This window comes from Massilia sp. PWRC2, from assembly GCF_049896725.1.
Taxonomy (GTDB): Bacteria; Pseudomonadota; Gammaproteobacteria; order Burkholderiales; family Burkholderiaceae_D; genus JAFCUW01.
Map to the genome: position 1 here is coordinate 171533 of NZ_JAFCUW010000008.1, position 55619 is coordinate 227151.

Sequence of the window (55619 nt, forward strand, 5' to 3'; positions counted from 1 at the left end):
ATCGATGCCATGATCGGCGCCGTGGTGCGCGCCCACAGCCGCTCGCCGCTGGTGCGCGCCGCCGTCATCCCCGTTTTCATCACCCTATTTTCACTGGGCGGGGCCACCTTCGGCATGGCCGAAGAGGCGATTCCCTTCATCCTCATCTTCGTGCCGCTGGCGCTGGCGCTGGGCTACGATTCGATCGTCGGCGTCTCGATTCCCTTCGTCGGCTCGCAGGTCGGCTTTGCCGCCGCCTTCATCAACCCGTTCAATGTGGGCGTGGCCCAGGGCATCGCCGGTATCGCACCGTTTTCCGGCATGCGTTACCGCATCATCGTGTGGTGCATCGCCACCGCCGTCACCATCGCCTTCATGATGTGGTACGCCGCCCGCATCAAGCGCCAGCCGCAGCTGAGCCCGACCTGGGCGCTCGACCAGGAAAAACGCCAGCAAGCCACCCCGGCCGCCGCCGCGCTGGTGGTGATGACGGCCCGTCACGCCAGCGTACTGGCACTGTTTGTCAGCAGCCTCGGCGTGATGGTGTACGGCGTGGTCGAGTATCAGTGGGGCGTGGAAGAAATCGCCGCCCTGTTTCTGAGCATGGCGATCCTGATCGGTGTGCTCGGCAAGCTCGGTGCAGATGGCTTCGTCGCCGCCTTTTTGCACGGTGCGCGCGACCTCGTCACCACCGCGCTGGTGATCGCGCTGGCGCGTGGCACCGTCATCCTGGCGCGCGACTCGCACATCATCGGCACCATGCTGCATGCCTTGACGCCGCTGGTGGCATCGGCCTCGCCCATCATCGCCGCCCAAAAGATGTTCGTGATCCAGTCGGTCATCAATTTCTTTATCCACTCGGGCACCGGACAGGCAGCGCTGACCATGCCGATCATGGCGCCGCTGGCTGACCTGGTCGGCGTGAGCCGGCAAACGGCGGTGCTGGCCTTCCAGCTCGGTGAACTGACCACGCCGATGATCCCCACCTCGGGCATCACGGTGGGCGTGCTGGCGCTGGCGCGCATTCCGTGGCTGACCTGGGCACGCTGGATGGTGCCGCTGCAGCTGATCTACCTGGTGATGGCACTGGCCCTGCTGGCGCCACCGGTGCTGATGCACTGGCAGTAGCGCCGTGGCGGTTTACCGCCGAAGCATCACGACAGATAAATATTCGGAAAGTAGCGCTCCATCAGCGTCTCCGGACGCTGCGGCGGACCAAAGCCGAATTTTTCATACAGCCCGGGCGCGCTGCTGGTGGCCAGGGTGAAGCGGCGCAGGCCCTTCAGGCTGGGGTGCGCCATGATGGTGGTGAGCATCTCGCTGGCATAGCCGCGGCCGCGGTACTCGGGCAGCACGAACAGGTCGACCAGGTTGCCAAAGGTGGCGAAATCGGTGACCACGCGGGCAAACGCCACCTGGCGGCCATCGACGAAGCCGCCGAAACACATGGAGTTTTCGATGGCGCGGTCGACCACCGCGCGCGAAATACCGACGGCCCAGCCCGACTGCTCGCTGAGAAAGCGGTAAATCATCGGTACATCGAGTTCGCCGCGGTTGGTACTGATGGTGAGATCCGACATGAGCTTATATCCTGCAAGACTGCAAAAAACCAATTCTACAGCCTTAGCCAGGGGGGGAAGCAGGCTCAGGTGAATGATTTTATGGAATTTTTTGGCGCAGCAAGCGCGGCTTTTTTTCCCTCTGGCAGGCGCTGCCTTGTTTATAATTGCTCCAATTGCCGCGCTCTGGCGCCGCCTTCCCGCTTCCACTCACGCGTCTCCTTACGCATTTAGCAGGCATTTCACATGACAGCACAATTTTCTAACAAGGGCGAAGCCTGGTCGGCGCGCTTTTCCGAACCGGTCTCCGATCTCGTCAAGCGCTACACCGCTTCGGTGTTTTTCGACAAGCGCCTGGCCCTGTTCGACATCGAAGGCTCGCTGGCCCACGCTGAGATGCTGGCGGCGCAAGGCATCATCACGGCAGCCGACCGCGCCGCCATCGATGGCGGCATGGCACAAATTAGAAGTGAAATCGAGGCTGGCACCTTTACCTGGCTGCTCGACCTGGAAGACGTCCACCTGAATATCGAAAAGCGCCTGACCGAACTGGTGGGCGACGCCGGCAAGCGCCTGCACACGGGGCGCTCGCGCAACGACCAGGTCGCCACTGACATCCGCCTGTACGTGCGCGCCGCCATCGACGACATCGTCGCCCTGCTGCAAGCATTGCGCGCTGCCCTGCTCGACCTGGCCGAGCAGCACGCCGACGTCATCCTGCCCGGCTTTACCCACATGCAGGTGGCCCAGCCCATCACCTTCGGTCACCACATGCTGGCTTACGTCGAGATGTTCGGCCGCGACGTCGAGCGCATGCAGGACACCCGCAAACGGGTCAACCGCCTGCCGCTGGGCGCCGCCGCGCTGGCCGGCACCACCTTCCCCATCGACCGCCTGCGCGTGGCCAACACGCTCGGCTTTGACGACGTCTGCCACAACTCGCTCGACGCCGTCTCCGACCGCGATTTCGCCATCGAGTTTTGCGCCGCCTCGTCGGTGCTGATGATGCACGTGTCGCGCATGGCGGAAGAATTGATTATCTGGATGAGCCCGCGCGTCGGCTTCATCGACATCGCCGACCGCTTTTGTACGGGGTCGTCGATCATGCCGCAAAAGAAAAACCCGGACGTCCCCGAACTGGCGCGCGGCAAAACCGGGCGCGTCTATGGCCACCTGATGGGCCTGCTCACCCTGATGAAGGGCCAGCCGCTGGCCTACAACAAGGACAACCAGGAAGACAAGGAACCGCTGTTCGACACCGTCGACACCGTCACCGACACCCTGCGCATCTTTGCCGACATGGCCGGCGGCATCACCGTCAAGCCCGACAATATGCGCGCCGCCGCCCTGCAGGGTTACGCCACCGCCACCGATCTGGCCGACTATCTGGTCAAACAGGGTCTGCCGTTCCGCGATGCCCACGAAGCAGTCGCCCGCGCCGTGCGCGCCTGCGACGCCAGCGGCCTCGATCTGGCCGAAATGAGCCTCGATGCCCTGCAAGCGTTCTCACCGTTGATCGGTGACGACGTCTTTGCCGTGCTGACGCTGGAAGGCTCGGTGGCCGCGCGCGACCACGTCGGTGGTACCGCACCACGCCAGGTGCGGGCGGCGATTGCCCGCGTGCGCAGCGCGCTGGCGGACTAATTCATCAAGCACAGCGAAAGCACAGCGGCCATGTTCCTGTCCCTCTCGCGCGCCATCGACGCGATGAACGAAAAAATCGCCGCCGCCGTCAGCTGGGCGCTGCTGCTGGCGGTGATCGTCTGCGCCGTCAACGCGCTGGTGCGTTACACCTTCAAGATGAGTTCGAACGCCTGGCTGGAAATTCAGTGGTATCTGTTTGCCGCGGTCTTCATGCTGGCGTCGGCGCACACCCTGCGGCGCGACGAACATGTGCGCATCGATGTCATCACCGGCCATTTCAGTAAGCGCACGCAGGTGTGGATCGATGTGGCCGGCTATCTGCTGTTCCTGCTGCCGGTGTGCCTGCTGATTATCTATTACGGCGTGCCCTTCTTTCTGTACTCGCTGCAAACGGCCGAGAGTTCGAGCAGCGCGGGCGGGTTGATCGTCTGGCCGGCCAAGCTCCTGGTGCCGGCCGGCTTCGTGCTGCTGCTGTTGCAGGGCATTTCAGAAATCATCAAGCGCATCGCCTTTCTCGCCGGGCACAGCGACGGCAGCAATTTCGCCAAGCACAGCAGCACGCCGCAAGACGAGATCGACGCCATCAAGGCGGCCAACCAGATTAGCTGAGCAGTCAGCCAATCAATGCGCCGCCCTTGCAATCGCAGCGGCGCGCCAGCGCCACACGAATAAAAAAACCGTCGGGGATTCCATGGAACAATTTGTCATCGCCAATATCGCGCCCATCATGTTTGGCACGCTGGTGATTTTCCTGCTGTCGGGCTTTCCGGTGGCCTTTTCGCTGGCGGCCAACGGCCTGTTCTTTGGCTTCGTCGGCATCGAACTGGGCTTATTAAAACCGGAGTTGCTGCAAGCCTTGCCGAACCGTATTTACGGCATCATGGGCAACGACACCCTGCTGGCGATCCCCTTCTTTACCTTCATGGGTCTGATCCTCGAGCGCTCCGGCATGGCCGAGGATTTACTCGACACCATCGGCCAGCTGTTCGGCCCGATCCGTGGCGGCGTCGCCTATGCCGTCATTTTTGTCGGCGCCCTGCTCGCTGCCACCACCGGCGTGGTGGCGGCGTCGGTCATTTCGATGGGCTTGATTTCGCTGCCCGTGATGCTGCGCTACGGCTACGACAAGCGGCTCGCCGCCGGCGTCATCGCCGCCTCCGGTACGCTGGCGCAAATCATCCCGCCGTCGGTGGTGCTGATCGTCATGGCCGACCAGCTCGGCCGCTCGGTGGGCGATATGTACCGCGCCGCCTTCGTGCCGGGCCTGCTGCTGACGCTGATGTACGCCGCCTATGTGCTGGCGCTGTCGCTGTTCAAACCGGCCTACGTGCCGGCGCTGCCGCTGGAAGCGCGCAATCTGCGCCAGCCGAACGGCGACAGCGGCGCCCTCTCGCTGCTGGCGCTGCTGGTCGTCACGGTCGCCGTCGGCGTGCTGTTCGACAAGGCCTGGGGCGCCAGCCATGCGGCGCTGGCGGCGGACGAACTGGCGATTTTTTCGGCCGCCGTCGCCATTGCCTTCGCCTTCCTCGCCGCCGCCGTCAACCGCCGCCTGCAGCTCGGTCTGCTCTCGCGCATGGCCGAAAAGGTGGTGTTCGTATTGATTCCGCCGCTGGCCCTGATCTTCCTGGTACTGGGCACCATTTTCATTGGCATGGCCACCCCCACCGAAGGGGGCGGCATGGGCGCTGCCGGCGCCATCGTGCTGGCCATTGCCAACCGCCGCCTCTCCTGGAGCCTGCTGCGCCAGGCCATGCATTCGACCACGCGGCTGTCGGCCTTCGTTATTTTCATCCTGATCGGCTCGACCGTGTTTTCGCTGGTGTTCCGCGGCGTCAATGGCGACCTGTGGGTCGAGCACCTGCTCACCAGCCTGCCGGGCGGGGTCAATGGCTTCCTGGTGGTGGTCAACCTGATGTTTTTCGTGCTGGCCTTTTTCCTCGACTTTTTCGAGCTGGCGTTTATCCTGGTGCCGCTGGTCGGCCCGGTGGCGAATAAACTGGGCATCGACCTGATCTGGTTTGGCGTGCTGCTGGGGGTGAACATGCAAACCTCGTTCATGCACCCGCCATTTGGCTTCGCCCTGTTTTATCTGCGTTCGGTGGCGCCCAAGGAAGTCAAGACCAGCGACATTTACTGGGGCGCGATTCCCTTCGTGCTGATCCAGATCGTCATGGTGGCGCTGATCATCGCTTTCCCGCGCCTGGTGTCGATCGAGAAAAAAACCGATATGACCGAGCAGCTCGAACTCAAACTGGACATGCCACAGAGCGAGCTGCCGGCGCCTGGCGATGAACCGGACAACAAGTAACAGGCGCAAAAATATTGTGCTTTTCAGCAACGGTTTTCCCGTGCTACATTCCGATCTTACTTTTTACGGGATCGACCATGCGCACTTTATATGACGTGCTGGGCTTGAGCCGCAGCGCCAGCGCCGCCCAGATCGAAGCGGCCTACCATGGCGCGCTGGCGGCCATGGACGGTGCGGCCGGCAGCGACGATCTCATTCGCGCCAAGGCGATTGGCGAAGCCCATAGCGTGCTGGCCTCGCCCAGCCGGCGCGATGCCTACGATGCGCGCCTGCGGCAAAAGGAAGCAGCGCCGCTGACCGTGGTGGTCGAGACGCCAGCTAGGCGCTGGCCTGTCCTGCTGGCGCTGGCGGCACTGCTCATCGGCGGCATGCTGTATTACCAGGTGCAGGCGCAGCGCGCCGCCACCGAGCGGATGGCGCTGGAAGCGACCAGGGCCAGCGCGGCGGCGGCGGCGGCGGCGCGCCTGGCCGAGGCCGAAGAGGCGCGGCTGGCCGGCCAGGTGCTGGCCGAGCGCGCGCGCGCCGATGCCCAGCGCGCGCAGGAAATTGCCAGCGCGCGGCGCGAGCCCGGCCGCAGCGTCACCATCAGCTATGATCCGGATGGCGGCCTGTCGCCCGAGCGCCGGCGCGAACTGGCCGCCGCCCGCGTCAAGGCGGAACAGCAGCAGGATGAAGTGCTGGCACGCCGCCGCAACCTGGAACAGACGCTCGCCATGCAGCGCGCCCTGGCCATTCCCATCGTCAAGCACTAAGCGCCTGTCCTTGCTCCGCGCTTGCGCAAACACCAACTGTCAAAAGCGCATCGCTCATTAATCGTCATACAATTTAGTGTTGCTGTTCTGCTTCATTTAACACATTTCTGCATATCAATCTAAAATGCCGTTTGGCATCTAGCCTGGCCTGCTCTACGATTCTCCGTAACGGTTCAATCAAGTAGACAGGTGCAATATGGCAGTGATCGAAACGACAGCCGACCGTCCCGCGGCCGAGCTGGCAGCAGAGACGGCGGCGCCGCTGGTGTCCGACCAGGCGGCCAGCGCCGCGCTGGCAGTGGGCGCCGCCGCCCTGCTGGCGGCCTGCGGCGGCGGCGGCGGCGCCGCCGCACCTGGCACGGCGGGCACGGCGGGCACGCCAGCCCCCACCACACCGGTGCCGGAAGCGGTGACGGCGGTGACGGCGTCGCGCTTCCTGGCGCAAGCGTCGATGGGCGCAACGCGCGATCACATCAGCCGCGTCCAGGCCATCGGTTATGCCGCCTGGATCGATGAGCAGATGGCGCTGGCGCCGTCGACGTCGCGCTGGGACTGGATGGTCTCGAAGGGCTTTGATGCGATCGCCAACCAGTTCAGCGAAGCGGGGGCCGACGCCGCCATCTGGAAAAAAATGCTGTCTTCACCGGACACCTTGCGCCAGCGCGTCACCTTTGCCCTGTCGGAAATCCTGGTCACCTCGATCTCCGGCTTTAGCGGCGGCTGGAACGCGTTTTCGGCAGCGGCCTGGCTCGACTTGCTGGAAGCGCAAGCCTTCGGCAATTACCGCACGCTGCTGGGACAAGTCTCGGTCAGCGCGCCGATGGGCGAATATCTGACGTTCCGCGGCAACGTCAAGTTCAACCCCAGTACCGGCGCCATGCCCGACGAAAACTACGCGCGTGAAATCATGCAGTTATTCACCATCGGGCTGGTGCAACTGAACCAGGATGGCACGCCCAAGCTGGCCGCCGGCGTGCCGCAAGAAACCTACACGCTCGACGACATTGGCGGGCTGGCCCGGGTGTTTACGGGCTGGAACTACGACATGACGGCCACCACCAACACGGTGCCGGAATTTAAACGCCGGCCCCTGACGATGACCGCCAGCCGTCACGAAACGGGCAGCAAGGTATTCCTGGGCACCACCATCGCCGCCGGTACCAGCGGCGAAGAGAGCCTGCGGCTGGCCCTCGACGCCCTGTTCGCCCATCCCAACATCGCCCCGAATATCAGCCGCCAGTTGATCATGCGGCTGGTTACCAGCAATCCCAGCGCCGCCTACGTCGGCCGCATCGCCGCCGTGTTCAGCAACGATGGCAGCGGCGTCAAGGGTAATCTGAAAGCGGTGGTCAAGGCCATCCTGCTCGACGATGAAGCGCGTGCCAGCGCCAAACTGAGCGACCCCGCCTTTGGCAAGCAGCGCGAACCGATTATGCGGCTCGCTGGCTGGGCGCGCGCCACCGGCGCCACCTCGACGGCTGACGCCTGGACCGTCGGCAACACCTCCGATCCCGCCACCCGGCTGGCGCAAAGCCCGCTGCGCTCGGGCAGCGTTTTCAATTTCTTCCGGCCCGGCTATGCACCGCCCAACAGCGCGGTGGGCACGGCCGGCCTGGTGGCGCCGGAGTTTCAGATCACCAATGAGTCTAGCGTAGTCGGCTACCTCAATTACCTGCAAGGGGTGGTCAAAAACGGTGCCGGCGACGTCAAGTCGACCTATCCGGCGCTGCTGCCGCTGGCCGACAGCGCCGCCAGCCTGGTCGATGAACTCAATGTGGTGCTGGCCGCCGGCCAGCTGTCGGCCAGCACCACCACCCTGATCAGCACGGCCTTGAGCGGCATGACGGCCGGCACCGATGCGGCGCGCCTGAACCGCATCTATGCCGCCCTGGTGCTGGTCATGGCCGCGCCCGAATACATCATTCAAAAGTAGAACGCCATGTCCAATCACGATTTTCCCGTGCGCGCCAACGCTTCGCGCCGTGCCTTTCTCAAGCGGGCGTCGGCGCTGTCGGTGGCCGGCGTGGCGGCGCCGTGGGCGCTCAATCTGGCGGCGATGGCCGATGCGTCCGCTGCCGGCGCCACCGACTACAAGGCGATGGTCTGCATTTTCCTGTACGGCGGCAATGACTACGCCAACACCGTCACCCCGTATGACCTGCCCAGCTACACCGCCTACCAGGCCATGCGTCCCAGCTTTGCGCATACCCGCGCCAATCTGGCAGCCACCGCGCTCAACCCAGCCCAGCCCAGCCTCGACAGCGCCGGCGTCGCCCACCAGTACGCGCTGGCGCCCAATCTGGCGCCGCTGATGCCGCTGTTCGATGGCGGCCAGCTGGGCGTGCTGCTCAATATCGGCACCCTGGTGCAGCCCACCACCAAGGCGCAGTACCAGAACAAGTCGGTCAAGCTGCCGGCCAAGCTGTTTTCGCACAATGACCAGCAATCGACCTGGCAATCGTCGGCACCGGAAGGGGCGCTGTCCGGCTGGGGCGGGCGCATCGGCGACCTGTTCGAGAGCGGCAACACCAGTTCAACCTTCACCTGCGTCAACGTGTCGGGCAATGCGGTCTTCATGTCGGGCAATTCAGCGGTGCAGTACCAGGTGTCGACCAATGGCTCGGTGCCCCTGAATGGCCTGAAGTCCGCCCTGTTTGGTTCGTCCGCCGCCACCGAAGCGCTGCGTACCCTGATCACCCAGCCGCGCAGCCACCTGCTCGAAGCGGAATACAACCGCGTGGCCAAGCGTTCGGTCGACGCCGACACCACCCTGACGAGCGCACTGGCTGCCACGCCGGCGCTGACCACCGCCTTTCCCACCCCGAACAACCTGGCCGACCAGCTCAAGATGGTGGCCCGCATGATCGCCGCCGCCCCCGCGCTGGGCGCCAAGCGCCAGGTGTTTTTCGTCTCGCTGGGCGGCTTCGACACCCACGATTCGATGGCCACCACCCACCCCACCCTGATGAAAAACCTCGCCAACGCCATGGCAGCGTTTTATCAGAGCACGGTGGAACTGGGCGTGGCGGCCAATGTCACCACGTTTACGGCCTCCGATTTTGGCCGCACCATGGTCGGCAACAACGACGGTTCCGACCATGGCTGGGGCAGCATGCACTTTGTCATGGGCGGCGCCGTCAAGGGCAAGACCCTGTATGGCACCGCCCCCGTGGTGGCCAACAATGGCGCCGACGACGTGGGCCAGGGCCGGCTGCTGCCGACCACCTCGGTCGAGCAGCTGGCCGCCACCCTCGGCTCGTGGATGGGGGTATCCGACAGCAACCTGTTGACACTGCTGCCGAATCTGAGCAACTACAACCTCAGCGCCCGCAAAATGGGATTCGTATGAGCCGCCGCATCCTGCCCCAGGTGACGGCCATGCTGCTGGCGACAGCCAACCCGGCGATGGCGCAAACGGCGCAGCGGCCGGCGCCGAACGACATGCTCAAGGTGGCCGACTCGTCGACCAGCGCCATGCTCGCCACGCTCGAGCGCAGCGTCGAAGCGCAGCTGGGCGCCCAGCTCAATAGCGCCGAGCGGCCGGAGACGGCCGAGCGCATCGCCGGGTTTAAGAAAAACCTGTTCGATGCACTGCGCAAGCGCGGCTTCACGGCCGAGCAGAGCATGCAGATCGTGGTGGCCACGCCGCTGCCGGCGGTGGGGCGCTAAGCTGACGGGTGCAGCAAGCGGCGCAGCTGCGCCGCCTGGTAGGCGCCCACGCTGTCGTTGAACAGGCAGCGGATCAGCGGATCGTCGACGATGTCGGCATCCTTCAAATCGTGTTCGGCGGCGGCGTCGAACACGGCGTCGTTGACGCGCAGGTAGAGCGAGGTCAGGGACTCCCCCAGCGCCAGCGCCGCATACACTTTGGACAGTGCCACCTCGGTCAGCCAGCCGACGGCCGGCGCGTTCGCATCGGCTGCCAGCAAGGCAATGGTATCGCCCTCGATCAGGTAATCGAACTGGCGCATGGCGCCCTGCTGATCGTACAGACGCAGGCACCAGTGGCGGCGCTGCTGGAAATAGCTGTCCTGCGGCAGTTCCATGGCACGGTAGGTGGCCAGCAAGCCTTCCGTGCAAAACGCCAGCACCTGCGCTGTCTGCGCGCCGTCGAGCGCGGCAAAGCGGCGCGCAATCGACGCCGTCGATGGCACCGGCGCGGCGGGGCGAAAATCAAAGTCGATCTCTTGCGGGCCGATGGGCTGCACCCACGCCAGCGGCGGCGCCGCCGTGATGCCGGCGGCATCGAGCCGCAGCGCCACCCCGGGGTTCATGCGCACGATGGCAATGGCCGGCAGCGCCGCCGTCACGGCGTGCGCAAATTCCCGGTAACTCATGGGGAACATGGCGTGGTTGTACCACGACCAGTCTTCCTGCACGAACTGGCACGAGCTGGGCACGACAAAACGGGGAGCAAGCGCGCGCAGCTGGTCGATCCAGTCGTCCGGCAGGCCGGGCAGGTGTGGCGCCGCGCGCGACGGCGCGATCACGGCCAGCTCGCGCATCGGCTGGAATGGCCACAGCACCATGTCCCACGGGCCGTCGGCGGCCAGCTCGGCGACGACGTCGTCGGCGATCCAGGCGTCGACGACGTTGAGCACCTGCATGCCAGCGGCGCGCACCTGGAACATGGCGTCGACATCGGCATCGAGCGCTTCGCGCGCGGTCACCTCGATGGCGCCTATGGTCACGGCAACGTTCAGCGCCAGCCGGTGCACCTGCGTAAAACCGAGCTGGCCCAGCATGGCGAACAGTTCGTCGAACAGGCAGTACATATAGAGCGGGGTGGCGCGATCGAGCAGGGCCAGGCTGTCGAGCGAACAGTGATCGTCGTGCAGGTGCGAGATGAAGATGGCGTCGAGCCGCAGTCCGGCGATGGCGTGAACGTCGAAGCGCACCGCCGGAAATGCATGGCAGTTGCGGCTGAACGGATTTTCAAATACCGGGTCGAAAGCGATGCGGGTGGCGCCTGACTCGAACAGGTAGCCGGCGTGCAGGATGCGGGAAATCAGAAGGCTCATGGCGGCAGTATAGACGCAGCGACGGCGCGGTACCGACCAGGGCGTCGCCACATCGTGGCCGTCGCATCGCAAAATCGTCGTGACGACGCCACAGCGGCAGCTATCATGGAGCGCCAGCGCACAGAAGGCCGCGCTAAAATCGCCCATCCTACGGCCATCTCAACGAAAGACCGCCATGACCGACCTGCCCGCCGTAGTCCGCCTGCTCGCCAACAAGCGCTCGCTGCGCATCGAAATTGCCCCGAAAAGCCTGTTCCTGATCGTCGCCCTGGTGGTGGGCCTGGCCCTGCTGACGCAGCTGGTGCCGGTGATCCTGGTGCTGGTGGTGGCGCTGATGCTGGTGGGGACGCTCAATCCGGCGGTCGACGCGCTGGAAAAGCGCCGTCTCAAGCGCACGCCGGCCATCTTCATCGTGTTCTTCGCCGTGCTGGTGGCAATCGCGCTGCTGCTGGTGTTTACCGTGCCGGCCATCGTCGAACAGGTGGCCAGCCTGATCAAACAGGAGCCGCAGCTGCGCGCCAGGCTGGTGGCTTTCCTGGCCAGCTATCCGCTGACGGCGACGCTGGCCAGCACCGTCCACAGTTTTCAGTATGCGGCCGTGTTCAAGTCGTTCGGCTCGCAGGCGCTGGTGCTCTCGCGCGACCTGCTGGAAATCGTCGCTTACGGCGCCGGTGCCTTCTTCCTGGCGCTGTACATCATGATCGACCGCGACCGCCTGCGCGGCGCCCTGTTTGCCGCCGTGCCGCGCGCCCACCACATCAAGCTCTCGCGCATCCTGCTGCGCCTCGAGGTGATCGTCGGCGGCTATGTGCGCGGCCAGATCATCACCTGCGCGCTGATGGGCAGCTTCCTGTTCATCGTCCTCACCGCCACCGGCGTGCCGAATGCGCTGGCGATTGCCGCCTTCGGTGGCATTGCCGATGTGCTGCCCTTCGTCGGTATTTTCATGACCATGATTCCGGCCGTGTGCGCGGCGCTGGCAGTGAGCTCGGTGGCGGCGACCATCGTGCTGGTGCTGCTGCTGTGCTACGAAGAATTTGAAAGCCGGGTGCTGGTGCCGCTGGTGTACGGGCGCGCGCTGCGCTTGCCATCGTCGATCGTGCTGTTCGCCCTGATCACTGGCGGCAGCCTGTATGGCATCGCCGGCGCCCTGCTGGCGCTGCCGGTGGCGGCGGCGCTGTTGATGCTGGTGGAGGAGTTAAAAGTGGGGCTGCCGGGCGAAGTGGCGCAGCAGTCCGACCGCGTCACCGCGCGCAGCGACCATGTGGGCGAGGCCGAATACCTGCGCCGCACCGACGGCATGGGCGCCGAGCAGGCCGCCGCCGTCGCCACTGAAATGACGACGGCGCGCGCGGCACAGGAAAAAGAAGAGGTCAAGCAGCAGGAAGCGGAAAACGCGGCGCTGACCGCCGCTGACGCGGCCACGCCGGCAAAGCCTGCCTGAGCGGCGTCAGTGCTGCTTCATCACCAGCGTCAGAATGTCGTAGCTGGCCACCAGTTCTTCATGCTGGTTGGTCACCTGCACATCCCACGCCACCACACCCTGGCCGACGCCCTTGTCGTCGACGCGCTGGCGGTCGACCTTGCGCTTGCAGGTCAGGCGCGCGCGGATGGTGTCGCCGATCGCCACCGGCGCGATGAAGCGCAGGTTGTCGAGGCCATAATTGGCCAGCACGGGGCCCGGCGCTGGCGAGACAAACAGGCCGGCGGCCGCTGACAGCACAAAGTAACCGTGGGCGATGCGCTTGCCGAACTGGGTGTCCCTGGCGGCGATCTCGTCGAAGTGCATATAAAAATAGTCGCCCGAGACACCGCCAAAATTGACGATGTCCGCTTCCGACACGGTGCGGCGGTGGGTCAGCAGCGAGTCGCCCATCTGCAGTTCTTCGAAATACTTGCGGAACGGGTGGATCGGACTTTCCTGCACGGCCGCGCCGCGCACGTATTCGCCAGTGATGGCGGCGATCATGGTCGGTGAACCCTGCAGGGCGGCGCGCTGCAGGAAGTGGCGCACGGCGCGCACGCCGCCGAGTTCTTCGCCACCACCGGCGCGACCGGGGCCACCGTGTTTCAATTGTGGCAGCGGCGCGCCGTGGCCGGTCGAGTCGACCGCCGCTTCACGCTCGAGCACCAGCACGCGGCCGTGGAATGCCGCCAGTCCCGGCACTGCGCGGGCAGCGATGCGCGGGTCTTTGGTGCACAGAGTCGACACCAGGCTGCCCTTACCGCGCGCGGCCAGCTGCACCGCCTCATCGATATCGGTATAGGTCATCAGGGTGCTGACGGGGCCAAACGCTTCGACATCGTGGACGGCGTCGTTGTGCATGGCGTCGCGGCACAACAGCACCGCCGGTGCAAAAAATGCCCCGGCGGCCGCCTGCGCACCGAGCGGATCAAAACCGGCGGCGCCGTCGTACACCACTTCATTGCCGGCGGCCAGCAGGGCGAGGCGTTCGGCGACGTCGCGCTGCTGGTCGCGCGACGCCAGCGCGCCCATGCGCACGCCATCGATGGCAGGGTCGCCGATGACGATTTTTGACAACCGTTCGCGCAGCCGTTCGGCGACCGCGTCGACCAGCGCGGCCGGCACGATCACGCGGCGGATCGCCGTGCACTTCTGGCCTGCCTTGCCCGTCATTTCGCGCACCACTTCGCGCACGAACAGGTCGAACTCGGGGTCGTCCGGGGTGACGTCGGGGGCCAGGATGGCGCAGTTGAGCGAGTCCGCTTCGGCGGTGAACGGCACGGAATTGCGCAGCAAATTCGGATTGGCGCGCAATTTGAGGGCGGTGTCGGCCGAACCGGTGAACGTGACGACATCGTCGCCGCGCAGGCGGTCGAGCAGGTCGCCGGTGCTGCCAATGACCAGTTGCAGGGCGCCCGGCGGCAGCAGCTTCGATTCGTCCATCATGCGCACCAGCGCTTCGGTCAGATAGCTGGTGGCGCTGGCCGGCTTGCCGATGCATGGCATGGCAGCGAGGTAGCTGGGTGCGAATTTTTCCAGCAAACCCCAGATGGGAAAATTAAAGGCGTTGATGTGCACGGCGACACCGCCGCGCGGCACCAGGATGTGGGTACCGGCAAAGCCGCCGCGTTTGCCCAGCGCGATGGCGGGACCTTCATGCAGTACATTCGACGACGGCAGTTCGCGGCTGCCCATGCTGGCAAAGGCGAACAGGGTACCGATGCCGCCCTCGATGTCGACCCAGCTGTCGGCGCGGGTGGCGCCGGTGTGGTGCGAGATGGCGTACAGCGCTTCCTTGCGCTCCATCAGGTAGACGGCGAGCGCCTTCAGGCTGGCCGCGCGGGTCTGGAAATCCATCGCCATCAGGGCCGGCACCGCCGTCTTGCGGGCGTACACGATGGCTTCGTCGAAGTCGATTGTTTCGGCGTGGGTATGGTAAATCAGCTGGCCGCTAATGGCGCTGCGCAGTTCGGCGCTGGCTTGGCTGCCGATCCAGCGGCCGCCGATCAGGCTTTGCAGGGTTGTTACCTGGGTCATGGTGGTGTCCTTTATTTCTCTTTAAATGTGATCTTTGGTCTGGTGCAGGTGGGGACCGAAAGCGATGCGCTGGCGGTCCGGTTCGACCTCGTCGAGCGAATCGACTGCGCGCATGGTTTGCAGCGAGCGCACCGTCAAATCCTGGTACTGGGTGGTGCCGAAGCGCTTCCAGGCGATTTCCTTGTCGTTTAATTCGCGCACCACTCTGGCCGGTGAGCCCATCACCAGCGAACGCGGGGGGATCACCATGCCGGCCTTGATAAAACTGTTGGCGGCGATGATGGCGTCTTCGCCCACCACCGCCTGGTCCATCACCACGCTGTTCATGCCGACCATGGCGTTGCGCTTGACACGGCAGCCGTGCAGGATGGCGCCGTGGCCGATGTGGCCATCGACTTCGACCACCGTATCGTCAGCGGGAAACCCGTGCATCACGCAGCAATCCTGCAGGTTGGCGCCCTCTTCCAAAATCAGGCGGCCGAAGTCGCCGCGCATCGACGCCAGCGGGCCGACGTAGCAGCGTGGACCGACAATGACGTCGCCGATCAGTACCGCGCTGGGATGGACGTAGGCGCTCGGGTGCACCACCGGAGTGACACCGTTGATGGAATAGACTTTGACCATGGCTTCTTTTTAATCGCTTTACATGCCGAGATAGGCCGACTGCACCTGTTCATTGTGCAGCAGCTCGGGGCCGGGACCGGACAGCACGATGGCGCCCGTTTCGATGACGTAGCCGACATCGGCGATGGCCAGCGCCGCGTGGGCGTTTTGCTCGACCAGCAAAATGGTGATGCCCTGCTCAACCAGGCTTTCGACGATGCGGAAAATTTCGCGGATCAACAACGGCGCCAGGCCCATGCTCGGTTCATCGAGCAGCAGCAGCTTGGGGTGCCCCATCAGCGCGCGCGCCATCGCCAGCATCTGCTGCTGGCCACCGGAGAGCATGCCGGCAGTAAGGGCGCGCTTTTCTTTTAATACCGGGAACAGGCCATAGACCCGTTCGAGGTCGGCCGCCAGCTCGCCGGTCGGGCGGGTATAAGCGCCCAGCCGCAGATTGTCTTCGATACTCATGGGGCCAAATACCTGGCGCCCTTCCGGCACCTGGCAGATACCGGCGCGCACGCGGCGGTCGGCACCGAGGCGGGTGATGTCTGCGCCAGCAAAGCGGATGGTGCCGCCGCTGACCGGCTGCACGCCGGAGATGGCGCGCAGCAGCGTGGTCTTGCCGGCGCCATTGGCGCCCACCAGCGCCACCAGCTGGCCCTGGCGTACTTCCATGTCGATCGCGTGCAGCGCCTGGATGGGGCCGTAATGGCTGGCCAGCGCACCAATCTCGAGGACCGGCGCCGCGCCTGAAAAATCTCGCATGCTTTCGTCTCCTACAATTAAACGGTGGTGCCGAGGTAGGCAGCAATGACGGCGGGGTTGGCGCGGACTTCGGCGGCCGTGCCTTCGGCCAGCGTCTTGCCATAGTCGAGCACCAGGATATGGTCGGACAGGTTCATCACCAGCTTCATGTCGTGTTCGACCAGCAGCACGGTGATGCCCGATTGCGCCACCTTGCGGATCAGCTCTTCAATTTCGGCTGTCTCCGTGTGGTTCAGTCCTGCGGCCGGTTCGTCGAGCAGCAGCAGTGACGGTGTCGCTGCCAGTGCGCGCGCAATTTCCAGCCGTTTCAAGGCGCCATACGGCATCTGGCTCGCTTCGGCATCGAGGTATTTGCCGACGCCGACAAAGGCCATCAGCTCGGCCGCCTGCTGGCGGCAGGCGGCATCCGCGCGCCGCACCGACGGCAGCGACAGCATCGAAGCGAACAGGTTATGGTTCAGCCCCAGGTGCGCCCCCACCATGACGTTGTCGATGGCGCGCATATTCATGCACACCTGCAGATTCTGGAAGGTGCGCGACAGGCCGCGCCGCGCCAGCGCATCCGGCGCCATGCCGGCGACATTCTCGCCATTGAAGGTGATGGTCCCCGAGGTCGGCGCATAGATACCGCTGACGAGATTGAACAGCGTCGTCTTGCCGGCGCCATTCGGCCCGATCACCGAGTGAATGGCGCCCTCGCGCACCGTAAAACTGACGTCCTGCACGGCGTGCACGCCGCCGAAGCGCTTGCTTAAGTGGTCGATGTTGAGCATCATGGCTTGCCTGTCCTGGCGCGAGTACGCGACTTCAGGCGCAGCGCAATGCTGGGCACCAGCCCGCGCGGCAAAAAGATCATCGTCACCATCAGGATCACGCCAAACACCACCACTTCCCAGCCCTCGAACGCTTGCAGCAGCTGCGGCAGGATGGTCAACAGGGCGGCGCCGATGATGGAACCGAACACCGACGCCATGCCGCCCACCACCACCATCGTCACCAGCTCGATCGAGTGGAAAAAACCGGCCATGCCGGGGGTGATGAAGCCGATGTAGTGGGCGCTGAACGAGCCGGCGATACTGGCGACGACTGCCGACAGCACGAACACGCGCACCTTGAAGCGGGTGGTGTCGACACCGGCCACGCGGGCGGCGATTTCCGAGCCGTGAATGGCTTGTAGTGCGCGCCCGACCGGCGAATCGATGAGGTTCAACGCCAGCCAGGTCATCAACAGCAGCAGCACGGCGGCCAGCGCATACCAGTGCGTTTCGCCGCTGAGCGTCGCCCCGAACAGTGACAGCGCCGGTACCGCCATGCCATCGGGGCCGCCGGTCCACTGCTGCTCGTTGTTGATGACGATGGCGATGATGATGCCCAGACCCAGCGTGGCCATGGCCAGCGTGTGCCCTTTCAATTTAAGGATGGGCCGCGCCAGCGCCCATGCCAGCAGCGCGGTGGCGCCGGCGCCGGCGGCCAGCGCCAGCAGCGGTGGCCAGTCGAAGTGGGTGGTCAGGGCCGCCGATGAATAGGCGCCCAGGCCATAAAAGCCGGCGTGCCCCAGGCTGATCTGCCCGGTATAGCCCATCAGCAGATTCAGGGCGATCACCACCACCGCATTGAAGGCGATGCGGATGGCGACGTCGACATAGAAGGCGTTCGGCAGCAGCAGCGGCAGCACGGCCAGCACGACGGCGAGGATCAGCAAGCCGCCGTGGCGGGACTGCAGCAGTTTCAGGGCCGCCTTCATACACGCTCCGCCAGTTTGGCGCCGAACAGGCCGCGCGGCATGAAAAACAGGATCAGCAAGATCAGCACGAACGGCACCGCATCCTTGTACGACGACGAGATATAGCCGGCCGTCATGGCCTCGGCAATACCCAGTATCAGGCCACCAGCAACGGCGCCAACGCCGCCGCCGAGGCCACCGAGCACTGCCGCCACAAAGCCTTTGAGACCGAGCATGATGCCGGCATCGTAGGCGGTGTAGGTGATGGGAGCGACCAGGATGCCGCCAAACGCCCCCAGCAGGGCCGCCAGGCCGAACGAGGCCAGCAGCACGCGGCGCGTGTTGATGCCCACCAGTTGCGCGGCCAGCTTGTTGTGCGAGGTGGCCAGCATGGCTTTGCCCAACAGGGTGCGGCCAAAGAACCACGCCAGCGCGCCGACGATCACCAGCGTGACCCCCAGCACCCACAGGCTTTGCGGTAGCAGGGTGGCGCCAAACAGCACGATCGGCGTGTCGCCGGAAAACGGCGCCAGCGTGTGGGTGCCCTTGCCCAGCCAGATTTGCACCAGCCCGCGGATGGTGAGCGAGGCGCCGATGGTAATGATGATCAGGGTGACTACCTGGGCGTTGTGGGCCGGTTCGATCACCAGCTTTTCCATCAACAGGCCGATCGCCCCGGTGACGACGACGGCGATGATGATCGCCAGCGGCAGCGGCACGCCGGCGCCAGCGAGCAGCGAGGCGAGCATCCCCCCCAGCATGATGAACTCACCCTGGGCAAAGTTGATGACACCGCTGGTGTTATAGATGATGGTAAAACCCAGCGCCGCCAGAGCGTACGCCGAGCCCACCGTCAGTCCCGAAAACAGGAACTGGAGGAATTGAGCAAGCATGTGAGACCTTGTGAACGGGGAGCGGGCTTATTTCAACTGGACCCATTCACCGTTTTTCACCTCAACCATGCGGAAGGCCGACAGGTCCAGGCCCATGTGATTGGCCGGGGTCATGTTGAAAACGCCGGTGGCACCGACAAAACCCTTGGTGTTCTCGAGCGCCGCGCGCACTTTTTCGCGATCAGTGCCGCCGGCGCGCTTGATGGCGTCGACCGACAGATTCAGGGCGTCGAGCGCATAACCGCCGAAGGTGGACGGGTCCATCTTGTACTTGTCCTTGTACTGCTTGTCGTAGCTGGTGACGATGGCTTTCTGGACGTCGGCCGCCGGCAGCGCACTGGCGATCAACAGCGCCGGCGTCGGCAGGCGCACCCCTTCAGCCGCCTTGCCTGACAATTTCAGGTACTCGTCGGAGGCGACGCCATGCGACTGATACATCGGCAGCGCGCTCATGCCCAGCTGGCCGTAGTTCTTGGTGACCACCGCAGGCCCCTGCCCCAGACCGAACACGAACACCGCCTGCACGCCCGCCACGCTCTTGATGCGGGTGAGCTGGGCGGTGATGTCGGTGTCTTTCGGGCCGTAGGTTTCGTCAGCCGCCAGGGTGATGCCGTATTTTGCCGCCACGGCCTGGGTTTCCTTGCGTCCCGAAGCGCCAAAGCCGCTGGTCTCCGACAGCAGGCCCACCTTGCTGATGCCGCGCTTTTTCATGTCCTCGAACACCTTTTCGGCCGCCATGCGGTCGGTGTGCGGCGTTTTAAAGACCCATTTCTTGACGGGATCGATCACCACCACGGCGCCGGCCAGCGAGATAAATGGCAGGCTGGCCTTCTCGACCAGCGGCGCCATCGCCATGGTGGCGCCGGTGGTGGTGCCGCCAATGAGGACGTCGACCTTGTCGGACTCGATCAGGCGCTTGGTAAAACTGTTGGCCTTGGCGGCATCGCTGCCGTCATCGTAGTGCACCAGTTCGAGTTTGCGGCCCAATACACCCCCCTCGGCATTGATCTTGTCGACGTACATCTGCAGCGTTTTCAGTTCCGGGTCGCCCAGAAAAGCGGCGGGACCGGAGACCGACAGCACCGAGCCAATCTTGATGGGATCGGCGGCCAGTGCCACGGTGGCGGCCAGCGCCAGGGCTGCGAACAGCACGGATTGTTTGAACGTCGTCTTGATCATGTGGGGTCTCCTTGGGTGCTCGTTATAAGTGCTTGTTATGGGTGCTTGTTATGGATTTTTTTAGTACTTCAAACCCGCTCGACGATCAGGGCGATGCCCTGGCCGACGCCGATGCACATCGTGCACAGGGCGTAGCGGCCGCCCGTGCGGTGCAGCTGGTTCACTGCCGTCATCACCAGCCGCGCACCGGACGCGCCGAGCGGATGGCCGATGGCGATGGCGCCACCGTTGGCATTGACGCGGGCGTCGTCGTCGGCCAGTCCCAGATCGCGCGTCACCGCCAGTCCCTGCGCAGCAAACGCTTCATTGAGTTCGATGACATCCATCTGGTCCATCGTCAAGCCGGTTTGCGCCAGCAGTTTTTTGGTGGCCGGTGACGGCCCGAAACCCATGATGCGCGGCGCCAGGCCGGCGGTGGCCATGCCGACGATGCGCGCGCGCCGCGTCAGCTGGTATTTGTCGGCAGCGGCGGCCGAAGCGATCAGGATGGCGCAGGCGCCGTCGTTGACACCGGAAGCATTGCCGGCGGTGACGGAGCCGTCAGCGCTGACCACGCCCTTCAGCCTGGCCAGCTGCTCGATGGTGGTGTCGGGACGCGGATGCTCGTCGGTGTCGAAGATGCGCGGCTCGCCCTTTTTTTGCGGGATGGCGACCGCAATGATCTCGTCTTTAAAAAAGCCGGCGGCATGGGCGGCGGCCCAGCGCTGCTGGCTGCGGATGGCAAATGCATCCTGGTCGGCGCGGCTGACGTTGAACTGTTGGGCGACGTTTTCCGCCGTCTCCGGCATCGAGTCGATGCCATATCTCGCTTTCATCGCCGGGTTGACGAAGCGCCAGCCGATGGTGGTGTCTTCGATTTTCGCCGCGCGCGAAAAGGCGCTGTCGGCTTTGGCCATGACGAAAGGCGCGCGCGTCATGCTCTCGACGCCACCGGCGATGATCAGCTGCGCTTCACCGGCCTTGATGGCGCGCGCGGCGATGCCGACGGCGTCCAGGCTCGAGCCGCACAGGCGGTTGATGGTGCTGCCGGGGACTTCGACCGGCAGGCCGGCGAGCAGGCCGGCCATGTGGGCGACGTTGCGGTTGTCTTCGCCGGCCTGGTTGGCGCAGCCGTAATAGACGTCGTCGACCGCGGTCCAGTCGACGCCCGGGTTACGGGCGATCAGGGCAGCAATCGGCAGCGCCGCCAGGTCGTCGGCGCGCACGCTCGACAGGGCGCCACCGAAACGGCCAAACGGCGTGCGCACGGCGTCGACAATATAAGCTTCATTCAATGCGGTCATGGGGGCTTTCCTTATGCTTTGGGACGATGGTCGATGACACGGCGGGCCTTGCCCGTCATGGTGCGCTCGATGCCGTCGACTTTAAAAATGGTGACGCGGGTGGTGATGCCGACAAAGGTCTTGATCTGGTATTCGAGATCGCGCGTGAGGGCGCTGATGGCGTCAAGCGTGAGCGAGCCGTCGCGCAGCTCGCCGTGCACGTCGAGCTTGTCGAGGTGACCGTCGCGGCTGACCACCAGTTGATAATGGGGCGCCAGCGCCGGCATCCGCAGGATGATTTCTTCGATCTGGGTGGGGAACACATTGACGCCGCGGATGATCAGCATATCGTCCGAGCGGCCGGTGATCTTGCCCATGCGGCGCATCGAGCGCGAGGTGGGCGGCAGCAGACGCGTCAAATCGCGCGTGCGGTAGCGGATGATGGGCAGCGCTTCCTTGGTCAGCGAGGTAAATACCAGTTCGCCCTCTTCACCATCGGCCACCACTTCGCCAGTCTCCGGATTGATCACTTCGGGATAAAAGTGGTCTTCCCAGATTACCGGGCCGTCTTTCGATTCGATGCATTCGCTGGCCACGCCAGGGCCCATCACTTCGGACAGGCCATAGATATCGACCGCATCGATGCCGGCGCGCGCTTCGATTTCGCCGCGCATGGCGTCGGTCCACGGCTCGGCGCCAAAAATACCGACCTTGAGCGAGGAGTCAGCCGCATCCATGCCCTGGCGCTGGAATTCCTCGATGATGTTGAGCATGTACGACGGCGTGACCATGATGATCTCGGGCTTGAAGTCGCAGATCAGCTGGACCTGCTTTTCGGTCTGGCCGCCCGACATCGGGATGACGGTGCAGCCCAGGCGCTCGGCGCCGTAGTGGGCGCCGAGGCCGCCGGTGAACAGGCCGTAGCCGTAGGCGATGTGCACCATGTCGCCAGCGCGGCCGCCGGCGGCGCGGATCGAGCGCGCCACCACGCCGGCCCAGGTATCGATATCGTTCTGGGTGTAGCCGACCACGGTGGCCTTGCCGGTGGTGCCGGACGAGGCATGCACGCGCACCACTTTTTCGCGTGGCACGGCAAACAGGCCAAACGGATAATTGTCGCGCAACGTCTTCTTATCCGTGAACGGAAATTTGGCCAGGTCGGCCAGGGTTTTCAGGTCGGACGGGTGGACCCCGGCGGCGTCGAACGCCTGGCGGTAATGCGGCACGTTGTCGTAGGCGTGCTTGAGCGTGGTCTGCATGCGCGCTAACTGCAAGGCTTGCAGCTCGTCGCGGCTGGCCCGCTCGATCGGTTCCAGGTCGCCTGGGGATGGGGTACGTTGAACCATGATGTCTCCTGTTTTTAACTTGAATGGCGTGGGCTCAGGCATCCGCGCTGGCGACGACGCCGGCGACACGGTGCGATTTGCCGCGAAACAGGGCGATGATGCGACCGTCCTGGTTGCGCACGGTGATGTCGTAGACGCCGGTCTTACCGGCCACCACCTGCTCGACACCCTCGGCGAACAGCACGTCGCCGAGGCGGCCAGGGGCAACGTAATCGATGCTGCAGCCGGCACCGACGGTTACCAGGTTGTACGAGTTACAGGCAAAGGCGAAGGCACTGTCGGCCAGCAGAAAAATATAGCCGCCGTGGCAGCTCTGGTGGCCGTTGAGCATAGCGGGGCGCACCGTCATGCTCATGCGCGCGTAACCGGGGCGGATCTCGACCAGCGCAATACCCAGGCTGCGGGTGGCCGGGTCGCGTTCGTACATGGTGCGCCCGGCCAGTTCGGCCAGGGCCTGAGCTTGAACTTCAGCGGCATCCTGCAAAGGCTCAGTCATGAAACCGTCCAGCAGCGCCACTGGCGGCGGCCAGCTTGCGGCGCAGCAGTGGCGCCACGCGGTAGCGGTCTTCGCCATAGCTGGCGGCCAGATTGGCCAACACGGTGACTACCTGGGCGACGCCGATGGCATCGGTCCAGGCCAGCGGACCGCGCGGATAATTGACCCCTTTTTGCATGGCGATGTCGACGGCAGCGGCGCTGCACACGCCGGTGTTGACGGCGTCGGCTGCTTCATTGGCCAGCATCGCCACGATGCGCATGACCACCATGCCGGCAACGTCGTCGATGCGCGAGACGGCAAAGCCGGCCGCCTGCATCAGGCCGACCACGGCATCATAGGCGGCGTCGCTGCACTGGTCGGCGCGGGCGAGGCAGATGCGGCCAGCCTTGGCGTAATCGAGCGCGAGGTCAAACAGCACGGTGTCTGGATGGTGATTGGCGCTGGCGCGCTCGGTGGCGGTGCGGCCATCGGTCAGAAAGACGGCGGCGCCGTGGCAGTGAAAGGCCGGTGCTTCGTGGGCGGCGGCGCCCGGCAGCGGTTTGCGGTGCTCGACCTGGAAATCGGCGGCGCGCAGGCGCGCTTCCATCTGGGCGACAACAACATGCACCACGCCCGCTTCGCTGCTGACGCTGACGGTGGTGGGACGCGGCTGTGGCGCTTCGGTGTGCGCTGCCGGCACGCTGGCGCCGTCGCCATAACGATAAAAGCCGCGCCCCGACTTGCGGCCCAAAAAGCCGGCGTTGACCATCTCTTGCTGCAGCACGGACGGGGTGAACCGGGGGTCGCCAAAATACGCCTGGTGTACCGACTGGGTCACCGAAAAATTGACGTCGTGGCCGATCAAATCCATCAGCTCGAACGGCCCCATTCGAAAGCCACCGGCCTCGCGCATGATGGCGTCGATCGTGGCGGCATCGACCGCCTGCTCCGACAGCAGGCGCAGCGCCTCGGCATAAAACGGCCGCGCCACCCGGTTGACGATGAAGCCGGGGGTCGATTTGGCATGCACCGGGCTCTTGCCCCACGCCAGCGCGGTGGCGTAGACAGTATCGGCCACCGCCGGCCCGGTGGCCAGGCCGCTGATTACCTCGACCAGCGCCATTAACGGCACCGGATTAAAGAAGTGCATGCCGACCAGGCGCTCGGGGCGGCGCAGGGTGGCGCCGATGGCGGTGACGGAAATCGACGAGGTGTTGGTGGCGAGGATGCAGTCGTCACCGACAAGCGCTTCGAGGTCGGCAAACAGGGTGCGCTTGACGGCGAGGTTTTCGACGATCGCCTCGACCACCAGTGCGCAGGCAGCGCCGTCAGCCAGGCTGGCGGCGACGCCCAGGCGCGCGCCGGCGGCGGCGGCGGCGGCGGCCGTCATGCGGCCCTTGTCGACCAGCTTTGCATACACCTTGACGATGTCGGCGATGGCGCGGGCGGCGGCGCCCTCGCGGGTATCGAACAGCAGCACGGGGTGACCGGCGCTGGCAGCGGTTTGCGCAATGCCGGCGCCCATGGCGCCAGCGCCGATGACAGCGACCAGGCTCTGTGCTGGCAGCCCTGCATGGATGGTATCGGTCATCTCATTCTCCCTTAAAATTGGGCGCGCGCTTGGCCATGAAAGCGGCGACGCCTTCCTGATAATCGTGACTAAAACCCAGTTCGCGCATCATCTCGCCCTCCAGTTTGAGTTGCTGTGGCAGGGTGTTGGCGTAGCTGACCTGGAAGGCTTTCTTGGTAAAAGCGAGACCGCGGGTGGCGGCTTTGGCAAAGTGGGCGGCCAGCGCCAGCGCCTCGGGCATCAACTGGTCGTCATCGACGCACTTCCAGATCAAGCCCCACTGCTCGGCCTTTTCGGCGCCCAGTTTTTCACCCAGCATGGCCAGTCCGGTGGCGCGCGCCAGTCCGATCAGGCGCGGCAGGTGATAAGTGCCGCCCGTATCGGGGATCAGGCCGAGGCGGCAAAACGCTTCGACGAAACTGGCCGAGCGGGCAGCGATGACGATATCGCAGGCCAGCGCCAGATTGGCGCCGGCGCCAGCGGCGACGCCGTTGACGGCGCAGATCACCGGCATCGGCAGCGCGCGCAGCGACAGCACCAGCGGCGCGTAATACTGCTCGACGGAGTCGCCAAGGTCGGTGCGCGCGCCTTCTTCACCGGGGGCGACGGCGCGGTCGCCGAGGTCCTGGCCGGCGCAAAAGCCGCGCCCGGCGCCGGTCAGCAGCAGCACGCGGGCGCTGGGATCGGTGGCGGTGAGCGCCAGCGCGTGGCGCACTTCGAGATGCATGGCCTGGGTGAAGCTGTTGAGCTTATCGGGGCGGTTGAGCGTCAGCCTGGCGATGCCATCGGTGATCTCGAACTGGATGTGTTGGTATGCCATGCGGTCTCCGTATGTCTGTATTTTTATTTTTTTAATTAAAGCGTGTTACTCGGCCTGGTCAAAATCGATCACCACCCTGTCAGTGATGGGAAAGCTCTGGCACGACAGGACGAAGCCGCGCGCCACTTCGTAGTCTTCCAGTGCATAGTTGACGTCCATGTCGACCTTGCCCTCGACCAGTTTGCAGCGGCAGGTCGAGCACACGCCCCCCTTGCAAGAGTAGCGCATATCGATGCCGGCGCGCAGGCCGGCGTCGAGGATTGATTCCTTGTCCTTGTCCATGCTAAAACTGCTGTGGTTGCCGTCCATGATGACGGTGACCTCGGTCTCGTGCGGCACCTCGGCGGTGGCAGCGCGCGGTGTTCTTTCGTGCTTGGGGATGCTGGCGGCGAACAGCTCGGCCTTGATATGTTGCTTGGGCATACCCGCTTCCTGCAGGGCTGCCGAGACGCCCACCATCATGTCTTCCGGACCGCAAATAAAAGCGACATCGATGTCTTCCACGCGCACCCAGTGACGCAGCAGCGCTGCCGTCTTTTCCTTGGTGATGCGGCCGTTGAACAGGTCGATGTCCTGCTGCTCGCGGCTCATCACGTAGGCCAGCCGCAGGCGCTCCATGAAGCGGTCTTTCAGGTCGGTCAGCTCTTCCTTGAAGATGACGGTCGACGAGGCGCGGTTACCGTAGAACAGGGTGAAGTGCGAATGCGGTTCGGTCAGCAGCGTGGTCTTGATGATCGACAGGATCGGCGTGATGCCGCTGCCGGCGGCAAAGGCGACGTAATTGCGCGCGTTCCCGGGCGACAGGGCGACGTTGAAGTGGCCCATCGGCGGCATCACGTCGAGGATGGCGCCGGCCTTGAGGGTGTCGTTGGCCCAGGTCGAAAAGGCGCCGCCGGGGGTGCGCTTGATCGCCACCCGCAACTGCGCATCCTGTACCGCCGAGCAGATCGAGTAGGAGCGACGCACGTCCTCGCCATCGATCATGGCGCGCAAAGTCAGGTGCTGGCCCTGTTGCCAGGCGAAGGGCGCTTTCAGTTCGGCTGGCAGGTCGAAGGTGACGGCAATGGTGTCGCGCGTTTCGTTGCGCACGGCGGCCACGGTCAGGGGATAGAATTTGCTCATAGTGATCGTTGGGCCGCAGCCCTCAGTGACATTTGAAATAATCAAAAGGTTCGAGGCAGTCCAGGCACTTGTAGAGCGCTTTGCACGGGGTCGAACCGAATTGGCTGGTGAGCGTCGTATGGCTGGCGCCGCAGTTGGGGCAGACCACCGTCAGCGGCGCTTGCGCCCCGCGCCTGATGCCCCCTTTGATGCCCAAGCCGCTGATATCGATCACCTGCTGCGCCGGCGGGGCGATGCCATAGCCGGTCAGCTTGGCGCGGCCGGCCTCGCTCATCGAGTCAGTGGTCCAGGCGGGTGACAGCTGGCTGACCAGTCGCACCTGTTCGATGCCGTGTGCACGCAGCGCTTCGCCGATACTCTCGGCGATCACCTGCATGGCCGGGCAACCCGAATAAGTGGGGGTGATGGTGACGACGCACTGGCCGTCCTGCCAGGCGACGGCGCGGACGATGCCCAGGTCGACCACGGAAATGACGGGGATTTCCGGATCGGGCACCTGGCCGAGCCACTCCCAGATCTGCTCGATGGTAGGAGAGGACGTGGGCAAGGACGCGGCCGCCATGCCAGTTACCACTCGGCGCCGGGGTAGGCGCGCTGGAGGAACTGCATCTCGGCGAGGATGAAGCCGAGGTGCTCACTGTGTACGCCCTGTTTGCCACCGCCGTGCATCCAGCCGTCGACGGCCGGCATGGTGAGGGTCGCTTCGGCGAATATCTCCGCCACGTGTTCGACAAATTCGGCGCGCAGCGGACCGGCAGCCGGTGCCACGCCGGCATCGACCATGGCCAGGTCGATGGCGTCGTAATTGAACATCTCGCCCCAGTAGGGCCACAGACGGGTCGCCGCGGCGCTGGTCTTGGCGTGGCTGTCGGCGGTGCCGTCGCCCAGGCGGACGATCAGGTCGCCGCTACGGCGCAGGTGATAGGTCACTTCCTTGATCGACTTGGCGGCGATTTCGACCACGCGGGGGTCGCTCGACTGCAGCAAGGCCTGCATATAAAAATAGTGCCAGGTATCGAACAGGAACTGGCGCACCATGGTGTCGGCGTAGTTACCGTTTGGTTGTTCGACCAGCAGGCAGCAGCGCATCTCGCTGGCGTCGCGCAAAAAGGCGAGGTCGTCTTCGCTGCGCGCGCGCCCTTCGAGTTCGGCGGCGTAGCCATACCACATGCGGGTCTGGCCCAGCAGGTCGAGGGCGACGTTGGTGAGCGCCATGTCTTCTTCCAGCGCCGGACCCTTGCCGCACAATTGCGACAACTGCTGCGAGAGGATCAGGGCGTTGTCGCCCTGGCGCAGCAGGTAGTCGATCTTGTAATCGGTGTTGCTCTGGTCGAGAGCGTCGGCAATAGCGGCAGTCATGACGGCGCTCACAGGTTTTTCACTTCTTCCGGCATCGGAAAGAAGGTGGGGTGGCGATAGACCTTGGAGTTGGCCGGCTCGAACAGCGCGCCCTTGTCGTCCGGGCTGCTGGCGACGATATCGACCGCGCGCACCACCCAGATCGACACCCCTTCGTTGCGCCGCGTGTAGACGTCGCGGGCATTATTGACGGCCATTTCGGCGTCCGGCGCATGCAGGCTGCCGACGTGCTTGTGGGCCAGGCCGTGCTGGCTGCGGATAAAAACTTCCCACAGGGGCCATTCTTTGCTCATGTTCTTGCTCCGGTATCGATCAGGGATGAATAGCTCAGGCGGCGATGCGCGCAGCCTTTTTGTCGGCATGCGCCACCAGGGCGTCGCGGAACCAGGCGCCTTCTTCCCAGGCTGTCACGCGCGTTTGCAGGCGCTCGCGGTTGCACGGGCCATTGCCCTTGAGGACGTTGTAAAACTCGCTCCAGTCGATCGCGCCAAATTCGTAGTGACCAGTCGCTTCATTGAATTTGAGGTCGGGATCGGGCACCGTCAGGCCGAGAAACTCTGCCTGCGGCACGGTTTGATCGACCATGCGCTGGCGCAGCTCGTCGTTGGAAAACAGCTTGATGCGCCACTGCGCCGACTGCGCGCTGTTGACCGATTCGGCATCCGACGGTCCGAACATCATCAAGGCCGGCCACCACCAGCGATTGAGGGCGTCCTGCGCCATCGCTTTTTGCGCCGGCGTGCCGTTGGCCAGGCTGAGCATGATGTCGTAGCCCTGGCGCGCATGGAAGGATTCTTCCTTGCACACGCGCACCATGGCGCGCGCATACGGGCCGTAGGAACAGCGGCACAGGGGGATCTGGTTGATGATGGCCGAACCGTCGACCAGCCAGCCGATGGCGCCCATGTCGGCCCACGACAGGGTCGGGTAATTAAAAATGCTGGAATACTTGGCTTTGCCCGCGTGCAGGGCGGCCAGCAGTTCGTCGCGCGAGACGCCCAGCGTTTCGGCGGCGCTGTAGAGGTACAGGCCGTGACCGGCTTCGTCCTGTATCTTGGCCAGCAAGATCGACTTGCGCTTCAAGGTAGGGGCGCGCGTCACCCAGTTGCCTTCAGGCAGCTGGCCGACGATTTCCGAGTGCGCATGTTGCGAAATCTGGCGGATCAGGGTCTTGCGGTAAGCGTCCGGCATCCAGTCTTTCGCTTCGATCTTGATGCCGTCGTCGATTTTTTGCTGGAAGGCGCGCTCTTGCGCGGTCATGTCGGCGGCCGTCTGTACCGTTTTGAGGCCTGTTTCTACCAGTTGTGCGTACATGGTGATTTCCCTTGCATGGTGTGTGAGACGATAATACGATACAAAAAACGATAAGTACACAGCAAATGTGAATCAAATAGAATTTGTGTATCTTGTTGTATCGCCGTCATGAAAATTCATGCTGCGCCCATCGAGGACTAAAGTAAACTGCGCGCACCCGCCCCACCACCCCCACCACCGACAAAGAGCTATGACACCAACGAGCAGCAGCGCATGGATCGCCCACTTCCTCGCCAGCGAGCCGCCGCGCTCGAAGTCGCTGGTGGTGACGATCTTTGGCGACAGCGTGGCGCCGCACGGCGGCACCATGTGGCTGGGCAGCCTGATCGAGCTGGCGGCGCCGTTCGGCGTCAATGACCGCCTGCTGCGCACCAGCGTGTTCCGGCTGGCGCAGGAAGGCTGGCTGGTGGCCAGCCGCGACCGCCGCCGCAGTTCGTACGCCATCCTGCCGCAGGCGCTGGCGCGCTTCGAGCGGGCCAACCGGCGCATCTACGCGCCGCTGGAAATCCGCTGGGATGGCACCTGGACCTTGGTGATGGCGGCCAGCGGCGCCTTGAGCGCGCCAATGCGGGCGGCCCTGCGCAAAGAACTGGTGTGGGAAGGGTATGCGCAGCTGGCACCCGGCGTGTTCGGCCACCCGGCCAGCGACAGCGCCGCCCTCGACGAGCTGCTGGGCCGCTGCGGCGCGCGCCACCAGGTCTTCGTCTGCAGCGCCTCGGCGCTGCCGCAGGTGGCGTCGCGCTCGCTGCCCGAGCTGGTTGCCGAAGGCTGGGACCTGTCCGATGTCAGCGCCGCTTACGAGCAGTTCATCGCCCAGTTTGCGCCGCTGCTGGCTCTACTGGCGCCACATGCGCTGCAGGCCGACAGCGCCGGTGGCCCCCTCACAGCCGAACAAGCCTTCGTCATCCGCACCCTGCTGATCCACGCCTACCGCCGCGTGCAACTGCACGACCCCATGCTGCCGGTTGAGCTGCTGCCCGACCCGTGGCCCGGTGCGCGCGCCTACGAACTGGCGCGCAGCCTGTATTGCGCCGTGCAGGCGAGCGCCGAACAGCACGTGATGGCGGTGATGCGGCGCGAAGACGCGCAGGCGCCGCAGGCTGATGGGGCGTTCTATCAGCGCTTCGGTGGGCTGGCCTGATTACCGGGGCGGCGCGCACTTCCTATATCATCCCCGTTTCGCTTCATTGCACCTTCCACGAGGACTTACCATGTCTATCAAGATCAGCAGCGGCTTCGACGCCGGCGCCATCGACGTCGTTCGCGCCACCAGCGCCAACGCCATCGACCTGAACATCCGCAAAGATTCGCACGCCGATATCACCCAGTGGTTTTATTTTCGCCTGCAAGGCGCGCGCGACGAAGCGTGCACCATTCGCTTTCTGAACGCTGGCAACAGCGCCTACCCGGACGGCTGGATCGATTACCAGGCGGTGGCCAGCTACGACCGCGTCGACTGGTTCCGCGTGCCCACCACCTATGACGGCGAGGTCATGACGGTCACCCACACGCCTGAATTCGACAGCGTCTATTACGCTTATTTCGAGCCATATTCGTGGGAACGCCACCTCGAACTGCTCGACCGCGCGCAGCTGTCGGAGCAGGTGCGCCTGCTCGACCTCGGTTCGACCGTCGAAGGACGCGACATGAACCTCTTGGTGATCGGCGACGAGGGTGCGCCGAGCGCCAAAAAAGTGTGGGTGATCGCGCGCCAGCACCCGGGCGAGACGATGGCCGAATGGGCCGTCGATGGCATGCTCGACGCCCTGCTCGACCCGAGCGACCCGATCGGCCGCCAGCTGCTCAAGGAAGCGGTGTTTTATGTGGTGCCCAACATGAATCCGGACGGCTCGGTGCGCGGCAACCTGCGCACCAACGCTGCCGGCGCCAACCTCAATCGCGAGTGGCACACGCCAACCATGGCACGCAGCCCCGAAGTTTTCCTCGTCAAGCAAAAGATGCTCGAGACGGGCTGCGACCTGTGCCTCGACGTCCACGGCGACGAAGGTTTGCCATATGTGTTCGTGGCCGGTTCGGAAGCGCTGCCCGCGTTTACCGCTGCCCAGGCGGACGCGCAGCGCCAGTTCAGCGACGACTTTAAAATCGCCAGTCCCGATTTTCAGGATGTCCACGGCTACCCCGCCGCGCCTTACACCGATGAAGTGCTGACCATGGGTTCACCCCATATCACCCACGCCTTCGGCTGCCTGTCGCTCACGCTCGAGCTGCCGTTCAAGGACAATGCCAACGATCCCGATGAACTGACCGGCTGGAGCGGCGAGCGGAGCGCGCGCCTCGGTGCCGCCATGCTGCAACCGGTGCTGCAAGCGGTGCGCCGACTCAAGCAGCAGGGCTGATCGATGGCCAGCGTGCTGTTTTGGTTTCGCAACGATTTGCGCTTGCATGACCAGGCGGCACTGCGCGCTGCCTGCGCCGCTGGCAGCGCGTCTCTGCTACCGGTGTTTTGCCTGCCGTCGGCGCAGGAGATGAGCGACTGGGGTTTCGTGCGCTCGGGCGGCCAGCGCCAGCGGGCGCTGGCCGCCACCCTGCGCGACCTCGCTGCGCAACTGGCGGCGCTGGGCTGCCCCCTGCTGCTGTGCCGGGGTCCGGCCGCCACCACCCTGCCGGCACTGGCGGCGGCCCTGCACATCACCCGCCTGGTGTGCGAAGACATCGCCGCTCCCGAAGAACAGGCCGATGTCGCCGCCCTGCGCGCGGCCGGCCTCGATGTCACCACCGTCTGGCAAAGCAGCCTGCTCGATCCGGCCACGCTGCCGTGGCCGAGCAGCGCCCTGCCCGCCTCGTTCACCACCTTTCGCCAGGGCCTCGAGCGCGCCGGCGTTACACCACCGGCGCCGCTGGCAGCGCCAGCGGCGCTGCCGCCGTGGCCAGAGGGCGTCACCATCCCGCCACACTTGCGCGCCGAACTGGCGACGGTGGCGGGTGACGCCGATGCCAGCACCGCGCTCAGCACCGACCCGCGCTCGTCGCTGGCCGATGGCGCTGGCCGCTTCGACAGCGGCGAAACGGCCGGGCTGGCGCACCTGGCGCAGTATCTGGACAAGGGGCTGCCAGCCACCTACAAGCAAACCCGCAACGGTTTGACGGGCCTGGATTTTTCCAGCAAATGGTCGCCGTGGCTGGCCAGCGGCGCCGTCTCGGCGCGCCGTATCGTGGCCGCGCTGCGCCGCCACGAAGCGCAGCACGGCGCCAGCGATGGCAGTTACTGGTTGTGGTTTGAACTGCTGTGGCGCGATTATTTTCGCTTCCTGCACCTGCAGTACGGCAGCGCGTTGTACCGCGCGCGCGGGCTGGCCGACAGCGCGCCCGCGTCGCACAATGCACAGGGATTTCGCCGCTGGTGCGAAGGCCGCACCGGCGAAGGCCTGGTCGACGCCGCCATGCGCGAACTGGCTGCCACCGGCTTTCTCAGCAACCGCCTGCGCCAGGTGGTGGCCAGCTATCTGATCTACGACCTCGGTGGCGACTGGCGCGCCGGCGCCGCCTGGTTCGAGTCGCAGCTGATCGACTACGACGTCTACAGCAACCAGGGCAACTGGCTGTATATCGCCGGCCGCGGCACCGATCCGCGCGGCGGGCGCCGCTTCAACGTGGCCAAGCAGACCGCCGATCATGACAAGAACGGCGCTTACCGGCGCCTGTGGCGCTCTTAAAATTTCATCTCAAGTAAGGCCCGCACCACCATATAAGTCGGCGTGATGGTGGTGTCACTCAAGCGCCCGCTGCTGTCAACATAGGCCGACTGCGCGATATTTTGCTGGTGCAGGCTGTTGGCCAGTGCCACCCGCAGCTGGTTTTTCGGGTTGAACTTCCACAGCCCGTACAGATCGAGCGAGCGCTTTGGCACCGAATAGGCGTACTGGTTGAGCGAGATGCGCACCGGGCCGCCGTTTTGAAAACTGTAGCTGCCGCCCAGCGTCAACGGCGACTTGTCGAGCTTCCAGTCGGCGCCGATGGTGCCGCTAAACGGCGTTTGCGAATCGAGCCGGTTGTCCGGGCCCGGCACCGCTTCCAGGCGCGACCAGTTGCGCGAGGCGTTGGCGCGGAAGTCGACGTTCGGCGCCGTTTTCCACAGGCTGCGCAGCGGCAGCTTCGCTTCCAATTCGACCCCATAGGTATTGGCGAGGCCGGCGTTGACCGGCATCGACACCCACAAGCCATCGAGCAGTGACACCTGGTTGCGGGTGATGTCGTTGATGCGGCGGGCGTAGGTGCTGGCCGTGAGCAGGCCGCCCCCTTCAAGATAATGTTCGAACGCCAGGTCCAGGCCCCACGCCAGTTCCGGCTTCAGATTCGGATTGCCCTGGCTGTCGGGCGAAGTGGCGGTGTTGTTGTTCGACGAGAAGCGGCGCGGAATCAGGCTGTTGACGCTGGGCGCCTTGTAGGTGCGGGTCAAGCCCAGGCGCAGCTGGTCGTTCTTACTGCCGGGGATCTTCCACAGGGTCTGGAACAGCGGGCTCCAGACACTCGACTTGTTATCGATCGGCGCATACGTCAAGCCGGCGCTGCGCGTTTCGATGCCTTCCCAGCGCAGGCCGAAATACACCGACCAGCGCGGATCGACCGTCCACTCGTCCTGCGCGAACAGGGCCAGGCGGCGCACGTTGGCATCGAACACCTGGTCGTCGTTCTTGGCCAGACCGGGCACCGGCGAATTCTCGCGCTGGATGCGGTCTTCATTGCGCTTGCTGTAGGCGCCGTCAAAGCCGGTGGCCAGTGCATGACCTTCAAAAATCGGCGTCGAATATTTGCCGCTACCGGTAAAACCTTTGTCGGTGGCATCGGAAGTGATGGTGCGGTTCAATAGCAGGGCATCACTGGCGCCGTACTGCTGCGACGGCGCATCGGAATTGCGGTGATTGTAGTTGACGCCCGTTTTCAGTTCCATCCGGGCGCCTCCGGCCAGCTTGCGCGTCCACGACAGGTCGGTGCGCAGCAGTTCCGAGGCCGACTCGATCTGCACATTGGTGGCCTGGTAGAGCGGCGCGGCGCCCACCAGGGTGGTGACGCGCTCATGGTTGTCGCCCTTGAAGCGGTTGACGTTGATAAAACTCTGCGAGGTGATGACGTCGCCCGGGCCGAGCGTCCAGTTCACCCGCGGCGACATATTGAATGCCTCGAAGTGGCCGCGGCTCGCTTCGTCCGAGTGACGCAGCAGGGTCTGACCGCCGCTGGCATCGCTACCCTCGGTGACGATCTCCGATGGCCGCTCGAACTTGGCCCAGGTGACGGCGCCGCCGATGGCGTACGACAGCGGACCTTTTTTGTCAGCCAGCTGGTAATTGACGTTGGTGCCGAAGTGGCCGTTTTCTTCCTGCGCGCCCACCTTGATCTCGCGCTGGGCAGTGACGATGGCACGCTTGAGCACGATGTTGATGCCGCCGGCGATCGCCTGGGTGCTGTATTCGGCGGTGGCGGCGCGCATGATCTCGATGCGCTCGATCATGTCGGGCGAAATCGAGTCGAGCGAAAAGCCCGGCGGGCTCGGCTCGCCATTGAGCAGGATCTGGGTATAACCGCTGCCCAGACCGCGCATGCGGATATCGCCGCCGCGTCCCTGTACACCGCCGATGGTGATGCCGGGCAGGCGCTTTAAGACTTCGCCGACGGTGGTGTCACCATTTTTTAGGATTTCTTCCTGCGAGACGACGATCTTGGTGGCGGTGTCGTTGCGGCGGGCGTCGTACTGGGCAGCGGCGCCCTTGATTTCGACTTGCTGCATCGGCGCCGCTTTCGTTGCCGGTGCGGGCGCGGGCGCGGTGGCGCTGTCCTGCTGGGCGTGCGCCATGCTCACGGCGAAGATGGCCGGCGCGGCGGCAAGCAGGCGCAGGCAAAGCGAATAATTGGACGAGGCGTTCATGGTTCTTGATCTGGATGGAAGACGGCATGGCCGAGATTGACCATGGGCGCCATCATGCCAGATGGCTATCGTTGTGTTGGGGAAATGCGATGGAATGCGGAAATAGCCGGGTCAAGCGCAAATCGGTGGCGCCAGTTGCAGGGGGGGGACAAGCCGGGCTGTCCCCCCTTTCATTTATTTACCCTTGTTCGCTTTGATCAGGTAATTCTGCATGGTCGCCTCGGCCACCGACGCCCAGGTATTTTGCTCGCGGCGGAACACTTTCCACTGCTCGTAAATCTTCTTGAACTTGGGATTTTTCGCCGCTTCTTCGTCGAGCACTTCGGCCGCCGCGGCGTAGCCGGCGTCCATCAGGTCGGGCGAGAAAATGCGCACCTTGGCGCCGTTCTTGATCAGGCGCGCCAGCGCGGCCGGGTTCTTGGCATCGTAATCGGCCTGCATGTAGACATGCGCCTCATAGGTCGCCACTTCGACCGCCGCCTGGTACTCCTTGGGCAGCTTGTCCCATTCCTTGATGTTGATATAAAACGACAGCTGCGGACCGGCTTCCCACCAGCCCGGCGCATAGTAAAACGGCGCCACCTTATAAATACCGATTTTTTCATCGTCGTACGGCCCCACCCATTCGGCCGCGTCAATCGTCCCTTTTTCCAGGGAAGGATAGATGTCGGCAGCGGGCAACTGCTGGGTGACCACGCCCAGTTTCGCCATGGTGCGCCCGGCCAGGCCGGAAATGCGCATCTTCAAACCCTTGAGGTCGGCCGCCGATTTAATTTCTTTACGAAACCAGCCGCCCATCTGGGTGCCGGTGTTGCCGCCCATGAAATTGATGATGTTGTAGCCCTTGAAGAACTCGCGCATGAGCTGCTTGCCGCCACCGACTTCCATCCAAGCCGACTGCTGGCGCGAGGTCAGGCCGAACGGCACCGCGCAGTCGAAGGCGAAAGTGGCATCCTTGCCGACGTAATAGTAGGAAGCGGTGTGGCCCATTTCGACGGTGTCGTTGCGCACCGCATCCATTACTTCGAGGGCCGGGACGATTTCACCGGCGGCGAACGGACGGATGGTGAACTTGCCGCCAGTGAGGGCAGCGACGCGCTTGCAAAACACCTCGGAGGCACCAAAAATGGTGTCGAGATTTTTCGGGAAACTGCTGGCCAGCCGCCAGTTGATGGTGGGCAGCTCGGCAGCCTGCGCCAGCGTCGGCACCACGGCGGCGCCAGCCACACCGGCGCTGACGGCAGCTTTCTTGAGGAAGGAACGACGTTCCATGTTGGTGGTCTCCAGTTGGTTTTATGGTTGTACGGTATTGGCGGGCACCTGACCCCGGCATTGTGAATCGCCCGGGCTAGTGTATTAGCGCTGTTGAAACCTTGCAACTAAAAACCGGACATGGCGTCAACTTCCGGCGATCACCATCTTTTCGATGAGAATCGAGCCGGTCGACTTGTTGCCGCGGGTGAGGACGTCGTTACCGATGGCGACGATTTGCTGGAACATGTCTTTCATGTTGCCGGCAATCGTGATTTCTTCGACCGGGTATTGAATCACACCGTTTTCCACCCAGTAGCCGGAGGCCCCGCGCGAATAGTCGCCGGTGACGTAATTGGTGCCCTGCCCCATCAGTTCGGTGACCAGCAGGCCGGTGCCCATCTTGCGCAGCATGCCGGCGAAATCGTCGCCCCGCTTCGACAGGCTCGACGACATGGTCAGATTGTGCGAGCCGCCCGCATTGCCGGTGGTTTGCATGCCCATCTTGCGCGCCGAGTAGCTCGACAGGAAGTAACCGTTGAGAACGCCGTTTTCCACCACATTGCGCTTGACCGTGCGCACGCCCTCTTCATCGAAGGGGGCCGAGCCGACGCCGCCGATGAGGTGCGGGTCTTCAACGATCTGTATGTGCTTCGGGAAAATAGAGGTGCCCAGCGAATCGAGCAGAAAGGTCGATTTGCGGTACAGCGCGCCGCCCGAGGTGGCCTGTACGAAGGCGCCCACCAGGCCGGCCGCCAGCGGCGCCTCGAACAACACCGGGCAGGTGCGGGTGTCGAGCTTGCGGGCGTTCAGGCGCGCCAGCGCGCGCTCGGCGGCGTAACGGCCGACCGCTTCGGGCGCCGCCATCTTGCTGGCGTCGCGCACCGAGGTGTACCAGTCATCGCGCTGCATTTTGGCGCCCTTGCCGGCGATCGGCGCCACCGACAGGGTGTGGCGGGAAAACGGATAGCCGCCCGAAAAGCCGCGCGAATTGGCCGACACAAAATGCGACTGCTGCACGTGGATGCTGGCCCCTTCGCTGTTGGTGATGCGCGGATCGACGTCGAACGCCGCCCCTTCGGCGCGCTGCGCCAGCAGCACCGCTTCTTCGGTGGTGATGCGCCACGGGTAGCACAGCTTCAAGTCTTGCGGATTTTTTTCCAGCAGGTGCTCATCGGCCAGACCGGCACAATCGTCATCGGCGGTGAAGCGGGCGATGTTGTAGGCGGCGTCGACGGTGGCGCGCAGGGCGGCGGCGGAAAAGTCGGAAGTGCTGGCATTGCCGCGCTTTTGACCGACGTAGACGGTCACGCCCATGCCCTTGTCCTTGTTTTGCTCGATGGTCTCGATTTTCCCCCGCCGCACCGTCACCGACAGGCCGCTGCCTTCGCTGATATCGACGGCGGCGTCGGTGCCGCCCTTCTCGCGGGCGAACGCCAGCACGTCGGCGGCGAGCTGTTTGAGCTGGTCTTGGGTGTGGGTGAAAAGCGATGCGTTCATGGGGTGTTTTCTTAAACTGGGACCAAAGGGGTTATCATAGCAGTCGTTTACTGTTTTTACCGGACACCTAGCAGGTCGCCGGCCCCTCCTATCATGCCAAATCCAAACCGCGGTTCCGTCGGGTTCCAATCCTCCGAGTTCGAACAAGATTACGAACGCCCGTCCAAGTCCGAACTCAAACGCCAGATGAGCGACCTGCAAAAGCTGGGCGTCGAACTGGTCGAGGCGCCGCGCGACCGCGTCAAGCGGGTGCCGATGCCCGAAGCGGTGTTAGAAGCCATCTTGATGTGCCAGACCATCACCAACCACGAAGGCCGGCGCCGCCAGATGCAGTTTGTCGGCAAGAAGATGCGCACCCTCGACGAGGAGGAAGTGGCCGTCATCGTGCGCACCATCGAGGGCTGGAAAGGCGCCTCGAAGGCCGATACCGCCTTTTTGCACGCGATGGAGCGGCGCCGCGACAAACTGCTGGCCGACGACAGCGCCCTGCCCAAGCTGATCGAGGAATACCCGCACCTCGATGTCCAGCACCTGCGCACCCTGATCCGCAACGCCAAAAAAGAGCAGGCGGAGAACAAGCCGCCGAAAGCCTACCGCGAGATTTTCCAGATCCTCAAGGACCTGTCGAAAAAAGCCAAGGCCGATGATGCCGAGGACATTGACGTCATCGACGCCGACGACGACCATGTGAGTGACGATGCCTGACGAAATCGTCATCGGCCTGGTGTCGATTTCCGACCGCGCCAGCGGCGGCATTTATGAAGACAAGGGAATTCCGGCGCTGCGCGACTGGCTGACGGCGGCGCTGACGACGCCGTTCCGGCTCGAGACGCGCCTGATCGCCGACGAGCGCGCCGACATCGAGCGCACCCTGATCGAACTGGTCGACCAGCAGCGCTGCGCGCTGGTGCTCACCACCGGCGGCACCGGCCCGGCGCGGCGCGACGTCACGCCCGAGGCGACGCTGGCCGTCGGCACCAAGGAAATGCCCGGTTTCGGCGAGCAGATGCGGCAAATCAGCCTGCACTTCGTGCCCACCGCCGTGCTGTCGCGCCAGCTGGCAGTGATCCGCGAGACCCCCGATACGCTCGCCGGTGCCAGCGCGCATGCGGCCTTGATCATGAACCTGCCGGGCCAGCCGAAAGCGATCAAGGAAACCCTTGAAGGCTTAAAAAATGCGGACGGCGCCACCCTGGTCGGCGGCATTTTTGCAGCCGTGCCGTATTGCGTCGACTTGATCGGTGGACCGTACATCGACACCAACCCGGCCGTGTGCGTGGCGTGGCGGCCGAAGTCGGCTGTGCGGCCAGCGCAGTAAACCCGCACTAAAAACTCCGTCTGAAAGCCCCCATGAGCAAGCTTCTCGAAACGATCGATATCGAAACGGCGCCGCAACCGACCGTCGCCATCATCTGGCTGCACGGCCTGGGCGCCGACGGCAACGACTTCGTGCCGCTGGTGCGCGAACTCGATCTGCGCGGCCTGCCGCCGATCCGTTTTGTGTTCCCGCATGCCGACACCATGCCCGTCACCGTCAACAATGGCTATGTGATGCGCGCGTGGTACGACATCGTGCACTCGGACCTGGGCCGGCGCGAAGACGAAGCGGGCCTGCGCCGCTCGCAGGTGCAGATCGAAGCGCTGATCGCGCGCGAAAACGCGCGCGGCATCGCCACTAGCCACATCATCCTGGCCGGCTTTTCGCAGGGCTGCGCGATGACCCTGCAAACCGGCCTGCGCCAGTCGCAGCAGCTCGCCGGCATGCTGTGCCTGTCCGGCTACCTGCCGATTGCCGCGACGGTGGCGGCCGAGCGCAGCGACGCCTCGCTCACTACTCCGATCTTCATGGCGCACGGGCGCAGCGACGGCGTGGTGCCGATCGGCCGCGCCAGCGATTCGCGCCTGCTGCTGCAGTCGCTGGGCTACCAGATCGAGTGGCACGACTATCCCATGCAGCACTCGCTGTGCGCCGAAGAAGTCGGCGACATCGGCGCCTGGCTGCACAAGGTGCTGGCCAAGCTGGCCTGAACCACCGCATACCCCTGCTGCGCGCCTGAGCACGACGGCGCGCAGCGTCTCCCCCTGCAACACGCATCCTACGAAAGCACCCCATGAAAAAAACCGGAATGGCGAAAAGCGACGCCAAAAAACTGATGGGCCAGATGGCCGCCCCAGGCGCTGCCGTTTTTGGCAGCGCTGCTGCCGCCGTGGTCGATCGCCGCGAACAGCGCCGCCTCGATCAGGCAGCCGGCCTGGTGCCGTTCGCCGTCAAGATCAACGCCGAGCTGGTCAAGCAGCTGCAAGCGCGCGCCAGTGAACAGGCCATCGATCTCAATGACCTGGTGGGCCAGCTGCTGGCCAAGGCGCTGGCAGCGTAAGGTAACAGAAAAAGGAGCGCGCGATGGCAAACAAGGCAAGCAAGAAAGGTGAAGAACTGGACGAAGAAACCCTCGCCCTGATTCACTGGTGTATCGAAGTCGAAGGCTTTCTGGTGGCCGGTGGCGCCACCGAGGCGCAGGCGCAGGAACACATCGAAGAGCAGGTCGAGTGGTTCACCGACCAGTTTTATGATGGCTTGACGCCAGCAGAAGCGGCCAAGGAAGCGCTGGCCTGAGCCAGTGTTTCAACACCGCAAAAAAAGGCTGCCACCGGATTTCTCGCTGGCAGCCTTTTTTACGAGCGGCGGCGGGGCCCGCCGCTACAACTTAGAACGCGTGACTCAGGCCGCTCGAAATCTGGCGCAGCGACTGGCCGATGCCGGGCGCCGGCGCCGAAGCGACATTGCTGAAGTTGGCCGAATAGCCGTTGTGCATATTCGAGTACAGGGCGAACAGGCGGGTGCGTTTGGACAGGGTATACGACACACCCAGGTTGCTCATCGTCGCATCTAAACCGCCGGTGCTGCAGGCGACCTCGCCCACCAGTGCGCACGAACCGGCTTGCGAATGGCCGAGCGAGCCAGCGAAGGTCCACTGGCCCAGTTTTTGTTCGGCGCTGAGCAGCATCGAATTGTGGCGGTAGTTCTGGAAGTGGCCGCGCAAGCCGCCGCTTTCTTCCAGCCGGGTGTGGGCGACGTCGATTTCGACCTGGGTGCCGGTGGCGAAGGCGTAGCGGGCGGTGGCGCGTACCGAGTCGTCTTTCGATTCGGTACCCAGCGTGGTCAGGTTGCTCAGGTTGGTGCCAACGTTGTTGGAGCCACCGAACAGGCCGATGTGACGCTCGTAAGCGAGCGCCAGGTAAACCGGGCCGCGCTCATACTTGCCGCCCAGCGAATAGATGTTACCGAGGGTGCGGCTGTTGGCCACTTCACCGAGCGAGTAGCCGAGCAATGCCTGGAAACCGGCCAGCTCAGGCGAGGCGTACATCACCGTGTTGTTGGGCCGTTCGTGGAAACGCTCGGCGCCGCTGCTGCCGAAACCGCCCTGCGCCAGGATATTGCTGGAGTGCACGTTGTTACCGCTGGAAACGCCGAAGAAACCGATCTGGTCGGCCAGTACTTTATACACGGTGTCCATGCGGCCGCCGAGCTTGAGGGTACCGAAGTTGCCTTTCAGGCCAACGAAGGTATCGCGGTTGAACAGGATATTTTTTGGCGAGGTGCCGTCATCGATGCCGATCGCGCCTTCCAGCTGGAAAATGGCCGACATGCCGCCGCCCAGATCTTCGGCGCCGCGAAAACCGATATACGAATTCGACGATTCCATGCCCTGGCCACTGTTCGACGTGGCCTTGGCGCTGATCGGCTTGACCAGCGTGCTGACGGTGCTGCCGACGCTGCTGCCTTCGCCCAGCGTGTAGGTGGTCAGCTGCGGATACAGCTTGCCGTAAAACTGCACGTCCGTTTGGGCCCGGGCCAGTGAAGTGAGACCGCACAGCAGTGTGACGGCGATGGCGACGGTGGTTTGTTTGACTGTAAACATCTGATTCTCCAGCTTCTTCATAAAAAAATGGGCTGCAACAGTCCGCCACGCCCAGGCGGGCGCGGATGACGAACTGCGGCGGATCAACGGTGCGGTGCTTGCTGCGCGGTTACAGGGTTTCCCACTGGTCGACGGCGCGCTTGGCCAGCACCTTTGGCAGTACCAGCGCGGCAGACATGCGCGCCGCTGGCGCGGCGGCCAGACGGAACACGCCCACCACGGCGGACAGGCCGGACGCCTGCTCGTGCAGGGCGGCGGCGGCGGCGGTGGCTTGCTCGACCAGCGCGGCGTTTTGCTGGGTGACGCTGTCCATCTGGCCAATCGCCGCATTGATCTGCTCGATACCGGCACTCTGCTCGACGCTGGCCGACATGATCTCGGCGATGATGTCAGTGACCTTCGCCACGCTGTCGACGATCTGGTCCATGGTCTGACCGGCATCGGTCACCTGCTTGCTGCCATCGGCGACTTTGCCGACCGATTCGTCGATCAAGACCTTGATTTCCTTGGCGGCAGCGGCCGAGCGCTGGGCCAGGTTGCGCACTTCGGCGGCGACCACCGCAAAGCCACGGCCCTGTTCGCCGGCCCTGGCCGCTTCGACGGCGGCGTTGAGCGCCAGGATATTGGTTTGGAAGGCGATGCTATCGATGACGCCGATGATGTCGACGACCTTGCGCGAGGAGGCATTGATGGCGCCCATGGTGTCGACCACCTGGCGAACGGCGTCGCCGCCCTTGCGCGCCACGGTGGCAGCGGCGGCCGCCATCTGGTTGGCCTGGCGGGCATTTTCGGCATTGTGCTTGACGGTCGAGGTCAACTCTTCCATCGAGGCGGCGGTCTGTTCGAGGGCGCTGGCCTGCTCCTCGGTACGGCTCGACAGATCGACATTGCCGGCGGCAATTTCGCTCGAAGCGGTGCCGATCGTGTCGGTGCCCTGGCGCACTTCGCCGACGATATTGACCAGGCTGTCATTCATCTCTTGTAGTGCCTGCAGCAACTGGCCCGTTTCATCGAGCCCCTGGACGTCGATGCGGCCGCTCAAGTCGCCGCTGGCGACGGTTTTTGCGACCGCCACCGCCTGCCGTAGCGGCACCGTGATCGAGTGGGTCAGCGCCCACGCGAAGATCGCACCGAGCAGCAAGGCGGTCGCGCCGGTCCAGGTCAGCGAGTTGGTACTGAGAGCGGTGGTTTTTTCAATCCGATCAGCGATATCGTCGATATCCTTGCGCTGGTAATCGAGGAAGGCTTTGATGCTGGCCACGTACTGCGGCGGCACCACCGAGAACTGGGTCGCGAACAGCCGCTCGACCTCGTCCGTGTTGCCGTCTTTCTTGGCTTTGAGCACGGCGTCGCGCAAGGCGGTAAAGCGCTGGCGGTTGCTATTGATGGTATCGAGCAGCACCTGCTCGGGCGGATCGAGGGGCAGCGCCTGGATTTCCTTGGCGATGTTGTCGTTGCCGCGCGCCCTGTATTGCTTGGCGTCGGCGTTGAAGAACTCGATCAGGTCCGGGTCCTCGGTCTTGGCCAGCGCCGTTGTGCGCGTCACGCCGGCGGTGACGCTGCGCAGCCATTCCTCGGCCAGCCGCTCCTTGACCAAGGTCATCGACATCATTTCGCGCGTGGAGTCATCGGCCTGGCGCAGACTCCAGACACTGCCAACCAGCATCGCCGCCATCAATATCAAAATGACACCGAAGCCGCCGCCCAGGCGCGCGCCGACACTTAGATTATTTAGTTTCATGAAATTTTCCTCAACACGATTGCGGAGAACAACAAGCGGTGGCGCCCGCGACGCGCACGGAGGCGAGGGCCGCCAGCCAAGCTAGCCGTTATAATTTTGCAAATAAAAAAGCGCCATGCGCGCAGTCACGCGCAGACGCCTTACTCATCACAGTATGTGCAAATTATACGATAAATTTCCAATTAGAAATTTATGTTGAGGAATTTATTTTGACTTTTGGTTAGTATTTACCCGTCGCGGCGCGGCCGGCCAGCGCTTCACCGACCGCCGCTGCGGTCTTGCCAAACGGCTTTTTTCATACGCAATTCAGAAAAAATTGCATCCTCATGGTCGGCATGGGAGCAAGGCAGGGACCATCGCAACTGAGAGTTTTTGTGAACATTGCACTTACTCTTGATAACAAAAACTGAATAGGCCGCTGTCGGCACCGACCTGGTAAGTACTCAAGGATTGGAGGCGCGCAAGCCGTGCTGCAAGAGTTTCTTTTGCTCTTGCGGACTGGCGAGCAGGCGCGCGAAGGCCTCGGCGGCCGGCGACGGATCGCTCTTGTGCCACAGCGAATAGGTGGTGGCGAGGTCGAATTCGACGGGGAACGGTCCCAGCAGGGTGGACGGGTCAGCCTGGATGATTTCACTGATCTGCGTCACCCCCAGCGCCACCTTGTTTTGCTGCACCAGATGCATGGTCTGCACGCCATCGGCGGCCAGCACTGCCTTGGCCAGTACCTGCTCCTTGATGCCCAGCGCTTCGATGACCTGGAGGAAATGAGCGCCGATGGTGGCGCCGCGCGCCGGATCAGAAAAAGCGATGCTGGGAGCGGCCAGCAGCACGGCGCGCAGTTTGTCGGGGGTCGAGATGTCTGGCTTGGGCTGGCCGGCGGCGACGGCAAAACCGCCGACCGTGTCGCCCAGGTTGGTGGTCACGCCAGCGCCCAGTTGCCCGTTTTGCTCGGCCGCTTCGATGCGGCTGCGGGTGGTCACCAGGAAGGTGGCGGCAGGATCGGCCAGGAACTGCTTCTCGGCGGCGCCGGCGGTGTCGAACACCAGCTTGACCGTGTGGCCGCTGGCGGCGCTGAAATCCCTGGCCATGTCCTTGACGGGCGCCTTGACGCCAGCGGCCGCGTAGAGCGTCAGGTGCTCGGCGCGCGCTGGCCCCAGCGCGCACAAGCCGAGCGCGATGGCCAGGACGAGCCCGGCTTGTGCGCGCGGGCGCCAGCTGCGGCGGGTGGGCGACGGCGGGATAGATGATTTCTGCACGGCAGGCTCCTTGCTCTAAAATAAATTTTAATTTATCTATTATCAAGGTTTCCGCGCCAGTCAAAATGGCGATGAAAGGGCAATTTATGGCCTAGTTCCGTTGTTTTTTCAGGCAAACAATCCTCCCTGCGGGTGCGTCCCCAGGGCGCGACCATCGCCGCTTGCCGAATCTCGCTTCTGCTGTTCGGCGGCGGCGGCGGTTCGACCACCGAAGCGGCAGCGAGCGTGCCGGCGGCGGCGGCCACGCCGACCCCGGCACCGGCACCGGCACAGGCACCGGGCATCATTGAGCGATACCTGCGCGTTCAGCGCATCCTGGCTGTCGTTCGAAGCGGGCCTGACCAGCCATTACGCGCTCAGGCGGCCAGGCGTGCCGGCGCCGCCACTGCCCTGAGCGGCATCCGGGCCAGCGTGGCCCCGGTGGCTGCATGGTCGGCTACACCATCGAGCTTGAACACAGCAACCGCCTCGGCCAGCTGCGCCGCCTGTTCGCGCAGCGAGGCCGCCGCCGCCGCCGCTTGTTCGACCAGCGCGGCATTTTGCTGGGTCACCGAATCCATCTCGCCGATGGCCTGGTTGATCTGTTCGATGCCCGCCTCCTGCTCGTGGCTGGCGGCGGAAATCTCGCTCATGATGTCGGTGACGCGCTCGACGCTGGCGACGATGTCGTCCATCGTCGCGCCCGCTTCATCGACCAGTTTCGAGCCGGTCTCGACGGCGGCGACCGAGTCGCCGATCAATACCTTGATTTCTTTGGCAGCGGCGGCCGAGCGCTGCGCCAGGTTGCGCACTTCCGACGCCACCACGGCAAAACCGCGTCCCTGTTCGCCGGCACGGGCCGCTTCGACGGCGGCGTTCAGCGCCAGGATATTGGTTTGAAAGGCGATGCTATCGATGACGCCGATGATGTCGACAATCTTGCGCGCCGAGGCATTGATGGCGCCCATCGTATCGACCACCTGCGAGACCACCTGGCCGCCGCGCACCGCCACTTGCGAGGCCGAGCCGGCCAGCACATTGGCCTGGCGCGCATTGTCGGCGTTTTGCTTGACGGTCGAGGTCAGCTCTTCCATGGACGAGGCAGTCTCTTCGAGGGCGCTGGCCTGCTGCTCGGTGCGGGACGACAGGTCAAGGTTGCCGCTGGCAATTTCGCCCGATGCGGTGGCGATCGAATCGGTACCACGGCGCACGGCGGCGACGATGCCATTGAGACTGTGGTTCATGTGCTGGAAGGCGCCCATCAACTGCCCCATTTCATCCTTGCCGCGCACTTCGACCGGCATGCCCAGATTGCCCTCGGCGACCGCCTCGGCCACCTTGACGGCGTAGCGCAGCGGCTTGACGATGGCGCGCGTGCTGAAAAATGCCGTCAATGCACCGATCACCACGGCAACTGCAGCGAGCGCCAGCATGACGATATTGGCGCTGCGGTAGAGCCGGCGGGCAGCGGCGGCGCCCTCACCGGCCTGCGCTTTTTCATACGCGACGATCTCGCCGATGATGGCAATCACGGCCGCATTGGCTGGCACCGCTTTGCGCAGCAACAACTCGGTCGCCTCGTCGCGCTTGCCTTCCATGCCGAGCGCCACCGTCGCATTGTTGTGCTGTTTTGACTGCACGATGGCGGCGTCGAGCCTGGCGATCAGCGCCGTCTCCTCGGCGCTTTGCGGCGTCGCCAGGAAATCGCTGCGCGCCTTGACGAAAGCGACGCGCGCGGCGGCCAGTTTTTCGACCTGGGTCTTGACGTCACCCGGGTCGCTTACCAGCACCAGGGTCGACACTGCCGTGGAAATTTCGCGGAAATTATCGGCGATGGCGATCGCTGCGGCCGTCGACACATTCTGGTTATCGACAATATCTCCCACTTTGGCGTCGATCCGGCCCATCGACACCATGCCAACCCCGGCGACGATCACCAGTAACAGCAGGATGATGGCAAAGCCGCCCCCGAGGCGGGTACCGATGCGTAAATTCGATAACAATTGTTTTTCCTCTTATAAAAATGTCGAATACGCCGCCTCCGTTGGCGCAAAGGAACCAATAGTACGGTTAACAGTTTTTTATAAGCAAGAAAAATATATGCCTTCCCGCAACATTGTGACACGCAGTTGCATGCAGACCACGCCGCCGGCGCGGCCCTTGCAGCCGCGCTCATTGTGACAACAGTCTGATCAGTCCGGCAACAGCCAGCTGGCATCCTGCGGCAGCGCCGTCTGGGCGCTGTTCATGATCATGGCGAGGAAGGTGTAATAACCATTTAAGCCCATCAGATCGACCACGCCATGTTCACCGAACAGCGCGCGCGCCTTGTTGTAGGTGGCGTCACTGACGCGCTTGTCGCCATGCAGCTCGGTGCAAAAATCGATGACGGCGGCTTCATCTTCGCGCAAGCCGGTCGGGGTCTGGCGCGCGCCGATGGCGTCGATGATGGCGCGGTCGATGCCGCATTGGGCGGCGATCGGCGCGTGGATCGCCCATTCGACTTTCTGGTTCCACGCGCGCGCCGTGACCAGGATGGCCAGCTCCGACAGGCGCGCGCCGATGGCGCTGCGAAAGCGCAGGTACTCGCCCATGCGCTGGGCGTGCTGCATCAGCTCGGGGCTGCGCAGCAGCGGCACGAAGGGGCCGTAGACGGCGCCCCGCGGACCGTCGATGATCGCTTGCGCCACCACCCGCTGGGCGTTACTCATTTGCCCCATCGACAGCGGGCCGAGACGGTCGGCGCTCATGCCCGTTTCCCCTTGGCCGGCATGGCTTGCACCGCCTGCTGCTGTTCGCCGAGGCCGGCTATCCCCAGGCGCACGCTGTCGCCATGTTTGAGGTAGCGCGGTGGCGTGCGGCCCATGCCGACGCCGGGCGGCGTGCCGGTGGCGATGATATCGCCCGGTTCGAGCGTCATGTAGCGCGACAGGTAACTGACCAGCTCGGCCACGCCAAAGATCATGGTGGCGGTGCTGCCGGTCTGCATGCGCTTGCCATTCACTTCCAGGTACAGGTCGAGGTCCTGGACATCGATGACCTCGTCACGGGTGACCAGCCAGGGGCCGACCGGGCCGAAGGTGTCACACCCTTTGCCCTTGTCCCACTGCGAGCTTTGCAGCTGCCAGGCGCGTTCGGAGACGTCGTTGACGACGCAGTAAGCGGCCACGTAACTGAGGGCATCGGCCTGCTCGACATACTGGGCGCGTTTGCCGATCACCACCCCCAGCTCGACTTCCCAGTCGGTTTTTTTCGAACCGGGCGGCAGCATGATGGGATCATCCGGACCGGACAGGCAGCTAATCGCCTTGCTAAAGACGATCGGCTCGGGTGGCACCGCCATCCCCGCTTCGGCCGCGTGGTCGGCGTAATTGAGGCCGATGGCGATGAACTTGCCGATGCCGGCCAGCGGCACGCCGAAGCGCGGTTCGCCGCGCACCAGCGGCAGGCTGGCCGGATCGATCTTCGCCAGCTTTTTCAGGGCGGCGTCGGACAGCTGGGCTGGCGTAATGTCGTCGACGACAGCGGCCAGGCTGCGCAGGCGGCCGAATTCATCGATCAGGCCAGGTTTCTCTTTGCCGGGACGGCCATAGCGGACCAGTTTCATTTTCTGCTTTCGTAGCGATGCCAGGCTGGCATTCTACCTTGGTGCGCAGCAGGATGATCAAGCCAATGCAGAGGCTTGATAAGAGCAGGGCCACGCTGCTGATGATGAACAGCAGGTCATAGGAGGCGCGCCCGGCCACCAGCGCCACCATGGCGCTGGCGCCGCCCGCCTGCGCCAGCGAAAAGCCGACATTCATGACGGTCCAGTTGCGCCGGTGCTGACAGGGGCCGCCGATTTCCAGCGCATAGCTCGAAGCGACGCCGACGATCCCGGGCGAGAAAAAACCGACCAGCACCGACGACACCAGCAAGGCCCAATCGCTGTGCGCCAGCAGCGGCAGTGCCACCCCGGCCGCCTTGAGCAGAAAGGCCAGCAGCAGGGTTGGCGCCAGGCCGATGCGGTCAGCCACCGCCCCGGTCAGATACGGCCCGCAGGCGGCGCCGGCACCAAAGCAGGCCCAAAAAAAGCCCGCCTGCAGCAACGGGCGACCCAGCTGGGCGCTGATGAAATCAGCCCAGAACAGCGTGTGCGGCAGGTAGCCGATGGCATTGAGGGCATACGCGGCGAGCAGCAGCAGCACCGGCAACGGCAGGCGCCAGCCATGCAGCGCCGCGTACACGGTGTGGATGGAAAAGGGGCTGCCGCTGGCGGCCGTGAAGGCCGGTGCGCCCGCCTGCGCGCGCGCCCAGAAGCGCCAGCTGGCCGCCGTCATCAGCGTACACAGGCTGCCCAGGGTCAGCCAGGTCAGCGCCAGCCCCTGCTCGATCAGCATCGGCACCACGGTGGCGGCGGCGACGATGCCGAGGCCGACGCCGCTGAAAATGACGCCGCCGACACGGCCGCGCCGCGCCACCGCAGTCGCCGGCAAAATCAGCACCGGTGCCTGCACCATCAGGATGGCGCCGCAGGCGCCGGCCACGCTGCGCCAGATGAGGAACCAGGCGATGCCGCCATCGTGCCAGCCGCAGGCAAAAAAACTGAGCGACACCAGCAGCATCGCCAGCCGCACGATCTGGGTGGGCGCCATCGCCCGCACCAACAGGGCGGCGACGCCGATGCCGGCAACATAGCCGGTCAGATTGGCAGCCCCCAGCCAGCCCGCCTGCTGGCGGCTGAACCAGTGCTGCTGCACCAGCAGGGGCAGGATGGCGACGTAGGCAAAGCGGCCGATGCCCACCCCCGTCAGGGTAGCGGCCAGTCCGCACAGGCCAGGCCAGGGGTCGGCACCGGCGGCCACGCGCGCCGCAGCCGGCGCAGTGGTCAGCGCTTTCACTTAGGTACGGCCGAAGGCGGGGCAGTTGGCCGGATCGGCGTCGAGCCGGCGCAGGCGCGGCGCGGCGGCGCCATCGGCGGCGACGGCAGAAGGTGACGGTGGCGGCGGCGCCAGTACCGGTTTGCCCGGCGCCGCTGGCGCTGGCATTGCGGGTGCCACTGCAGGTGACACTGCAGATGACACTGCAGATGACACTGCAGATGACAGCGCGGGCGGCACTGCAGGCGCGCTTGCAGGCGGCTGCGCCTGCGCCGCGCGCACGCCCTGCAATTCTTCCTGCGCCACCTGCAGGCGAACGTTGCGCTCGGCGATCGCATCCATCATGCGCCCCACCGCGCGGCCGGCGTCGACCATGGTGGTGGAATTGGCGCCCGGCCGCGGCAGCACGAAGGTATAAAATTTGCAGCCCTCGACCAGGGTGCCCAGCGCCCACAGAGTCCGCTGCGCGCTGCCATCGCGCGCCACCACGTTCATGTTGCGGTCGACCGTGATGCCGCCCGGGTGGAACTGACCATTCATGAACGGCCGCACGATGCCCCGTTCGACCAGCTGGCGCATCAGCGGCGACTTGTCTTCGAGTGGCCCGGGCAGCGAAGCGCGCCCGCGCACCAGCACATTGGCGCGCTCGCTGTCGCCATCCCAGTAACCACTGACGACGAAGCTGGCTGCCTGCGCATCGAGCTCGCAGCGGGCACCGGGACCAAAATCGGCGCGCACCACGCCGGCATCGATGAGGGCGAGCAGCTGGGCGATGCGCTCTTTTGGGGGACCCACCGCCAGCCGGTTCATCAGCGGCAGAAATTCACCGAGCAGCCAGCGGTGCGAGTGTTCATAGAGGCCGCCAAAATCGATGGCCGCGCGCATCACGTCGCGCACGTCGCGCAGCACGTCGCAGGCCGATTTGACGGGGTTGTCGAGATTGCCCTGTAACGCTTGCTCGACGTCGCGCCACAGGTGGCCGCGCAGCCAGTCGTCGAACTGGCGGCGGCTGGCCAGCGCCAGCGGCGGAATCGGCTCGGCCAGCTTGGCCCAGCTGAGCTGATCGCGCTTGTCGATATGGCGATCGATCATCGCCTGCCGCGCGGCGGCATCTTCGGCGGCGAGGAACTCGTTGCTGAACATCAGCGCAGCGATCTTGTCGCGCTTTTGCTGCAACCAGGCGAAGCAGTAGGCGAACTGCATGTCGGCCCACAGCAGCGGCATGATCTGGCGGTCGAAATCGAGCTGGCCGCCATCGGCAGCGGCGCGCAGTTGCTCGAGCCTGGCAAAAGTCAGAAATTTCGGCTTGTACTGACCGAACACGCCCTTCTGGTTGGTGGCGCGCGCCGTCAGCGGCAGGCCCGAACGCGAATAGAGCAGGATGCGCGGCTCCTGGCCTGAGGGCCGGTAGCGCAGGCGGCCGGCCGGCTGCAGCTTGCCGGCGCTGTCGAATTTGCCACCGCGGCCCTGGGTCAGCTGGGCGATCAGATCAAAGCTGGTCAGCCCCATGCCTTCGATGGCGACGGTGTCGCTGGCCGTCACACTGGAGGTGGCGTTACGGATCGGGTAAGGCTCGAGCACCAGTTGCAGGCGCGGATTGCGCTGGCGCGCTTCATCGACCTGGCCGGTGAGCTTGCGCTCGGCATCGGAGAGCACCTTTCTGGCGTGGCCGGTGGTGAGAAAGACGAAGTCGGCCGGGAAATTGCAGCCATCGTAGCCCACCAGCCAGCGCTTGCGGTCCCACTGCAAGTCGTCGACGCCGGCGTAGTTGTGCAAATAAATGGTCAGATGGGGCGGCGCCATTTTTTTTAAGTATTCAAAGCCCCAGCGCAGATAGTCACCGAACAGCGCGCGCGAATAATAGCCGTTGCGATCGATCTCGATCTTGGCATCGGTGCCCTTGCCCAGTGCACTATTTTTACTGATCAGCCAATCGGCGAACGACGGGCCATACAGCAGGGGGCCGGCGCCGCGCACGGTGTCGTCGGAAAACTGGGTCATCTGGCAGGCGACGGTGTTGACCAGCAAATGTTCGGCCTGGTCGGTGGTGTGAACGCCGGGGCCGAACTCCTTGCTATCGAATAAGTACAACTCGATCGGCGTGGCCGACGCATCATTGCGGGTGTACGCAATGATGCGATCAAACACGGAAATGCCACGCGGACCGAGGCCGATAATCGCGATCTTGACCATGAATTCCTCTTCAGGTGTGTGGGGGGGGGGGTGGACGCACAGTCCGGAAACCCAGGAAGGGCAAATAATTGCCGACAGGGAATGATAAAAGCGTCTGGACATAGCGCATTGCGCGCCAGCAAACGGGACACGGGAGGACGAACGCGGTTCATTTGCGCTGGCACAAGGAGCGCAGCGGTGGGCTGGGTAAAGTGGATACCGCCAATAAATTTCCAGGAGGAAACATGAAACCCATTCACACCCTCGTCCTCTCGCTTGTCCTGGCCAGTGCCGCCGTCGGCGCGCCCGCCTTCGGCGCCGAGCCTGGCGAAAAAGAAGCCATCGCCATGGTGGAAAAAGGCGCCGCCTTCATGAAAACCTCGGGCAAGGACGACATGATCAAGCGCATCAATGCGAAGGATCCCGAGTTTTTGCAGGGTCCCCTGTACCTGACCATGCGCGATGCCAAAGGCGTGATCCTGGCCAATCCGGTCAATCCGGCCATGATCGGCAAAGACCTGGTTGATGTCCCCGATGCCGATGGCAAGCCGTTCCGCCGCGAGATCCTCGAGCTGGCCAAGAAAAAGGGCAAGGGCTGGGTCGACTACAAGTTCAAAAATCCGGCCAGCGGCAAGGTCGAGGCCAAGACCACCTATATCCAGCTGGTCGGCGACGTCACCCTGGAAGCGGGGATCTACAAAAAATAACGGTACATACCGTTTGGCTTATTTTTCGGGAGGCGGCATGCTGAGCAAACTGCGGATTGGTCCAAAACTGCTGTTGGCGCCGGGGCTGGTGCTGATTTTGCTGGTCACCACCGCCGGCAGCGCCTGGCACGGCATGGTGCGCCAGAACGCATCGATGGAAAACCTGGTGCAGGTGCGGGCGGCGCGTCTGAAGGCGACCGCCGATATCGCCGGCGATGCCAAGCATGCCCACGCCAATATCTACCAGCTGCTGGCGTGGATCAATGGCAGCTTCGCCAAGGCGCGCGTGGACGGACTGACCACCGATATCGGCCGCCGCCACACCGACATCGCTGCCCGCCTGGCGGCGCTGGCGGCGGTGGCCGACGCCAGCGAGCGCACCCTGCTCAAAACCAGCGCCGAGGCGCTGGCGGCCTACCGCGCCAGCGTCCAGCAAACCATCGAGCTGGCGCAGGTGGACCAGTCGACGGCGACGGCATCGATGAGCAAAGCGGAAAAGCAGTTCAGCGTGCTGCACGTGCAGCTCGACCAGCTGGCGCGGCTCGAACGGCACTTGAGTGAAGCGGCATTCGCCGCCGCCAGGGCCGAGTACAACACCCAGGTGGTGACGATGGCGGCGCTGGTGCTGCTGTCGGTGGCGCTGTCGCTGGTGGCGACCATGCTGGTGCGGCGCGCCATGCTGCATGACATCCGCGCGATCGCCGAGGTGGTGGCCGAGCTGGCCGAGGGGCGCCTGGCGAAGGGACAGGCCAACAGCGGCCGCGACGAGATCGCGGCCACCTCGCGCGCGCTCGACCACACCATCGAACGGCTGACCTCCAGCCTGCGCTCGATCATGCTGTCGGTCCGCTCGATCGACACGGCATCGCAGGAAATCGCCACCGGCAATCTGGACTTGTCGTCGCGCACCGAGCTGCAGGCCAGTTCGCTAGAGGAAACCGCCAGCGCCATGCAAACACTGACCGTGGCCGTCAAGGACAATGCCAGCAACGCCAGGCAAGCGAGCGCGCTGGCCGCCAGCGCCGCCGTGCTGGCCGCCAGCGGTGGTGATGCGGTCGGCCGCGCCGTCGGCTCGATGGCCTCGATCAAGGCCAGTTCGCGCAAGATCGTCGAGATCATCGGCGTCATCGATAGCATCTCGTTCCAGACCAATATCCTCGCCCTCAACGCTGCCGTCGAAGCGGCACGCGCGGGCGAACAGGGGCGCGGTTTTGCGGTGGTGGCGTCGGAAGTGCGCACGCTGGCGCAGCGTTCGGCAGCAGCGGCGAAGGAGATCAAGACCCTGATCGCCGACTCGGTGGCCATCATCGAAGGCGGTAGCGCCGCCGTCAATGAAGCGGGCAGCAGCATGGGAGCGATCGTCGCTTCGGTCGAACAGGTCAACGACATCATCCGCCGCATCAGCAGCGCCAGCGCCGAGCAGGCCGAGGGGATCGCCGAAGTGAACCTGGCGGTCGGCCAGATGGATGACATGACCCAGCAAAACGCCGCGCTGGTCGAACAGGCGGCGGCAGCGGCGGCCAGCCTCCATGAACAGACCATCAATCTGGCACAGGCGGTGGCGGTGTTCAAGTTTGATGACAGGGCGCTCGATGCAGCAGCGGCCGCGGCCGCTGAGAGCGCCAGCGTCGACGCTTTCGCGGCGCTGCCAGCGCTGCCCGAGCGGCGCGCTGCCGACAGCGCGATGCGCGCCGCCGCCCGGTCCCTGCCGGTGCGGCGCGCCGGCTGACACCATCTGGCCAGCGCCAGGCTGCTTCACACTGTGGCAGACGGCATCGTCGCCAGGCTGCGCTGTCGACGACGTGCGCGCCGGCAGCGTCGACAGCGCAGCAGCACGCCGGCCAGCGCGCCCCCCCGGGGCGGCAAAATCAATCGCGGCGAGTGTGTCATTGATTGCAACATTGCATTGGCTTAAACACCACATTTCGATTTGATTTGACGAAAATGCACAGATGGGCGATACGGGGCGTCGATGATTGGTCTATAGTTGGCGATATTTCTCAAAAGCATTAACTCGCCCGTTTCCATGAATATGCACAACCCTGCTGTCGCCGCCCTCGTCGATGCGGCCGACCCGGTCGACGCGCTGATGAAATCGATCCGTATTCCGCCGCGTCCCAGCCTGCTGGCGGACCTGCAGTGTGAACTGGCGCGTGACGAGCCGGCACCGGCCGCCATCGCCCGCATCATCGCCGCCGACGTCGGCATGGCGGGCGCCCTGCTCAAGCTGGCCAACTCGTCGTTTTACGGCGGCACCCGGCAAGCCAAGTCGATCGACCAGGCGATTGCCTTTCTGGGCATGACCCAGGTGGCGGCATTGATGGCGGGGCTGCTGGCGCGCCAGGCGATCGCCACCAGCGGCGCCTCGCTGGCGCAGTTCTGGGAACTGTCGACGCGCCGTGCGCAAGCCATGGTGTTCCTGTCAAAACGCCTGCGCATCGGCGCCGCCGACGTCGCCCACACCTTTGGTCTGTTCTGCGATACCGGCGTGGCCCTGCTGCTGGCCCGCTTTGCCGATTATGACAGCACCTGCGTACTGGCCGCCGGCGAACCAGAGCGCCGCTTTACCGACATCGAGGACGAGCGCCACAGCACCAACCACGCCGCCATCGGCTGCCTGCTGGCGCGTAACTGGGGACTGTCGAGCGAAGTCGCGTGGGCGATTTTGCACCACCACGATTACCAGGTGATCGACGACCATGCCAGCGACGACACCGTGCGCTCGCTGGTAGCGCTGTCGCTGCTGGCCGAACGCGCGCTGCAGGCGTACCAGGGCACGCCCGACTCGGTCGAATGGCGCAAAGGCGGCGCCCGCGCCTGCGCCTACCTCGGCCTGGCCGAAGATGAAGTGACCGATCTGATTGATCAGTTGTCGGACGCACTGGGCCAGTAAAAGCAAGAAGCGGGAGGACGTGTCGCCGGCGCCGTCCTACAATGGCGTTTTCCATGCGGCGCCCGCGCCCCTGACTGTCCCATGACCGCATCGACTTCGCACCCGGCGCTCGACGCCATTTTCTGGAATACCCTGACCGGTCCGCACGCCATCCACGCCAGCGGCGCCGGTGGTGCGCGCCGCTATGCGCGCGGTTTTTCACCCATCATCGCCTTTGCCGATACCACGCGGCCCGACTTCGCCGCGCTGGCGCCGTTC

At 64.4% G+C, this 55619-nt stretch carries 52 protein-coding genes (2 of these 52 running past the window's edge); 21 read left to right on the forward strand and 31 right to left on the reverse strand.

The features are described from left to right. Positions 1 to 1107, forward strand: partial view of a YfcC family protein gene (locus ACP7BZ_RS16470; protein WP_426115052.1) — the 3' portion only. The gene continues 279 nt to the left of window position 1, outside the view; the window shows 1107 of its 1386 coding nt (coding positions 280–1386); its start codon lies off the left edge, out of view; its stop codon occupies positions 1105 to 1107. A gap of 26 nt (positions 1108 to 1133) precedes the next feature. On the opposite strand, the gene ACP7BZ_RS16475 is transcribed toward ACP7BZ_RS16470, so the two are convergent. After that, positions 1134 to 1559 carry a GNAT family N-acetyltransferase gene (locus ACP7BZ_RS16475; RefSeq protein ID WP_426115055.1) on the reverse strand — a complete coding sequence of 142 codons (426 nt, stop codon included), beginning with the start codon at positions 1557 to 1559 and terminating at the stop codon, positions 1134 to 1136. A gap of 225 nt (positions 1560 to 1784) precedes the next feature. On the opposite strand from ACP7BZ_RS16475, the gene argH reads away from it, so the two are divergent. The 7 genes from argH (at position 1785) to ACP7BZ_RS16510 (ending at position 9911) form a co-directional block, all read left to right on the forward strand. Continuing rightward, a complete protein-coding gene (argH, locus tag ACP7BZ_RS16480; RefSeq protein WP_426115058.1) occupies positions 1785 to 3182 on the forward strand; it encodes an argininosuccinate lyase in 1398 nt (465 codons plus the stop codon). Positions 3183 to 3212: 30 nt separating this feature from the next. Continuing rightward, entirely contained in the window at positions 3213 to 3791 is a 579-nt protein-coding gene (locus ACP7BZ_RS16485; RefSeq protein WP_426115060.1) for a TRAP transporter small permease subunit, read from the forward strand. A gap of 82 nt (positions 3792 to 3873) precedes the next feature. After that, complete coding sequence (locus tag ACP7BZ_RS16490) at positions 3874 to 5490, forward strand: TRAP transporter large permease (RefSeq protein WP_426115062.1); 1617 nt, start codon at positions 3874 to 3876, stop codon at positions 5488 to 5490. 77 nt (positions 5491 to 5567) lie between these two features. Beyond that, a complete protein-coding gene (locus ACP7BZ_RS16495; RefSeq protein ID WP_426115064.1) occupies positions 5568 to 6242 on the forward strand; it encodes a hypothetical protein in 675 nt (224 codons plus the stop codon). 196 nt (positions 6243 to 6438) lie between these two features. Next, complete coding sequence (locus tag ACP7BZ_RS16500; protein WP_426115066.1) at positions 6439 to 8175, forward strand: DUF1800 domain-containing protein; 1737 nt, start codon at positions 6439 to 6441, stop codon at positions 8173 to 8175. 6 nt (positions 8176 to 8181) lie between these two features. Further along, complete coding sequence (locus ACP7BZ_RS16505) at positions 8182 to 9591, forward strand: DUF1501 domain-containing protein (RefSeq protein ID WP_426115068.1); 1410 nt, start codon at positions 8182 to 8184, stop codon at positions 9589 to 9591. After that, positions 9588 to 9911 (forward strand): hypothetical protein, encoded by a 324-nt coding sequence (locus ACP7BZ_RS16510; protein ID WP_426115070.1) that lies wholly within the window; start codon positions 9588 to 9590, stop codon positions 9909 to 9911. The genes ACP7BZ_RS16505 and ACP7BZ_RS16510 overlap by 4 nt, the downstream gene beginning before the upstream one ends. On the opposite strand, the gene ACP7BZ_RS16515 is transcribed toward ACP7BZ_RS16510, so the two are convergent. After that, positions 9908 to 11263 carry an MBL fold metallo-hydrolase gene (locus ACP7BZ_RS16515; protein WP_426115072.1) on the reverse strand — a complete coding sequence of 452 codons (1356 nt, stop codon included), beginning with the start codon at positions 11261 to 11263 and terminating at the stop codon, positions 9908 to 9910. The two genes, ACP7BZ_RS16510 and ACP7BZ_RS16515, sit on opposite strands and share 4 nt — an antisense overlap. Positions 11264 to 11438: 175 nt before the next feature. On the opposite strand from ACP7BZ_RS16515, the gene ACP7BZ_RS16520 reads away from it, so the two are divergent. Beyond that, positions 11439 to 12707, forward strand: a complete 1269-nt coding sequence (locus ACP7BZ_RS16520; RefSeq protein ID WP_426115074.1) for an AI-2E family transporter — start codon at positions 11439 to 11441, stop codon at positions 12705 to 12707. Between the two features lie 6 nt (positions 12708 to 12713). Here ACP7BZ_RS16520 and paaZ read toward each other — a convergent pair whose 3' ends face one another. The 17 genes from paaZ to paaA all read right to left on the reverse strand — a co-directional run bounded on the left by paaZ (position 12714) and on the right by paaA (position 29202). Continuing rightward, complete coding sequence (gene paaZ / locus ACP7BZ_RS16525; RefSeq protein ID WP_426115076.1) at positions 12714 to 14765, reverse strand: phenylacetic acid degradation bifunctional protein PaaZ; 2052 nt, start codon at positions 14763 to 14765, stop codon at positions 12714 to 12716. A 21-nt stretch (positions 14766 to 14786) separates the two neighbouring features. Next, positions 14787 to 15389 (reverse strand): phenylacetic acid degradation protein PaaY, encoded by a 603-nt coding sequence (locus ACP7BZ_RS16530; RefSeq protein ID WP_426115078.1) that lies wholly within the window; start codon positions 15387 to 15389, stop codon positions 14787 to 14789. An 18-nt stretch (positions 15390 to 15407) separates the two neighbouring features. Then, positions 15408 to 16136, reverse strand: coding sequence for an ABC transporter ATP-binding protein (locus ACP7BZ_RS16535; protein ID WP_426115080.1), 729 nt, complete (start codon positions 16134 to 16136; stop codon positions 15408 to 15410). A 17-nt stretch (positions 16137 to 16153) separates the two neighbouring features. Next, positions 16154 to 16909, reverse strand: coding sequence for an ABC transporter ATP-binding protein (locus ACP7BZ_RS16540; RefSeq protein WP_426115296.1), 756 nt, complete (start codon positions 16907 to 16909; stop codon positions 16154 to 16156). Then, a complete protein-coding gene (locus ACP7BZ_RS16545; RefSeq protein ID WP_426115082.1) occupies positions 16909 to 17880 on the reverse strand; it encodes a branched-chain amino acid ABC transporter permease in 972 nt (323 codons plus the stop codon). Before ACP7BZ_RS16545 ends, ACP7BZ_RS16540 begins: the two co-directional genes overlap by 1 nt. Beyond that, positions 17877 to 18752, reverse strand: coding sequence for a branched-chain amino acid ABC transporter permease (locus ACP7BZ_RS16550; RefSeq protein ID WP_426115084.1), 876 nt, complete (start codon positions 18750 to 18752; stop codon positions 17877 to 17879). The genes ACP7BZ_RS16545 and ACP7BZ_RS16550 overlap by 4 nt, the downstream gene beginning before the upstream one ends. Positions 18753 to 18779: 27 nt before the next feature. Then, on the reverse strand, positions 18780 to 19931 hold the full coding sequence (locus ACP7BZ_RS16555; protein WP_426115086.1) for an ABC transporter substrate-binding protein: 1152 nt from the start codon (positions 19929 to 19931) through the stop codon (positions 18780 to 18782). A gap of 68 nt (positions 19932 to 19999) precedes the next feature. Next, positions 20000 to 21214: a 3-oxoadipyl-CoA thiolase gene (gene pcaF, locus ACP7BZ_RS16560; protein ID WP_426115088.1), complete on the reverse strand. Its 1215-nt coding sequence runs from the start codon at positions 21212 to 21214 to the stop codon at positions 20000 to 20002. A gap of 11 nt (positions 21215 to 21225) precedes the next feature. After that, entirely contained in the window at positions 21226 to 22539 is a 1314-nt protein-coding gene (paaK, locus tag ACP7BZ_RS16565) for a phenylacetate--CoA ligase PaaK (protein ID WP_426115090.1), read from the reverse strand. Between the two features lie 34 nt (positions 22540 to 22573). Next, complete coding sequence (gene paaI / locus ACP7BZ_RS16570) at positions 22574 to 23035, reverse strand: hydroxyphenylacetyl-CoA thioesterase PaaI (protein ID WP_426115092.1); 462 nt, start codon at positions 23033 to 23035, stop codon at positions 22574 to 22576. Beyond that, positions 23028 to 24608 carry a 3-hydroxyacyl-CoA dehydrogenase gene (locus ACP7BZ_RS16575; protein ID WP_426115094.1) on the reverse strand — a complete coding sequence of 527 codons (1581 nt, stop codon included), beginning with the start codon at positions 24606 to 24608 and terminating at the stop codon, positions 23028 to 23030. The genes paaI and ACP7BZ_RS16575 overlap by 8 nt, the downstream gene beginning before the upstream one ends. A gap of 1 nt (position 24609) precedes the next feature. Further along, positions 24610 to 25407, reverse strand: coding sequence for a 2-(1,2-epoxy-1,2-dihydrophenyl)acetyl-CoA isomerase PaaG (paaG, locus tag ACP7BZ_RS16580; RefSeq protein WP_426115096.1), 798 nt, complete (start codon positions 25405 to 25407; stop codon positions 24610 to 24612). Between the two features lie 45 nt (positions 25408 to 25452). Next, positions 25453 to 26529, reverse strand: coding sequence for a 1,2-phenylacetyl-CoA epoxidase subunit PaaE (gene paaE, locus ACP7BZ_RS16585; RefSeq protein WP_426115098.1), 1077 nt, complete (start codon positions 26527 to 26529; stop codon positions 25453 to 25455). 22 nt (positions 26530 to 26551) lie between these two features. Then, positions 26552 to 27091 carry a 1,2-phenylacetyl-CoA epoxidase subunit PaaD gene (gene paaD, locus ACP7BZ_RS16590; RefSeq protein WP_426115100.1) on the reverse strand — a complete coding sequence of 180 codons (540 nt, stop codon included), beginning with the start codon at positions 27089 to 27091 and terminating at the stop codon, positions 26552 to 26554. A gap of 5 nt (positions 27092 to 27096) precedes the next feature. Then, positions 27097 to 27888, reverse strand: coding sequence for a 1,2-phenylacetyl-CoA epoxidase subunit PaaC (gene paaC, locus ACP7BZ_RS16595; RefSeq protein WP_426115102.1), 792 nt, complete (start codon positions 27886 to 27888; stop codon positions 27097 to 27099). Between the two features lie 8 nt (positions 27889 to 27896). Beyond that, complete coding sequence (paaB, locus tag ACP7BZ_RS16600; RefSeq protein WP_426115104.1) at positions 27897 to 28181, reverse strand: 1,2-phenylacetyl-CoA epoxidase subunit PaaB; 285 nt, start codon at positions 28179 to 28181, stop codon at positions 27897 to 27899. A gap of 34 nt (positions 28182 to 28215) precedes the next feature. Then, complete coding sequence (gene paaA, locus ACP7BZ_RS16605) at positions 28216 to 29202, reverse strand: 1,2-phenylacetyl-CoA epoxidase subunit PaaA (protein WP_426115106.1); 987 nt, start codon at positions 29200 to 29202, stop codon at positions 28216 to 28218. Positions 29203 to 29392: 190 nt separating this feature from the next. On the opposite strand from paaA, the gene paaX reads away from it, so the two are divergent. The 3 genes from paaX to ACP7BZ_RS16620 all read left to right on the forward strand — a co-directional run bounded on the left by paaX (position 29393) and on the right by ACP7BZ_RS16620 (position 32876). Further along, a complete protein-coding gene (paaX, locus tag ACP7BZ_RS16610; protein WP_426115108.1) occupies positions 29393 to 30343 on the forward strand; it encodes a phenylacetic acid degradation operon negative regulatory protein PaaX in 951 nt (316 codons plus the stop codon). A 70-nt stretch (positions 30344 to 30413) separates the two neighbouring features. After that, positions 30414 to 31559 carry a M14 family metallopeptidase gene (locus ACP7BZ_RS16615; protein WP_426115110.1) on the forward strand — a complete coding sequence of 382 codons (1146 nt, stop codon included), beginning with the start codon at positions 30414 to 30416 and terminating at the stop codon, positions 31557 to 31559. A 3-nt stretch (positions 31560 to 31562) separates the two neighbouring features. Next, positions 31563 to 32876, forward strand: coding sequence for a DASH family cryptochrome (locus ACP7BZ_RS16620; protein WP_426115112.1), 1314 nt, complete (start codon positions 31563 to 31565; stop codon positions 32874 to 32876). On the opposite strand, the gene ACP7BZ_RS16625 is transcribed toward ACP7BZ_RS16620, so the two are convergent. From ACP7BZ_RS16625 to pmbA, 3 genes are all read right to left on the reverse strand, one after another. Beyond that, on the reverse strand, positions 32873 to 35083 hold the full coding sequence (locus ACP7BZ_RS16625) for a TonB-dependent receptor plug domain-containing protein (RefSeq protein WP_426115114.1): 2211 nt from the start codon (positions 35081 to 35083) through the stop codon (positions 32873 to 32875). The genes ACP7BZ_RS16620 and ACP7BZ_RS16625 overlap by 4 nt on opposite strands. Before the next feature lie 174 nt (positions 35084 to 35257). Further along, on the reverse strand, positions 35258 to 36355 hold the full coding sequence (locus ACP7BZ_RS16630; RefSeq protein WP_426115116.1) for a TRAP transporter substrate-binding protein: 1098 nt from the start codon (positions 36353 to 36355) through the stop codon (positions 35258 to 35260). Between the two features lie 126 nt (positions 36356 to 36481). After that, the gene (pmbA, locus tag ACP7BZ_RS16635) at positions 36482 to 37834 is read right to left on the reverse strand and encodes a metalloprotease PmbA (RefSeq protein ID WP_426115118.1); all 1353 of its coding nucleotides are present in this window, start codon (positions 37832 to 37834) and stop codon (positions 36482 to 36484) included. Between the two features lie 93 nt (positions 37835 to 37927). Here pmbA and yjgA point away from each other — a divergent pair, with 93 nt between their 5' ends. The 5 genes from yjgA to ACP7BZ_RS16660 all read left to right on the forward strand — a co-directional run bounded on the left by yjgA (position 37928) and on the right by ACP7BZ_RS16660 (position 40448). Further along, positions 37928 to 38539: a ribosome biogenesis factor YjgA gene (gene yjgA / locus ACP7BZ_RS16640; protein WP_426115120.1), complete on the forward strand. Its 612-nt coding sequence runs from the start codon at positions 37928 to 37930 to the stop codon at positions 38537 to 38539. Then, positions 38532 to 39152 (forward strand): molybdopterin adenylyltransferase, encoded by a 621-nt coding sequence (gene mog, locus ACP7BZ_RS16645; protein WP_426115122.1) that lies wholly within the window; start codon positions 38532 to 38534, stop codon positions 39150 to 39152. Before yjgA ends, mog begins: the two co-directional genes overlap by 8 nt. Positions 39153 to 39184: 32 nt before the next feature. Next, the gene (locus ACP7BZ_RS16650; protein WP_426115124.1) at positions 39185 to 39862 is read left to right on the forward strand and encodes an alpha/beta hydrolase; all 678 of its coding nucleotides are present in this window, start codon (positions 39185 to 39187) and stop codon (positions 39860 to 39862) included. Positions 39863 to 39945: 83 nt separating this feature from the next. Continuing rightward, positions 39946 to 40212 (forward strand): hypothetical protein, encoded by a 267-nt coding sequence (locus tag ACP7BZ_RS16655; RefSeq protein WP_426115126.1) that lies wholly within the window; start codon positions 39946 to 39948, stop codon positions 40210 to 40212. Between the two features lie 23 nt (positions 40213 to 40235). Next, positions 40236 to 40448: a hypothetical protein gene (locus ACP7BZ_RS16660; protein ID WP_426115128.1), complete on the forward strand. Its 213-nt coding sequence runs from the start codon at positions 40236 to 40238 to the stop codon at positions 40446 to 40448. A gap of 91 nt (positions 40449 to 40539) precedes the next feature. Here ACP7BZ_RS16660 and ACP7BZ_RS16665 read toward each other — a convergent pair whose 3' ends face one another. From ACP7BZ_RS16665 to ACP7BZ_RS16705, 9 genes are all read right to left on the reverse strand, one after another. Further along, positions 40540 to 41754, reverse strand: coding sequence for a porin (locus ACP7BZ_RS16665; protein WP_426115130.1), 1215 nt, complete (start codon positions 41752 to 41754; stop codon positions 40540 to 40542). Positions 41755 to 41863: 109 nt separating this feature from the next. Beyond that, on the reverse strand, positions 41864 to 43495 hold the full coding sequence (locus ACP7BZ_RS16670) for a methyl-accepting chemotaxis protein (RefSeq protein WP_426115132.1): 1632 nt from the start codon (positions 43493 to 43495) through the stop codon (positions 41864 to 41866). 443 nt (positions 43496 to 43938) lie between these two features. Next, a complete protein-coding gene (locus tag ACP7BZ_RS16675) occupies positions 43939 to 44751 on the reverse strand; it encodes a molybdate ABC transporter substrate-binding protein (protein WP_426115134.1) in 813 nt (270 codons plus the stop codon). Between the two features lie 32 nt (positions 44752 to 44783). Next, positions 44784 to 45038 carry a hypothetical protein gene (locus ACP7BZ_RS16680; RefSeq protein WP_426115136.1) on the reverse strand — a complete coding sequence of 85 codons (255 nt, stop codon included), beginning with the start codon at positions 45036 to 45038 and terminating at the stop codon, positions 44784 to 44786. A 69-nt stretch (positions 45039 to 45107) separates the two neighbouring features. Further along, entirely contained in the window at positions 45108 to 46733 is a 1626-nt protein-coding gene (locus ACP7BZ_RS16685; protein ID WP_426115138.1) for a methyl-accepting chemotaxis protein, read from the reverse strand. A gap of 189 nt (positions 46734 to 46922) precedes the next feature. Continuing rightward, positions 46923 to 47480, reverse strand: coding sequence for a carboxymuconolactone decarboxylase family protein (locus ACP7BZ_RS16690; protein WP_426115140.1), 558 nt, complete (start codon positions 47478 to 47480; stop codon positions 46923 to 46925). Then, the gene (locus ACP7BZ_RS16695; protein ID WP_426115142.1) at positions 47477 to 48337 is read right to left on the reverse strand and encodes a fumarylacetoacetate hydrolase family protein; all 861 of its coding nucleotides are present in this window, start codon (positions 48335 to 48337) and stop codon (positions 47477 to 47479) included. Before ACP7BZ_RS16695 ends, ACP7BZ_RS16690 begins: the two co-directional genes overlap by 4 nt. After that, complete coding sequence (locus ACP7BZ_RS16700) at positions 48282 to 49610, reverse strand: YbfB/YjiJ family MFS transporter (protein ID WP_426115144.1); 1329 nt, start codon at positions 49608 to 49610, stop codon at positions 48282 to 48284. The genes ACP7BZ_RS16695 and ACP7BZ_RS16700 overlap by 56 nt, the downstream gene beginning before the upstream one ends. After that, positions 49611 to 51782, reverse strand: coding sequence for an FAD/NAD(P)-binding protein (locus ACP7BZ_RS16705; protein WP_426115146.1), 2172 nt, complete (start codon positions 51780 to 51782; stop codon positions 49611 to 49613). It lies immediately after the preceding gene. 224 nt (positions 51783 to 52006) lie between these two features. Here ACP7BZ_RS16705 and ACP7BZ_RS16710 point away from each other — a divergent pair, with 224 nt between their 5' ends. From ACP7BZ_RS16710 to ACP7BZ_RS16725, 4 genes are all read left to right on the forward strand, one after another. Continuing rightward, on the forward strand, positions 52007 to 52468 hold the full coding sequence (locus tag ACP7BZ_RS16710) for a cache domain-containing protein (RefSeq protein ID WP_426115148.1): 462 nt from the start codon (positions 52007 to 52009) through the stop codon (positions 52466 to 52468). A gap of 37 nt (positions 52469 to 52505) precedes the next feature. Further along, complete coding sequence (locus tag ACP7BZ_RS16715) at positions 52506 to 54197, forward strand: methyl-accepting chemotaxis protein (protein ID WP_426115150.1); 1692 nt, start codon at positions 52506 to 52508, stop codon at positions 54195 to 54197. Between the two features lie 303 nt (positions 54198 to 54500). Further along, positions 54501 to 55361 carry an HDOD domain-containing protein gene (locus ACP7BZ_RS16720; RefSeq protein ID WP_426115298.1) on the forward strand — a complete coding sequence of 287 codons (861 nt, stop codon included), beginning with the start codon at positions 54501 to 54503 and terminating at the stop codon, positions 55359 to 55361. 81 nt (positions 55362 to 55442) lie between these two features. Beyond that, a protein-coding gene (locus ACP7BZ_RS16725; RefSeq protein WP_426115152.1) for a GNAT family N-acetyltransferase crosses the window boundary here: on the forward strand, positions 55443 to 55619 show its 5' end (the start). It continues 519 nt past the right edge of the window; the window shows 177 of its 696 coding nt (coding positions 1–177); it begins with the start codon at positions 55443 to 55445; the stop codon falls past the right edge of the window.

Bases quoted from the DNA above. Each gene is read 5' to 3' on its own strand.
- ACP7BZ_RS16475 (WP_426115055.1), bottom strand. From the start codon at position 1,559: ATGTCGGATCTCACCATCAGTACCAACCGCGGCGAACTCGATGTACCG.
- argH (WP_426115058.1), top strand. From the start codon at position 1,785: ATGACAGCACAATTTTCTAACAAGGGCGAAGCCTGGTCGGCGCGCTTT.
- ACP7BZ_RS16485 (WP_426115060.1), top strand. From the start codon at position 3,213: ATGTTCCTGTCCCTCTCGCGCGCCATCGACGCGATGAACGAAAAAATC.
- ACP7BZ_RS16490 (WP_426115062.1), top strand. From the start codon at position 3,874: ATGGAACAATTTGTCATCGCCAATATCGCGCCCATCATGTTTGGCACG.
- ACP7BZ_RS16495 (WP_426115064.1), top strand. From the start codon at position 5,568: ATGCGCACTTTATATGACGTGCTGGGCTTGAGCCGCAGCGCCAGCGCC.
- ACP7BZ_RS16500 (WP_426115066.1), top strand. From the start codon at position 6,439: ATGGCAGTGATCGAAACGACAGCCGACCGTCCCGCGGCCGAGCTGGCA.
- ACP7BZ_RS16505 (WP_426115068.1), top strand. From the start codon at position 8,182: ATGTCCAATCACGATTTTCCCGTGCGCGCCAACGCTTCGCGCCGTGCC.
- ACP7BZ_RS16510 (WP_426115070.1), top strand. From the start codon at position 9,588: ATGAGCCGCCGCATCCTGCCCCAGGTGACGGCCATGCTGCTGGCGACA.
- ACP7BZ_RS16515 (WP_426115072.1), bottom strand. From the start codon at position 11,263: ATGAGCCTTCTGATTTCCCGCATCCTGCACGCCGGCTACCTGTTCGAG.
- ACP7BZ_RS16520 (WP_426115074.1), top strand. From the start codon at position 11,439: ATGACCGACCTGCCCGCCGTAGTCCGCCTGCTCGCCAACAAGCGCTCG.
- paaZ (WP_426115076.1), bottom strand. From the start codon at position 14,765: ATGACCCAGGTAACAACCCTGCAAAGCCTGATCGGCGGCCGCTGGATC.
- ACP7BZ_RS16530 (WP_426115078.1), bottom strand. From the start codon at position 15,389: ATGGTCAAAGTCTATTCCATCAACGGTGTCACTCCGGTGGTGCACCCG.
- ACP7BZ_RS16535 (WP_426115080.1), bottom strand. From the start codon at position 16,136: ATGCGAGATTTTTCAGGCGCGGCGCCGGTCCTCGAGATTGGTGCGCTG.
- ACP7BZ_RS16540 (WP_426115296.1), bottom strand. From the start codon at position 16,909: ATGCTCAACATCGACCACTTAAGCAAGCGCTTCGGCGGCGTGCACGCC.
- ACP7BZ_RS16545 (WP_426115082.1), bottom strand. From the start codon at position 17,880: ATGAAGGCGGCCCTGAAACTGCTGCAGTCCCGCCACGGCGGCTTGCTG.
- ACP7BZ_RS16550 (WP_426115084.1), bottom strand. From the start codon at position 18,752: ATGCTTGCTCAATTCCTCCAGTTCCTGTTTTCGGGACTGACGGTGGGC.
- ACP7BZ_RS16555 (WP_426115086.1), bottom strand. From the start codon at position 19,931: ATGATCAAGACGACGTTCAAACAATCCGTGCTGTTCGCAGCCCTGGCG.
- pcaF (WP_426115088.1), bottom strand. From the start codon at position 21,214: ATGACCGCATTGAATGAAGCTTATATTGTCGACGCCGTGCGCACGCCG.
- paaK (WP_426115090.1), bottom strand. From the start codon at position 22,539: ATGGTTCAACGTACCCCATCCCCAGGCGACCTGGAACCGATCGAGCGG.
- paaI (WP_426115092.1), bottom strand. From the start codon at position 23,035: ATGACTGAGCCTTTGCAGGATGCCGCTGAAGTTCAAGCTCAGGCCCTG.
- ACP7BZ_RS16575 (WP_426115094.1), bottom strand. From the start codon at position 24,608: ATGACCGATACCATCCATGCAGGGCTGCCAGCACAGAGCCTGGTCGCT.
- paaG (WP_426115096.1), bottom strand. From the start codon at position 25,407: ATGGCATACCAACACATCCAGTTCGAGATCACCGATGGCATCGCCAGG.
- paaE (WP_426115098.1), bottom strand. From the start codon at position 26,529: ATGAGCAAATTCTATCCCCTGACCGTGGCCGCCGTGCGCAACGAAACG.
- paaD (WP_426115100.1), bottom strand. From the start codon at position 27,091: ATGGCGGCCGCGTCCTTGCCCACGTCCTCTCCTACCATCGAGCAGATC.
- paaC (WP_426115102.1), bottom strand. From the start codon at position 27,888: ATGACTGCCGCTATTGCCGACGCTCTCGACCAGAGCAACACCGATTAC.
- paaB (WP_426115104.1), bottom strand. From the start codon at position 28,181: ATGAGCAAAGAATGGCCCCTGTGGGAAGTTTTTATCCGCAGCCAGCAC.
- paaA (WP_426115106.1), bottom strand. From the start codon at position 29,202: ATGTACGCACAACTGGTAGAAACAGGCCTCAAAACGGTACAGACGGCC.
- paaX (WP_426115108.1), top strand. From the start codon at position 29,393: ATGACACCAACGAGCAGCAGCGCATGGATCGCCCACTTCCTCGCCAGC.
- ACP7BZ_RS16615 (WP_426115110.1), top strand. From the start codon at position 30,414: ATGTCTATCAAGATCAGCAGCGGCTTCGACGCCGGCGCCATCGACGTC.
- ACP7BZ_RS16620 (WP_426115112.1), top strand. From the start codon at position 31,563: ATGGCCAGCGTGCTGTTTTGGTTTCGCAACGATTTGCGCTTGCATGAC.
- ACP7BZ_RS16625 (WP_426115114.1), bottom strand. From the start codon at position 35,083: ATGAACGCCTCGTCCAATTATTCGCTTTGCCTGCGCCTGCTTGCCGCC.
- ACP7BZ_RS16630 (WP_426115116.1), bottom strand. From the start codon at position 36,355: ATGGAACGTCGTTCCTTCCTCAAGAAAGCTGCCGTCAGCGCCGGTGTG.
- pmbA (WP_426115118.1), bottom strand. From the start codon at position 37,834: ATGAACGCATCGCTTTTCACCCACACCCAAGACCAGCTCAAACAGCTC.
- yjgA (WP_426115120.1), top strand. From the start codon at position 37,928: ATGCCAAATCCAAACCGCGGTTCCGTCGGGTTCCAATCCTCCGAGTTC.
- mog (WP_426115122.1), top strand. From the start codon at position 38,532: ATGCCTGACGAAATCGTCATCGGCCTGGTGTCGATTTCCGACCGCGCC.
- ACP7BZ_RS16650 (WP_426115124.1), top strand. From the start codon at position 39,185: ATGAGCAAGCTTCTCGAAACGATCGATATCGAAACGGCGCCGCAACCG.
- ACP7BZ_RS16655 (WP_426115126.1), top strand. From the start codon at position 39,946: ATGAAAAAAACCGGAATGGCGAAAAGCGACGCCAAAAAACTGATGGGC.
- ACP7BZ_RS16660 (WP_426115128.1), top strand. From the start codon at position 40,236: ATGGCAAACAAGGCAAGCAAGAAAGGTGAAGAACTGGACGAAGAAACC.
- ACP7BZ_RS16665 (WP_426115130.1), bottom strand. From the start codon at position 41,754: ATGTTTACAGTCAAACAAACCACCGTCGCCATCGCCGTCACACTGCTG.
- ACP7BZ_RS16670 (WP_426115132.1), bottom strand. From the start codon at position 43,495: ATGAAACTAAATAATCTAAGTGTCGGCGCGCGCCTGGGCGGCGGCTTC.
- ACP7BZ_RS16680 (WP_426115136.1), bottom strand. From the start codon at position 45,038: ATGATGCCCGGTGCCTGTGCCGGTGCCGGTGCCGGGGTCGGCGTGGCC.
- ACP7BZ_RS16690 (WP_426115140.1), bottom strand. From the start codon at position 47,480: ATGAGCGCCGACCGTCTCGGCCCGCTGTCGATGGGGCAAATGAGTAAC.
- ACP7BZ_RS16695 (WP_426115142.1), bottom strand. From the start codon at position 48,337: ATGAAACTGGTCCGCTATGGCCGTCCCGGCAAAGAGAAACCTGGCCTG.
- ACP7BZ_RS16705 (WP_426115146.1), bottom strand. From the start codon at position 51,782: ATGGTCAAGATCGCGATTATCGGCCTCGGTCCGCGTGGCATTTCCGTG.
- ACP7BZ_RS16710 (WP_426115148.1), top strand. From the start codon at position 52,007: ATGAAACCCATTCACACCCTCGTCCTCTCGCTTGTCCTGGCCAGTGCC.
- ACP7BZ_RS16715 (WP_426115150.1), top strand. From the start codon at position 52,506: ATGCTGAGCAAACTGCGGATTGGTCCAAAACTGCTGTTGGCGCCGGGG.
- ACP7BZ_RS16720 (WP_426115298.1), top strand. From the start codon at position 54,501: ATGCACAACCCTGCTGTCGCCGCCCTCGTCGATGCGGCCGACCCGGTC.